The 57,671-nt window shown below is 46.5% G+C and carries 48 protein-coding genes (1 of these 48 only partly in view); 28 read left to right on the forward strand and 20 right to left on the reverse strand.

The annotated features are described in order from the left end of the window. Nucleotides 1–307: 307 nt before the first annotated feature. The 7 genes from AC3RV5_RS09590 to ppk2 all read right to left on the reverse strand — a co-directional run bounded on the left by AC3RV5_RS09590 (nucleotide 308) and on the right by ppk2 (nucleotide 6,777). Nucleotides 308–1,048 (reverse strand): phosphatase PAP2 family protein, encoded by a 741-nt coding sequence (locus AC3RV5_RS09590; RefSeq protein ID WP_489731696.1) that lies wholly within the window; start codon nucleotides 1,046–1,048, stop codon nucleotides 308–310. A 33-nt stretch (nucleotides 1,049–1,081) separates the two neighbouring features. After that, complete coding sequence (locus AC3RV5_RS09595) at nucleotides 1,082–1,768, reverse strand: TVP38/TMEM64 family protein (protein ID WP_489731697.1); 687 nt, start codon at nucleotides 1,766–1,768, stop codon at nucleotides 1,082–1,084. Between the two features lie 329 nt (nucleotides 1,769–2,097). Continuing rightward, the gene (locus AC3RV5_RS09600) at nucleotides 2,098–3,249 is read right to left on the reverse strand and encodes an ABC transporter permease (protein ID WP_489731698.1); all 1,152 of its coding nucleotides are present in this window, start codon (nucleotides 3,247–3,249) and stop codon (nucleotides 2,098–2,100) included. Further along, nucleotides 3,246–4,172, reverse strand: a complete 927-nt coding sequence (locus AC3RV5_RS09605; protein ID WP_489731699.1) for an ABC transporter ATP-binding protein — start codon at nucleotides 4,170–4,172, stop codon at nucleotides 3,246–3,248. The genes AC3RV5_RS09600 and AC3RV5_RS09605 overlap by 4 nt, the downstream gene beginning before the upstream one ends. Further along, entirely contained in the window at nucleotides 4,169–5,137 is a 969-nt protein-coding gene (locus tag AC3RV5_RS09610; RefSeq protein ID WP_489731700.1) for an HlyD family secretion protein, read from the reverse strand. Before AC3RV5_RS09610 ends, AC3RV5_RS09605 begins: the two co-directional genes overlap by 4 nt. Further along, nucleotides 5,130–5,786 (reverse strand): TetR/AcrR family transcriptional regulator, encoded by a 657-nt coding sequence (locus tag AC3RV5_RS09615; RefSeq protein ID WP_489731701.1) that lies wholly within the window; start codon nucleotides 5,784–5,786, stop codon nucleotides 5,130–5,132. The genes AC3RV5_RS09610 and AC3RV5_RS09615 overlap by 8 nt, the downstream gene beginning before the upstream one ends. Nucleotides 5,787–6,009: 223 nt before the next feature. Continuing rightward, nucleotides 6,010–6,777, reverse strand: coding sequence for a polyphosphate kinase 2 (gene ppk2, locus AC3RV5_RS09620; RefSeq protein ID WP_489731702.1), 768 nt, complete (start codon nucleotides 6,775–6,777; stop codon nucleotides 6,010–6,012). A gap of 219 nt (nucleotides 6,778–6,996) precedes the next feature. Between ppk2 and recC the strand changes: the two genes are divergently transcribed. From recC to recD, 3 genes are read left to right on the forward strand one after another with little or no spacing between them, the layout of a single operon-like run. After that, the gene (gene recC, locus AC3RV5_RS09625; protein WP_489731703.1) at nucleotides 6,997–10,404 is read left to right on the forward strand and encodes an exodeoxyribonuclease V subunit gamma; all 3,408 of its coding nucleotides are present in this window, start codon (nucleotides 6,997–6,999) and stop codon (nucleotides 10,402–10,404) included. Then, nucleotides 10,401–14,111 carry an exodeoxyribonuclease V subunit beta gene (recB, locus tag AC3RV5_RS09630; protein ID WP_489731704.1) on the forward strand — a complete coding sequence of 1,237 codons (3,711 nt, stop codon included), beginning with the start codon at nucleotides 10,401–10,403 and terminating at the stop codon, nucleotides 14,109–14,111. Before recC ends, recB begins: the two co-directional genes overlap by 4 nt. Continuing rightward, nucleotides 14,105–16,042: an exodeoxyribonuclease V subunit alpha gene (recD, locus tag AC3RV5_RS09635; protein WP_489731705.1), complete on the forward strand. Its 1,938-nt coding sequence runs from the start codon at nucleotides 14,105–14,107 to the stop codon at nucleotides 16,040–16,042. The genes recB and recD overlap by 7 nt, the downstream gene beginning before the upstream one ends. A 47-nt stretch (nucleotides 16,043–16,089) precedes the next feature. Here the strand turns inward: recD and AC3RV5_RS09640 are convergent, their stop codons facing one another. Continuing rightward, on the reverse strand, nucleotides 16,090–20,631 hold the full coding sequence (locus AC3RV5_RS09640; RefSeq protein ID WP_489731706.1) for a hypothetical protein: 4,542 nt from the start codon (nucleotides 20,629–20,631) through the stop codon (nucleotides 16,090–16,092). A gap of 161 nt (nucleotides 20,632–20,792) precedes the next feature. Between AC3RV5_RS09640 and AC3RV5_RS09645 the strand changes: the two genes are divergently transcribed. The 3 genes from AC3RV5_RS09645 to AC3RV5_RS09655 are packed head-to-tail and all read left to right on the forward strand — an operon-like array spanning nucleotide 20,793 to nucleotide 23,548. Next, entirely contained in the window at nucleotides 20,793–21,188 is a 396-nt protein-coding gene (locus tag AC3RV5_RS09645; protein ID WP_489731707.1) for a DUF2750 domain-containing protein, read from the forward strand. 30 nt (nucleotides 21,189–21,218) lie between these two features. Continuing rightward, nucleotides 21,219–21,815 carry a DUF6942 family protein gene (locus AC3RV5_RS09650; RefSeq protein ID WP_489731708.1) on the forward strand — a complete coding sequence of 199 codons (597 nt, stop codon included), beginning with the start codon at nucleotides 21,219–21,221 and terminating at the stop codon, nucleotides 21,813–21,815. A 53-nt stretch (nucleotides 21,816–21,868) separates the two neighbouring features. Then, nucleotides 21,869–23,548: a SufS family cysteine desulfurase gene (locus AC3RV5_RS09655; protein ID WP_489731709.1), complete on the forward strand. Its 1,680-nt coding sequence runs from the start codon at nucleotides 21,869–21,871 to the stop codon at nucleotides 23,546–23,548. On the opposite strand, the gene AC3RV5_RS09660 is transcribed toward AC3RV5_RS09655, so the two are convergent. Then, entirely contained in the window at nucleotides 23,545–23,763 is a 219-nt protein-coding gene (locus AC3RV5_RS09660) for a hypothetical protein (protein WP_489731710.1), read from the reverse strand. The genes AC3RV5_RS09655 and AC3RV5_RS09660 overlap by 4 nt on opposite strands. Nucleotides 23,764–23,887: 124 nt before the next feature. Between AC3RV5_RS09660 and AC3RV5_RS09665 the strand changes: the two genes are divergently transcribed. Then, the gene (locus AC3RV5_RS09665; RefSeq protein ID WP_489731711.1) at nucleotides 23,888–24,700 is read left to right on the forward strand and encodes an alpha/beta fold hydrolase; all 813 of its coding nucleotides are present in this window, start codon (nucleotides 23,888–23,890) and stop codon (nucleotides 24,698–24,700) included. An 87-nt stretch (nucleotides 24,701–24,787) separates the two neighbouring features. On the opposite strand, the gene AC3RV5_RS09670 is transcribed toward AC3RV5_RS09665, so the two are convergent. Then, nucleotides 24,788–24,943: a hypothetical protein gene (locus AC3RV5_RS09670; RefSeq protein WP_489731712.1), complete on the reverse strand. Its 156-nt coding sequence runs from the start codon at nucleotides 24,941–24,943 to the stop codon at nucleotides 24,788–24,790. Between the two features lie 225 nt (nucleotides 24,944–25,168). On the opposite strand from AC3RV5_RS09670, the gene AC3RV5_RS09675 reads away from it, so the two are divergent. Then, nucleotides 25,169–26,275 carry an SGNH/GDSL hydrolase family protein gene (locus AC3RV5_RS09675; protein WP_489731713.1) on the forward strand — a complete coding sequence of 369 codons (1,107 nt, stop codon included), beginning with the start codon at nucleotides 25,169–25,171 and terminating at the stop codon, nucleotides 26,273–26,275. Nucleotides 26,276–26,281: 6 nt separating this feature from the next. On the opposite strand, the gene AC3RV5_RS09680 is transcribed toward AC3RV5_RS09675, so the two are convergent. Beyond that, nucleotides 26,282–26,494, reverse strand: coding sequence for a DUF3565 domain-containing protein (locus tag AC3RV5_RS09680; RefSeq protein WP_489731714.1), 213 nt, complete (start codon nucleotides 26,492–26,494; stop codon nucleotides 26,282–26,284). A gap of 297 nt (nucleotides 26,495–26,791) precedes the next feature. Here AC3RV5_RS09680 and AC3RV5_RS09685 point away from each other — a divergent pair, with 297 nt between their 5' ends. Together AC3RV5_RS09685 and AC3RV5_RS09690 are read left to right on the forward strand one after the other, a co-directional pair. Beyond that, entirely contained in the window at nucleotides 26,792–27,424 is a 633-nt protein-coding gene (locus AC3RV5_RS09685) for a MarR family transcriptional regulator (RefSeq protein WP_489731715.1), read from the forward strand. After that, nucleotides 27,424–28,149, forward strand: coding sequence for a DUF3307 domain-containing protein (locus tag AC3RV5_RS09690; protein WP_489731716.1), 726 nt, complete (start codon nucleotides 27,424–27,426; stop codon nucleotides 28,147–28,149). The genes AC3RV5_RS09685 and AC3RV5_RS09690 overlap by 1 nt, the downstream gene beginning before the upstream one ends. On the opposite strand, the gene AC3RV5_RS09695 is transcribed toward AC3RV5_RS09690, so the two are convergent. The 4 genes from AC3RV5_RS09695 to AC3RV5_RS09710 all read right to left on the reverse strand — a co-directional run bounded on the left by AC3RV5_RS09695 (nucleotide 28,146) and on the right by AC3RV5_RS09710 (nucleotide 32,580). Then, nucleotides 28,146–28,445 carry a 2OG-Fe(II) oxygenase gene (locus AC3RV5_RS09695; protein ID WP_489731717.1) on the reverse strand — a complete coding sequence of 100 codons (300 nt, stop codon included), beginning with the start codon at nucleotides 28,443–28,445 and terminating at the stop codon, nucleotides 28,146–28,148. The genes AC3RV5_RS09690 and AC3RV5_RS09695 overlap by 4 nt on opposite strands. A gap of 74 nt (nucleotides 28,446–28,519) precedes the next feature. Further along, nucleotides 28,520–29,965 (reverse strand): sensor domain-containing diguanylate cyclase, encoded by a 1,446-nt coding sequence (locus AC3RV5_RS09700; protein ID WP_489731718.1) that lies wholly within the window; start codon nucleotides 29,963–29,965, stop codon nucleotides 28,520–28,522. Between the two features lie 117 nt (nucleotides 29,966–30,082). Further along, a complete protein-coding gene (locus tag AC3RV5_RS09705; protein ID WP_489731719.1) occupies nucleotides 30,083–31,357 on the reverse strand; it encodes a glycosyltransferase in 1,275 nt (424 codons plus the stop codon). Nucleotides 31,358–31,368: 11 nt separating this feature from the next. Then, on the reverse strand, nucleotides 31,369–32,580 hold the full coding sequence (locus AC3RV5_RS09710) for a GGDEF domain-containing protein (RefSeq protein WP_489731720.1): 1,212 nt from the start codon (nucleotides 32,578–32,580) through the stop codon (nucleotides 31,369–31,371). A 116-nt stretch (nucleotides 32,581–32,696) separates the two neighbouring features. On the opposite strand from AC3RV5_RS09710, the gene AC3RV5_RS09715 reads away from it, so the two are divergent. Continuing rightward, complete coding sequence (locus AC3RV5_RS09715) at nucleotides 32,697–33,755, forward strand: 2-dehydropantoate 2-reductase (protein ID WP_489731721.1); 1,059 nt, start codon at nucleotides 32,697–32,699, stop codon at nucleotides 33,753–33,755. On the opposite strand, the gene cysZ is transcribed toward AC3RV5_RS09715, so the two are convergent. Next, nucleotides 33,752–34,468 carry a sulfate transporter CysZ gene (cysZ, locus tag AC3RV5_RS09720; protein ID WP_489731722.1) on the reverse strand — a complete coding sequence of 239 codons (717 nt, stop codon included), beginning with the start codon at nucleotides 34,466–34,468 and terminating at the stop codon, nucleotides 33,752–33,754. The two genes, AC3RV5_RS09715 and cysZ, sit on opposite strands and share 4 nt — an antisense overlap. Before the next feature lie 213 nt (nucleotides 34,469–34,681). Here cysZ and smc point away from each other — a divergent pair, with 213 nt between their 5' ends. The 4 genes from smc to AC3RV5_RS09740 all read left to right on the forward strand — a co-directional run bounded on the left by smc (nucleotide 34,682) and on the right by AC3RV5_RS09740 (nucleotide 41,941). After that, nucleotides 34,682–38,158: a chromosome segregation protein SMC gene (smc, locus tag AC3RV5_RS09725; RefSeq protein WP_489731723.1), complete on the forward strand. Its 3,477-nt coding sequence runs from the start codon at nucleotides 34,682–34,684 to the stop codon at nucleotides 38,156–38,158. Nucleotides 38,159–38,178: 20 nt separating this feature from the next. Beyond that, nucleotides 38,179–39,501, forward strand: a complete 1,323-nt coding sequence (gene zipA / locus AC3RV5_RS09730; protein WP_489731724.1) for a cell division protein ZipA — start codon at nucleotides 38,179–38,181, stop codon at nucleotides 39,499–39,501. A gap of 61 nt (nucleotides 39,502–39,562) precedes the next feature. Further along, a complete protein-coding gene (gene ligA / locus AC3RV5_RS09735; RefSeq protein WP_489731725.1) occupies nucleotides 39,563–41,596 on the forward strand; it encodes an NAD-dependent DNA ligase LigA in 2,034 nt (677 codons plus the stop codon). Between the two features lie 6 nt (nucleotides 41,597–41,602). Further along, nucleotides 41,603–41,941, forward strand: a complete 339-nt coding sequence (locus AC3RV5_RS09740) for a DUF3392 domain-containing protein (RefSeq protein WP_489731726.1) — start codon at nucleotides 41,603–41,605, stop codon at nucleotides 41,939–41,941. Nucleotides 41,942–41,964: 23 nt separating this feature from the next. On the opposite strand, the gene AC3RV5_RS09745 is transcribed toward AC3RV5_RS09740, so the two are convergent. Beyond that, complete coding sequence (locus AC3RV5_RS09745) at nucleotides 41,965–42,498, reverse strand: DUF2062 domain-containing protein (protein WP_489731727.1); 534 nt, start codon at nucleotides 42,496–42,498, stop codon at nucleotides 41,965–41,967. Nucleotides 42,499–42,547: 49 nt separating this feature from the next. Here AC3RV5_RS09745 and AC3RV5_RS09750 point away from each other — a divergent pair, with 49 nt between their 5' ends. The 10 genes from AC3RV5_RS09750 to AC3RV5_RS09795 all read left to right on the forward strand — a co-directional run bounded on the left by AC3RV5_RS09750 (nucleotide 42,548) and on the right by AC3RV5_RS09795 (nucleotide 53,279). Beyond that, entirely contained in the window at nucleotides 42,548–44,824 is a 2,277-nt protein-coding gene (locus AC3RV5_RS09750) for a DNA internalization-related competence protein ComEC/Rec2 (protein WP_489731728.1), read from the forward strand. Nucleotides 44,825–44,964: 140 nt separating this feature from the next. Beyond that, entirely contained in the window at nucleotides 44,965–46,722 is a 1,758-nt protein-coding gene (gene msbA, locus AC3RV5_RS09755; protein ID WP_489731729.1) for a lipid A export permease/ATP-binding protein MsbA, read from the forward strand. Continuing rightward, complete coding sequence (lpxK, locus tag AC3RV5_RS09760) at nucleotides 46,719–47,702, forward strand: tetraacyldisaccharide 4'-kinase (protein ID WP_489731730.1); 984 nt, start codon at nucleotides 46,719–46,721, stop codon at nucleotides 47,700–47,702. Before msbA ends, lpxK begins: the two co-directional genes overlap by 4 nt. A gap of 7 nt (nucleotides 47,703–47,709) precedes the next feature. Beyond that, nucleotides 47,710–47,907 carry a Trm112 family protein gene (locus tag AC3RV5_RS09765; RefSeq protein ID WP_489731731.1) on the forward strand — a complete coding sequence of 66 codons (198 nt, stop codon included), beginning with the start codon at nucleotides 47,710–47,712 and terminating at the stop codon, nucleotides 47,905–47,907. A gap of 12 nt (nucleotides 47,908–47,919) precedes the next feature. Next, the gene (gene kdsB / locus AC3RV5_RS09770; protein WP_489731732.1) at nucleotides 47,920–48,696 is read left to right on the forward strand and encodes a 3-deoxy-manno-octulosonate cytidylyltransferase; all 777 of its coding nucleotides are present in this window, start codon (nucleotides 47,920–47,922) and stop codon (nucleotides 48,694–48,696) included. Between the two features lie 15 nt (nucleotides 48,697–48,711). Beyond that, nucleotides 48,712–49,374 carry an SDR family oxidoreductase gene (locus tag AC3RV5_RS09775; protein WP_489731733.1) on the forward strand — a complete coding sequence of 221 codons (663 nt, stop codon included), beginning with the start codon at nucleotides 48,712–48,714 and terminating at the stop codon, nucleotides 49,372–49,374. 55 nt (nucleotides 49,375–49,429) lie between these two features. Then, nucleotides 49,430–50,410: a D-cysteine desulfhydrase family protein gene (locus tag AC3RV5_RS09780; protein ID WP_489731734.1), complete on the forward strand. Its 981-nt coding sequence runs from the start codon at nucleotides 49,430–49,432 to the stop codon at nucleotides 50,408–50,410. 137 nt (nucleotides 50,411–50,547) lie between these two features. Continuing rightward, nucleotides 50,548–52,395 (forward strand): GGDEF domain-containing protein, encoded by a 1,848-nt coding sequence (locus AC3RV5_RS09785; protein ID WP_489731735.1) that lies wholly within the window; start codon nucleotides 50,548–50,550, stop codon nucleotides 52,393–52,395. Next, nucleotides 52,379–52,807 (forward strand): GNAT family N-acetyltransferase, encoded by a 429-nt coding sequence (locus tag AC3RV5_RS09790; protein ID WP_489731736.1) that lies wholly within the window; start codon nucleotides 52,379–52,381, stop codon nucleotides 52,805–52,807. Before AC3RV5_RS09785 ends, AC3RV5_RS09790 begins: the two co-directional genes overlap by 17 nt. Nucleotide 52,808: 1 nt before the next feature. Beyond that, nucleotides 52,809–53,279, forward strand: a complete 471-nt coding sequence (locus AC3RV5_RS09795) for a DUF2919 domain-containing protein (protein WP_489731737.1) — start codon at nucleotides 52,809–52,811, stop codon at nucleotides 53,277–53,279. A gap of 30 nt (nucleotides 53,280–53,309) precedes the next feature. On the opposite strand, the gene AC3RV5_RS09800 is transcribed toward AC3RV5_RS09795, so the two are convergent. Then, nucleotides 53,310–53,723 (reverse strand): hypothetical protein, encoded by a 414-nt coding sequence (locus tag AC3RV5_RS09800; RefSeq protein ID WP_489731738.1) that lies wholly within the window; start codon nucleotides 53,721–53,723, stop codon nucleotides 53,310–53,312. A gap of 36 nt (nucleotides 53,724–53,759) precedes the next feature. After that, nucleotides 53,760–54,653, reverse strand: coding sequence for a LysR family transcriptional regulator (locus AC3RV5_RS09805; protein WP_489731739.1), 894 nt, complete (start codon nucleotides 54,651–54,653; stop codon nucleotides 53,760–53,762). 127 nt (nucleotides 54,654–54,780) lie between these two features. On the opposite strand from AC3RV5_RS09805, the gene AC3RV5_RS09810 reads away from it, so the two are divergent. Next, nucleotides 54,781–55,422, forward strand: coding sequence for a hypothetical protein (locus AC3RV5_RS09810; protein ID WP_489731740.1), 642 nt, complete (start codon nucleotides 54,781–54,783; stop codon nucleotides 55,420–55,422). A 6-nt stretch (nucleotides 55,423–55,428) separates the two neighbouring features. On the opposite strand, the gene tcdA is transcribed toward AC3RV5_RS09810, so the two are convergent. Further along, complete coding sequence (tcdA, locus tag AC3RV5_RS09815) at nucleotides 55,429–56,232, reverse strand: tRNA cyclic N6-threonylcarbamoyladenosine(37) synthase TcdA (protein ID WP_489731741.1); 804 nt, start codon at nucleotides 56,230–56,232, stop codon at nucleotides 55,429–55,431. Nucleotides 56,233–56,321: 89 nt separating this feature from the next. Here tcdA and lhgO point away from each other — a divergent pair, with 89 nt between their 5' ends. Beyond that, nucleotides 56,322–57,521: an L-2-hydroxyglutarate oxidase gene (gene lhgO, locus AC3RV5_RS09820; RefSeq protein WP_489731742.1), complete on the forward strand. Its 1,200-nt coding sequence runs from the start codon at nucleotides 56,322–56,324 to the stop codon at nucleotides 57,519–57,521. Between the two features lie 87 nt (nucleotides 57,522–57,608). Then, nucleotides 57,609–57,671, forward strand: the beginning of a protein-coding gene (locus tag AC3RV5_RS09825; RefSeq protein ID WP_489731743.1) for a glutathione S-transferase family protein. The gene runs 897 nt beyond the window's last position; 63 of the gene's 960 nt are visible here — the first part of the coding sequence; its start codon is at nucleotides 57,609–57,611; its stop codon lies beyond the right edge, outside the window.

Consider the following 57,671-nt stretch of genomic DNA (forward strand, 5'->3'; position numbering starts at 1 on the left):
TAATATTATTTTTTGTGACTATTTTTTCATAAATATAAACAAGTTATACATTTTAAAAGTAGATGACTACGCTCATAATTACAACTAAGTTAATAGGGGGAAAAGGAATGAAAAATTAATTTATATAACAATATTAGATATCAAAAGAAAGGTTTTTACTGAATTGATATTTTTGTCGTTCTATTTTTATTAGCTGCTTTAAATAACACAATGGTCAAATTACCCATACATTCCAACTAATCTCAATAAATAATATGGCATGGGCAGTGATCTGGCGGCTGCCTTGAAACCGGGCAGCAGCTATAGATTACGGATCAGTTTGCCCAGATTCCTTAAGTTCAGGCTCAACCCCTTCATTCTCTATTTTGCCGTCTTTTTGCATATATTTTGCGACCAATAAAAATATTAATGACCAAAAGGTACCGGCCGTCCAACCTGCAAGCACATCGGTGGGCCAGTGCACACCCAAATATACGCGGCTAATGCCGATCATGACGGTTAGTATAATAGCAATACTATATAAATATGCTTTGACACGTTTTCTATCCTGCACTTGCGCCAGTAGACTGGCCAACGTGAGATAAACCAAGGCAGAGAGCATTGAATGACCGCTAGGAAAACTGCTGGTATATACATAACTGCCATGGGGAACTAGGTCAGGACGCGGACGGGTGAAGCCATATTTTAAGGAAAAACTGATCAACATACCGCTACCGATCGCTACTAATACCAGCAACGCTAATCTGCGTTTATGTTCAAGCAGTAAAAACCCTAAGGCTAATAGTGTCACAAATGTCAGTACCCCTACGCCACCTAAAGCAGTAATGTCACGCATCAATTCTTCAACCCACATTGGACCAATGGGATCTGACACGTCAGTATCATTGCGCAGCATCAACAGCAGAGTTTCATCTACACTACTGGTGCTGCCGGCCATCACTACTTCTGCTAATTCGACAAAGCCCCATAAGCAAACCGCTAAAGCAAATAAAATGAAGAGTTGATTGGTATCTTTAAAGTCCAGCCAGAAATTGCGTCCATTTTTCATTTTGTTCCTCTATTTTTGATAAATTTCTTGTCGTTAATTCAGCCATTTTTTGCTACGGGTGTGGGCAAAATAGAGAGTAACACCAGTGACTATTAATCCCGCTGCCAGCATCAGCCAATAATGACTGTCTGGCTGAGTGTCCTCCCCTAACATAGCCCTGCCACCTACCCAACCCATATATACGTATATACTGGTGAGAGGGATTTGTCCGATTAGAGTCGCCCAGATATAGGTGGTGAGCGGCACATTAGTAACGGCAAAACCATAATTTTTAACCACGGCGGGTACAAAAGGATTTAGCCTGGCCATGATGATAAGTGCGGCGCCGTGCTCTGCTGCCAAGTCGATAATTTGTTGGCCTTTTTCAGTATTGGTTATTTTTTTCAATACTGGTTCGCGAATAAAGTAGCGGGAGAGCAAAAATGTGAATACCGAAGCGCTACACCCTGCGACCAAGGCAATGCCTAAAGCAGGGGCAAAACTAAAGATAATGCCGGCAGAAATGTTAAACAAAGAGCTGGGAAACGACAGTGACACGAGCACTAGGTATGCCAGTAAAAAAACCAGCATGCTCAATGCACCGAATGACTGAATCGTTTTTATGCCTTCGATCAACGTTTCTTTGCTGAGCAAAAATTTCCAGGCCAAAATACATAGACCAATTACCACTGCTGCAGCGCAGACCATGCCAAGTGTTGAGCGCATATTCGGTTTGTTCATCGTCTGTCACCCTCAACCAGAACCTTGTCATTAACACAAGTGTTATAGGGCCATCTGTTGAGCGAACGGGCGGTGATTATCAGCATATTTTATTATTATCTGGATTGTGATTGTTTTTCATAAAGCTGGAATTATGCCAATTTTTTATTTTACTAAATATCAATAACTTAAATATCAATTGCCGATACATAAAGGTGGTGAAATGTAAAAATTTCTTAGCCTTGAGCCATGCTTAACCACCGCGCTCAATCTATATGCCTATTATAAGGCAATGCACTGTCACTTTGTCGTGGTCAATAACCTTCCGTCATTTGCCTTGGTTCGAAGGGTTAATCCAGGGTGCGTTTATAGCGGGTGATCGCGACAATACCGACCAAGACGGTAAAGGTTAATATAGCCAATAATTCATAACCTAGATTGTAAAAGTTAGCATTTTTTAACATCACCCCACGTACGATGCGCAAAAAGTGAGTGAGGGGCAGCAATTCTCCCAACCATTGTGCCCACACTGGCATACCACGAAACGGAAACATAAAACCCGATAGCAGTAATGACGGCAAAAAGAAAAAAAACGTCAATTGCATGGCTTGCATCTGTGTTTTGGCCAGAGTTGAAAAGGTAAAACCCAGGGCCAAGTTAGCAATAATAAACAAAGCCACTGCTACCAGTAACATGGTCAAGGAGCCAGCAAAAGGAACGGAGAATAAAAATCGCGCAGCTAATAAAATGATCACAGTTTGTACCGCACCCACCCCCACATAGGGAGTGATTTTCCCTATCATCACCTCAATGGGTGTGGCCGGCATAGCTAACAGGTTTTCTATGGTGCCTTGCTCCACTTCTCGGGTCATGGCCATGCCCGTGATCATTACCATTGTCATAGTAATGATCACGCCCAGTAGACCAGGTACGATATTGTGTTGGGTGATACCCTGGGGATTGTACTTGGGGTGAATGACCAATTCGATAGGTGAGGGCACAGGAACAAGCTCTGATAGGCTACCCGTTAATTCCTGTAGTAACACGCGGTCAACAATAGTTTGAGCCCGTTGGATCGCATTGGACGATGCGGCCGGATCAGAAGCATCTGCTTCGATCAGCAGTTGTGGGCGCTCACCGTGGATCAATTTACGGCTAAATCCAGTAGGGATCGTTATGACAAAAGACACGTCGCCATTGACTAGTAATAAATTTGCTTCGTGCTCACTGTTTGCCTTATGGGTAAATTGGAAGTAGCCGGAGTTTTCAAAGGCCTTGAGAATACTTCTGACGATAGGTGTTTGTTCTTCTGCGACAACAGCAGTGGGCAGGTGTTTGGGATCAGTATTAATGGCATACCCAAATAACAATAACTGCATTAGAGGCACACCTAACATCATGGCAAAGGTGATACGATCCCGGCGCATCTGGATCAGTTCTTTGATGGCAATGGCCACTGTACGGCCCCAGCTAGCGACAACGGGGGACAACCACGCTTTCATGAATACAACCTTTGATCCTGGCCGGATTTTTCCATTAAGGCAATGAATATATCTTCTAGGCTTGGTTCCACAGCCTGCCAATCTGCGCTGGGTGCAGCGCGATGAACGGCGTGCTGCAATGCCTGCTCGTCATAACCACTAACGTGTAGCGCCGCGCCAAAATAAGCCGCATGGGCTACTTCAGGCTGTTGGCGTAACTTTTCAGCCAATGATCGTACTCCATCACCCTGGGCGCGAAATGTGAAGAGTCTAGCGTCGGCTATGATTTGGGCTACTGAGCCTTGGGTAATGAGCTTGCCGTTCGCCAGATATACTATGCGATCACAGCGCTCCGCTTCATCCATATAATGTGTGGAGACTAGTACGGTTAAGCCGGCCAGGGACAGATGATGAATTTGATCCCAAAAATCCCGCCTGGCCTGTGGATCAACGCCCGCCGTGGGTTCGTCCAACAATAATAATTGCGGGTTGTGCATGGTTACGGCGGCCAGCGCCAGGCGCTGTTTCCAGCCGCCGGACAGTTGTCCCGCCAACTGGTTTTGCCTTTGGGACAAACCCAAAGATTCCAAGGTTTGCTGCACACTTTCCTTGCGTTTAGGCAGTTGATATAAGCGCGCCACAAAATCAAGATTTTCCCTTAGGCTTAAATCACTCCAGAATGAAAATTGTTGTGTCATGTAGCCGGTTAAACGGCGGATCTGTTCGGCTTGGCGTAAAATATCCAATCCCAGGCAACTCCCGCTGCCTTCGTCGGCCTTAAGCAAGCCGCAAATCATACGGATAGTGGTGGTTTTTCCAGAACCGTTAGGACCTAAAAAGCCCCATACCTGTCCTTTTGGCAGCTGAATGTCAACGCCATCAACCGCTACCTTATTGCCAAATCGTTTGACCAGTCCGCGTACATCCACCGCAAACTCACTCATGGCAGACTCACCTCGACGGGCAACCCGGGGCGTAATTTACTGTCCGGCCCCAGACGGGCTTCGAGCATAAACATCAATTTTTGCCGGGATTGTTGGTCATAAATAACCGGTGGGGTAAATTCCGCTGAGCGGGAAATATGGAAAATTCTGGCCAGTTGCTCCTGGGATATACCGTCGGCTGTTACACTGACCGAATCTCCCAAGGAAAATTTCACCAATTGTCCCTGAGGCACAAAAAAATGTATTACTAATGCACCTTCCGGTAGTAACGCCAGCACGGGTTTACCAGCTGTGACAAATTCTCCCTGGCGATAAAATACTTCTTCGACCTGTCCACTGGTATAGGCGACTACTTTACGCTGAGAAAGCTGCCATTTGGCTTGGCTAAGCACAGCTTGGGCTGCCTGTTGTGCGGCATAAGCGCTTTTTATCAGCTCTTCACGTGATCCCAGTTTCGCCACTTTAATACTGGCTTGTATGGCTGCTAGTTTGGCGACATTGGTGTCATATTGTGCATTTACCTCGGTTGCCCGTGAGGGTGGCGCCAAGCCTTGCGACACCAGTTTAATCCAGCGCACCTGTTCGCTTTTAGCAAATTCCATGGCCACAATAGCTTCACGTTTTTGAGCGTCAAGCTCGACTATTTCTTCTTGTCTGGCGCCGGTCGTCGTATTGCGCTCCTGGGCTTGGGCCTGCTCCAGGTGAAATTGCGCTTCGTTTACTTGTGCTTGTTGTTGTTCATCATCCAACTGAAACAGCAGCTCGCCATTTTTGATTTGCTCACCGCCAGTTAATGAATTTGATATGATCCAGCCCGGTTGTGGGGCCGCAATGTACAACAATTCAGCTTCAACATAGCCGGTAAACTGGTTTGAGACCTGTTGCTCATTACACGCTATCAGCTGGCTTGTTAACAGTATGACTAGGCACTGTGTTAGCACAGAATTGTTGATACATTTACGCATGGTAGACCTTTGGTGTGGCTCCAAGGGCCACTAACAAATATTCAGTATGCATGGCAAATAAAGCGTCCAGATCAAGTTCGTTGGCGCCTAAATTGCCGTCATCATTGTCAACTGGTTCAAATATTACCCGCCAGATAACAGAAAAGAGTATGGGCGCGACAACAAGGCGAACCGTTAATGGCACATCTACAGGACGCCAATCACCGCTTTTAATTCCGCGTTGCAAAATAGCTTCTAGCATAGTGAATACCTGGCCAATGACATGTATTCGATAAAAGCTGACTAGCTCGGGGAATGCCTTGGCGTCACTAATTAATACTTTGACCAGTTTAGGCATGGGAGTAGTACGTATCAGGTGCGGAATAATGCCCATTACCTGGGTTAATGCCTCGGGACCGCTGGTGGCTGCCATGGCGCGTTTAGCGGTCTTAGTTACCGTCGCCCTGGCAACATCTTCAATTAGGGCTTTAAACAGACCTTGTTTGGATTTAAAATAGAGGTACAAGGTGCCCTTACTTAAACCGGCGCGCCGGGCGATGTCCTCCATTCTGGCGGCGTTAAAGCCTTTTTCAAAAAATTCATCCATGGCTGCTATTAACAGGCAAGTGCGGCGCTTATCTTTGGCGTGTGCGGTTGTGGCCCTTTGCATTTGCTACCTAAATTAAATAACTAACTGGTCAGTTATTTAATTTAGGCTTGCCTTGGGTAAAACACAAGCAGCAGATCTGTGGGGATTTGCCCGTTACTCGTTAGATGGAATTCGATCAAATCGCCAAACATTAGATTTTTGTCGGGTTTATGTTCTAGTGTGATTAGTGATCCTAATTTGGCGACTTGCTAATGCCTATTCAGTCAATTTGGCTCCCGGCCGACTAATAGTCTTTTGGTACAAAGCGTTGTTTATGTTTGGCGCGGCGACGATAAGCGCTTTTGTCTATTTCGGGTAATTCTACCGATTTATGGTGGATTTTCTGATAAGGAATTTGCTGCAATAAGTGTGCGATGCAATTAAGGCGCGCACTTTTTTTATGATCCGCATCAAGTACATTCCAGGGACTGATATTGGTGTCTGTGTGCTCAAACATTACATCTTTTGCTTTTGAATACTCAGTCCATTTACTGCGGGAAATTAAATCCATATCAGAAAATTTCCAGCGTTTGAGTGGGTTATTTAAACGCTCAATGAAACGCTGTTCCTGTTTTTCGTCCGACACCGCTAACCAGTATTTGATTAAAACGATCCCCGAACGGATCAACATCTGTTCAAATTCCGGACAAGCCAATAAAAAGTCCTGATATTCAGCTTCACTGCAAAAGCCCATGACGTTCTCCACCCCGGCCCGGTTGTACCAACTGCGATCGAACAATACCATTTCACCTGCAGCGGGTAGATTAGAGACATAGCGCTGAAAATACCATTGGGTTTTCTCCCGGTCAGAGGGTTTACCCAAAGCAGTGACCTTGACCACTCTGGGATTCAGGCGACGTGATATAGCTTTTATCACACCGCCTTTTCCAGCGGCATCTCTGCCTTCAAAGACCACTACCACCCTTAAACCCTGTTGCTGGATCCATTCCTGCAGACACACAAGTTCAATTTGCAGTTTGCTAAGCTGTGCCTGATATTTTTTACGCTTCATCTGTTCCTGGCTCCGTTATTAAAATTGTCTTTGGGACGTGGTAAACCATCAGTATAGTCATTTGGTTGAGGCTATAAATAAATTCACGGCTAGTCCTAATTAACTGAAGAATAAGAAATTTATCAACGGCGTAGGGAGCAGAGGCGACAAACAACAATGGTTTTATTCCAAAGATCTTTGTTACACTGCCAGGCCTGCTCCTATGGATAATGATCGGCCATGTTACATCTAGTACAGTCAAACAAGATGGAAAATCTTGCAGCGTATTTAATTGGCTGGCTGCAACAGCACACCGGCAATATTGAACATATTTTTAATGCGGACAGTATTTTGGTGCAAAGCCCCGGCATGGCCCAGTGGTTAAAAATTGAAATTGGTGAAGCAATGGGGGTGGCTGCCAATCTCGATTTCCCCTTGCCATCGAGTTTTATTTGGCAGCTGTATCGTCAACATATCACTGATTTACCGGAACAATCGGCGTTTACTAAAGACAACATGACCTGGAAGTTGATGAGCGTTTTGCCCGGTATGCTTAAGCAACCAGAATTTACGGATATCGAACACTATCTGAGTGACAAACAGCCCTTAAAGCTATACCAGTTGTGCCATAAAATTGCAGATATTTACGACCAGTATCTGGTCTATCGTCCCGAGTGGATTTTAGCCTGGGAGCAAGGTGAAAATATACTGGATGATACAGATGTGAGCCAGCAGCCCTGGCAGCCGGTTTTGTGGCGCCAGTTGGTAGAATTTGCCGCAAACTTGCAAGAGTCGCCCTATCATAGGGCTAATTTACACCAGTTATTACTCGCCAAGTTAACGCAAGAAGTGGACGGACCCGAACATAGTAAACCTTTGTTTGTATTTGGTTTGTCGGCGATGCCCCTGCAACAGTTGGAAATACTTGCCGCATTAGCCAATACGCGGGAGGTGATCATCTTTTGGTTCAACCCCAGCCAACATTATTGGGGGGATATAGTCGATGCCAAAACCTTGCTTAAAAACCAACTTGGTCAGTCCGGCGCCGTTGACGACAATGAGCCACTGCCTGGCATGGAAGATTACCTATTGGTGGGTAATCCGCTGTTAGCGTCCTGGGGTAAGTTGGGCCGGGATTACCAGGATATGTTACTTAATCTGGATATCGAGCAGCATGATGCCTTTATTGACATTCCCCCCGTCAACACCCTCGAGCATATCCAACATGAAGTACTGGAGCTGCAGTACCGGGGCAGTGGCGAAACACTTGCTGCGGATGAGTTATTAAGTAATGGGCATAAATATCCCAAAATTAGCATTGCCGGACGTGATCATTCCGTGCAAGTGCATGCTTGTCATTCTAAGGTTCGAGAGCTTGAAGTGCTGCACGATCAATTGCTGCATTTATTTGCTGCAAATCCAAGTTGGCATCCGGGTGATGTGATTGTTATGATGCCCGACGTGGCCAGTTATGCACCCATCATCGATGGCGTGTTTGGCGGTATGGAATCAGCTTTGGCCATCCCTTACGCCATCTCGGATCGTAATGTTGAGCAAGAATCGCCGTTATTAAATAGCTTTATCCAATTGATGTCTTTGCATCACAGCCGTTTGACCTTATCTGATGTTTTGGCGCTATGTGAAGTACCCGCCATTCAGTGCAAGTTCGATTTAACGGCTACAGAATTTGAATTGCTCAATGTGTGGTTTACTAACGCCGGTGTGCGTTGGGGATGGGACGGTCAGGATAAAGCCCGCTGGGACGTGCCCCTACAATCCCAGAATACCTGGTTATTTGGTCTGCAGCGTTTGTTGATGGGTTATGCCATGGGGGGGGAGCAGCTGTTTCAGACTGAACAACAGCTGATTGCCCCTTATGCTGATATCGAAGGCCAGCAAGCTATAGCCCTGGGCAAATTTTATCTATTTTGTCAGCAACTCTGTGCCGCCCTGACATTCTGTCAAAGCACAGACAGCATCGGCGCAAAAGTAACAGGGGCGTTGGATTTCATTGAAGCACTTTATTTGGCCGAAGATGAAGAACAACGTTATTTACTGCAACTGCGCCAATCACTGGAACAAATGCTGAACCACAAAGAACAATTTGCAGGTGCAATCGAACAGGACATTTTTGCTGCAGAGCTGGAGCAAAATTTAGCATTAAAAGGTGTGGGGCAACGATTTTTAGCCGGCTATGTTAATTTTTGTACCCTGATGCCCATGCGAAGTGTGCCATTTAAGGTAGTGTGTATATTGGGATTGAACGATGGCGATTATCCACGCCAGGTGGTGCCTATGGGGTTCGACCTGATGCGCCACGGAAAGGCCCGACGGGGTGATCGTTCCCGGCGTCTGGATGACCGATATCTGTTTTTGGAAGCCATATTATCCGCGCGCGAGCAGCTTTATCTGAGCTATCAGGGGTATAGCGTAAAGGATAACTCACCCCGTAGTCCTTCTATTTTGCTCAGTGAATTACTCGAATACACCATGCAATGTTTTTGCCTGATTGGTGACGAGCAACTAGCGGTTAGGGAAACGGAGAATAACTGGTGGCAACATGTGTTTACCGAACACGCCTTGCAGCCATTTCATGCACGATATTTTAAAACAAGTCTTGAATCTAACGTATTCCAGTTGAGCTATCAGCAACAATGGCTTGAGTTAGCCAAGCAGCAGGCCAGTAACAAAGAAAAAGGGGCGCAAGGCAAAGAGTTTTTCCCTCGCTCATTACCTGCTATTGAAGGTGATACCGCTTTGGATACGCTTGAGTTGGATGAGCTTATCGAATTTTTTAATAATCCCGCCAAAGCCTTTTTTAATCAGCGTTGGCAAACCCGCATGAATGGCATTGGTCACGCATTGACGGACGAAGAGCCGTTTGAATTTAATGCCCTTGACCGTTTTAAATTAAATGAACGTTTAGTGCTGACCCAACAAGATGATTGGCAATCCAGGTTAATGGCCGAAGGTAAATTACCTATGGGCAACACCGGACCGTTAAGTTTGCAGCCTCTTGAAAAACAAGCGAAAGAGCTTTCAAATACGCTCATTTCTTTAATCGGCGATAATCCGCCCAAGCGGGTAGAAGTAGCGCTGGAAATTAACCTTCCTTCCCTGGAGCCAAAGAGGGAAGGCCTAGAGGCGTCTCTAGGTAAATTATTCATGTTAACCGGCTGGGTAGATAAGCTGTTTGACGGCAATCTGGTACTGTGGCGAGCCGGCAAAATTCGGGGTAATGATAACCTTAGATTATGGCTCACATGGCTTGCTTTATGTGCCAATGGCTCGGTAGCCAGCAATAAAAACGCCCATTTTGTGGGGGTGGGAGATAAACAGCATTTTAGCATTGCGGCTATGGACCAGGAAGATGCACGCCAGCAATTAGCGCTGTTTGTATTTTATTGGCTACAGGGCCAGCATAAAATCCTGCCGTTTTTTCCCAAAAGTGCCTGGGCATGGTTAAGCTCAGGGGATAAAAATAAAACACTGCAAGTGTTTAATGGCAGCAGCTTTATCGCAGGTGAGGGCGCTGAGCCGCATATTCATCGTGCTTATGGGGATTTGGACAGACATTTCGCCGAGTTTAGTGCGCTCAGCGAAGCCCTGCTGGCGGGTTTATTTGCCAAACAGGAGGCTGAGACATGATCCCTCTTGATACTCGCACCTTTCCCCTTAGCGGCTCATCATTAATTGAAGCCAGTGCGGGAACCGGTAAAACCTACACCATAGTAAATTTGTATTTGCGTTTATTACTTGGCGATGAATGCCCGCCTGCAAGTGTGGAACAGATTTTAGTGGTGACTTTTACCAATGCTGCCACCGCTGAATTAAAACAACGTATCCGCCAGCGTCTACGTACCGCTTATCTGGATTTTTATGCCGGGCATAGTGGTGATGATTTTATTCAGTACTTGATTGAACGCAGCGCTAACCGCGAACAGGATTGTCAGCGTTTATTATTGGCCAGCAAACAAATGGACGAAGCGGCGGTGTTTACCATTCATGGCTTTTGCCAACGAATGTTAACCCAACACGCTTTCGAAAGTGGCGCGTTATACGAACAAAGCCTGATCCTCGATGAATCCCAGTGGTTAAAACTGGCCGTAGAAGATTATTGGCGCAGCAAGATCGTGCCATTACCCCCTGCCATTTTAAGCCTGTTGTTAAAAACTTGGGCGGCCCCAGGGCATCTGCTCAATAGTTTGAAAACCTTGTTGTATCGCAAGGTCCGCCCGTTAAATCAGGTATCCAAAACCGATGCACACAGTGCCACTGAGCGTTATTTAGCGGCAGTGGACGAACTCAAACGCTGGTGGCTGAATAACGACGTGGCCCGCCAACTGATTGAAGCGGATTTAAAAGGCAATACCAAACTAGGTAAACTGAAAATCATTCATGACATGCAGGCTTTTTGTGCAAGCGTTGCCTATGAGCCTGATTTTGATAAGGATCCCTGGGCTGCCTTTACCCCTGATAAAATCCAGGCGGCGAGGAAAAAAGCCTCAAAAGACTTATCGGTTTTGGATTTTTCACGTTTCGAGGTCTTGGTCGGTCTGCAAAAAGCCAGCAGCGAAACTTTGCTGCGGGCATACAGCCAGGATGCGTTGGCGCACTGTGCCCACAACCTGACTCTCAACAAACAGCGTCTGCAGTTGTTGTCACCGGATGATTTATTAGCCAATTTACACCAGGCTCTGGCCGAGCAGGCAAAGCTAGATGAGTCTGAGCATCAACTTGCCAAGGCTATTCAACAGGGTTATCCCGTGGCCCTGATTGATGAGTTTCAGGACACCGATGCCATTCAGTTTGAGATTTTTCACCTGATCTATAATCACCTGTACCATGCCAGGCCACCTTGCTGGGTGGCAATAGGGGATCCTAAACAAGCAATTTATGCCTTTCGTGGGGCGGATATATTCACTTATATTCAGGCCAAACAACGAATAAGTGCACAGCGGCAATTTACCCTTGGCACCAACTGGCGTTCCCAGCCAGCCTTGGTGGAGGCCGTCAACGCTATGTTTAGCCAAAGTGAAGCTGGGTTTTTATTTGAAAAAAACATCCCCTTTCACGGGGTGCAAAGTGTCGAGCAAGGTGCTGCTTTGGTGGTGTCCGAGCAGCCAATGGCTTGTTTGCAATTTCATCATTTGGAGACAACCAACGGACGACCGATTGGCTGGACAGAGGCTCTGCGTATTTTAGCTCAGCGCACCGCAGGACAGATTGCACAATTGTTGATAGGCGCCGAAAATGGCCACAGCATAATAGCGGGGCGGTTATTAACAGCTGGTGATTGTTGTGTACTGGTGCGGGACAGAAACGAAGCGGATGCCGTCAAACAAGCGCTCGCTGTATACGCCGTGGACAGCGTATTTCTCGCGCGTAAAAGCGTATTCGCCAGTCAAACTGCAGTAGATCTTTTTGCCATTTTGCAAGCCCTGGGGAACCCGGGTAATGACCGTTTATTACGCGCTGCTTTGGCCAGCGAGTTGTTTAGTTATGATGCCCTGGAGCTGGACGCTTTATTTAATCATGAACTGGATTGGCAGCAATTAGTTGAACAGTTTGTATATTGGCAGCACCAATGGCAGCGACATGGTTTGATGATGGCGGTAAATTTGTTATTACGCCATTTTGGCGTGGCAGAAAAACTGGTTAAACACTATGCAGATGGTCAGCGTCGCCTAACGGATTTACGTCACTTGATTGAGTTACTCCAAGTACAAAATCAGATGATGTCTGGCCAGAGTCAGTTATTACACTGGTTTGAGGAGCGTTTGGCCGAGCCGGATCATAACAATGAAGGCCAGCAAATTCGTTTGGAAACCGAAGAAAACCTGGTGCAGATCATTACCCAGCACACCAGTAAAGGTTTGGAGTTCCCCCTGGTGTTTATTCCGTTTGCCAGTCGTTACCGGGCGGCCAAAGACGCCATATATCACCACCCAGAACAAGGGCTAGTAGTGGATTTTGTCGGCGATAACAATCAGTTGCAACTGGCGGATCATGAACGTTTAGCAGAAGATATTAGATTGTTATACGTCGCCCTGACACGAGCTGTGCATTACTGCTTTGTGGGTATTTGGAATAATGCCCATACCCAGCGCAAAAACGAATCCCAGTTATTGCAAACCGCCTTGGGCAGGGTACTGTTCAAAACCAGCGATCAGATTAGTGATTCACTAATTGCCAAACGCTTAACGGATTTACAACAGCATTTTGATGTCGCCTACTGCCCCTTTACTGGCGACACGGTGAGTGAGTTTAATACCCCTATTCAGACAAAAATTTCCCCGCAACAAGCAACATGCTCAGAGCTTGACGCCGGACAGTGGCAATTCGCGACGTTGCCCAAGCCGGTTTACCGGCAGTGGCGTTTAACCAGTTATTCAGCCATTAGTAGTCAGCAACACCATGAGTTTATGGCCCCGGGTTTGGACGAAGGAATGGATAAAATTGACCTGAGTGAAGCTTTTACTGATCAGTCAAGCCAAGAGACTGCCATTACTCTTGAAACACATACAGAAGAGCCAAATGAACAGCCTGAGCTACTCCTAGAGAAACTCAACCAATTCACTTTTGCCAGAGGCCCCCAGGCTGGCTCGTTTTTGCATGGAGTACTGGAGAATATTGACTTTCAGCAGCCGGCGCAGTTATCCCAAGCTATAGACCAGCAAGGTAAATGGTATGGTATTGATGAGATATGGTATCCCGCCTTGGATTCCTGGTTGGCTGATATTTTACGTGCGCCTTTTAGTACAGAAACCGAGACCGCCACACTCAGTTTGGCTCAGCTAAATAAGACTCAGGTGCTGGTGGAAATGGAATTTCACCTGCCTTTGCGCAATGTTCACGCCAGGCAGTTTAATGAATTGCTTAATAAGTATTATCCCCAGCGTCAGCATCAATATCTGTTTGAACAGCTTCATGGCATGTTAAAGGGGTATATCGATTTAACCTTTGAGTTTGCCGGTAAGTTTTATGTGGCGGATTATAAATCTAACCATCTGGGAGACAGTTTGGACCAATACACCCCCGATGTGTTAGAGAAAGGCATGACTGAACATGATTATCATCTGCAAGCTATCTTATATACTCTGGCACTGCACCGCTGGTTAGGCACTAAACTGGCGGACTATCATTACGATACCCATATTGGTGGGGCTTATTATTTATTCTTGCGGGGAATGAGCAGTGCTGCGCCGGCCAGGGGGATCTATCACGTATTGCCCCCGAAGAATTTGATTGAAGGTTTAGACACATTGTTTGCAGGTCATTATACCAATGAGCCGACAACAACAGTAGATGCCACACAAAAACCAGCCCAACAAGGTCAGTTAAATTTATGGTAGTGCTCGACACAAATACTGGTTTGCCCGACTCAAATCAGATGACGGCTCAACAGACGTTACAGTTGCTGTTAGATAAAGGCAAAATTCGCCCCCTAGATTTAGCCTTTGGGGAGTTTATTGCTAGCCAGGAAACGCAAAATTCGCATAATATTGCCGTCTTGGCGGCGTATTTAAGTATGCGTTTGGGGGAACAAGACAGTTGTTTACCCGTTGAGCGCCTGGGTCAACCATTCCTACCATATTTTCGCTTTCCGCCGGTCAATGAATTGTTGCTCCAGTTTAGCCAAGCCCGGTGTGTGGCGGTTGATGATAGCAGACTAAATCTTACACTCGAAACCTGCGATCGCCCATTGGTGTTAGATGGTGGCAAGTTCTACTTGCAGCGTTATTGGCAATATGAAGTTCAACTGGCGGCTAAAATCAATCATTTTACTGCCCAGCAACATGAGCTGGATATGACAGTTGGCCGTCAATTACTGGGGCAGTTGTTTGCCCATAATACCTGCCCAGAGCAGGGGGCGCCCGACTGGCAAAAAGTGGCGGTGTGTTTGGCTGCTAGTCAGAAGGTGAGTATGATCACCGGTGGCCCGGGTACAGGCAAAACCACCACAGTGATCCGCCTGATGGCATTATTGCAAGGCTTGGCACGGGCCAAAGGAAAACGTATCAATATCAAGTTAGCGGCACCGACAGGCAAAGCTGCCGCACGCCTGAGCCAATCTATCACCGCAGCTAAAGCTAATTTGCCGGATATATTGCAGACTGGCTTGCCTAGCCAGTGCAGCACTATTCATCGCCTGTTAGGCACTATCCCTAACAGTCCTTTTTTCAAATTCAACCAGCAACATCCGCTGCACCTTGATGTATTGATAGTTGACGAAGCTTCTATGGTCGACTTGCCGTTAATGGCCAAACTTTTTGCTGCCCTGCCAGATCGTGCCCAAATTGTGTTGTTAGGAGACAAGGACCAGTTGGCATCGGTGGAGGCCGGTAGCGTATTGTCGGATATGTGTGTGGCGGCCTTGCAATCCACAACAACGGTGCATAACCAAGCCCCGCCTTATTCTCATCGATTGGTGAACAAATTATCCGCCTTATGTGAGCGCGACTTTATTACGCCGCCTAACCAACAACTGATCAGCAACAGCTTGGCCTTGTTGCATAAAAGTTACCGTTTCAGCGAAAAAAGCGGCATTGGGCGCCTGGCACGGACTATCAATGCCGGCCAGCTTCGCCAGGCCAAAACATTGTATACTGATGAGCAGGTGATGGATGTACAGTGGTACAAAACCGCGGATCCCAAACTATTGGTAGCTAAATTGTTGCCGGGTTACCAAGACTATTTTCGGGCCCTGGAGCAAGCGAAAACTGAAACCCAACGTTTGGCTGTCTTTGCAAAATTACAGCACCAACAAGTGTTATGCGCCCAAAAAAATGCCCCTTGGGGGGTGCATCATATAAACGCTTTAGTGGAAGCTGAGCTGCAAAAACAGGGAATGATTGACAGCTCCCGGGATTTTTATCCCGGTCGCCCGGTGATGCTCAATCAAAACGATCATAGCCTGGGTCTGTATAATGGTGATATTGGCATAGTGCTCCAGGATCCCGAGCAAAGTTTGTTATATAAGGTATGGTTTGTCACGGCCCAAGGCAGCTTAAGGGGCGTGTTGCCCTCCCGGTTGCCACCCCATGAGACTGTGTATGCTATGACCATCCATAAAAGCCAAGGCTCGGAATTCGAGCACGTGTATCTATGTTTGCCCAGAGTTGAAACCCGTTCTCAGGGGCGATTGTTAAGTCGGGAGCTACTTTATACCGGCCTGACCCGATCTAGAAAAACATTTAGTCTTTATAGCGATGAGCAAGCTTTGTCTATTTGCCTACAACGCCAGTGTAAACGCGGCAGTGGTTTGGCCGAGCGTTTGTACTAACCTGACACTTAACATCTGGCTCAAATTATGTCGCCTGGGATGTTAACTTAATCCTTGAATTGACCTTTTAACAGGTTTGCGCTGTTGGTGACACTGGCGATAGTGCCGACTACACCGGCCAACGACGCGGCGATGATATAAATGGATTCACCCGAGGTCAGGGCGATCCCCCCAACAACAAGCAGGATAAGAAGGCCCACCAGTAGGCGATAGTTTTTCCAGGTGCCGGCTTCGCCGTCGCTGACAAGTTGACTTAACACTTCCGGGCTTTCTGCGTGCAGAACAAAATGGGCGAAGCTCTCATTGATGATCCTGATATGCTGCTGCTCAACCCTTAATAAACCGCTTAAGGCCAACTGTTCAATCATTTCGGTATTGGTCGGATTAATACGCTGCTTTTTGGCTAAATTAAATAAGGCCAGTTTTTCGGCGTTGGAGCACGACTCCCACTTGAAGCGGTATAATGCGCCGCAGTGCAACAAAATAAAGTTAATCGTGGCCCAACGCTGTGACGATTTGTGCCATACACGTTGGCGCCGGATGCCTGTCCACCAAGATGAAGGGCCCGGCTTAGTTGTTATTTGTTTGTTGGGCTTAGGGGAGAGTTTATTCAGGCTGGATCGCAGAAAGTTCAACTCAGGGAAAGCGTCGATTTCACTTTTCAGCAAGTTGCAATCCAGTTCCTGAGTCAGGCCTTGAGGCAACACCACAGTGAAATCTGCCAAACAATCTGACCACGATAAATAGTCGGCGTGTTTCAGTTTGGCGCTGTCTTCATGCGTGGCAATCGGATCTTTCATTTTGACCCGTTGTAGACTGTAAAAACTGCTAAAGATAGTCAGGCGTTGCATGTGTCCGGCCAGTGCCAAAAACTTCAATTCCATAATCAAACTAAGCAAAATACCACGTAATTCAGGCAACTCCAGACAGACTTCGAGATCCCATAGTTCAACCTCAAGCAATTCGCCATCCTCAACTTGGGTTAAGTGCAACTTAACATTCGGCAACTCTATATCTTTGACTAGCAGATGTTGCAATAAGGGGCTTAAGGCATACAACCTCTCAAAGCCGGGTAACATATTATGGGGCAAAATGCCTGAGTCAAGACCATGGTTGATGCTGCGCAATAAAAAAGTTAAACCCAGACCATTTGGTTTAATCGTATCCACTTCGATGCGCAGTTTGTCGCTCATTTCGCTGTTTGCAAGTGAATTCACCGAGCTGGATATTTGCTTGATATATTTAAGAAAAAACTGTGAACAGTACAGGCGATACCACAATACGTGCCGGTTGAAATGTAACCAAATCCAGATGAGTATGGCCACACTGAGCATTGACCCGATTAGGCTAGCGACGGGCAGTTGGAAAGCATCTTTACTTGCTGCCGGGTCGGTTAAAGTCCGCCCCTGGGCAGTAGCAGTGCGGATTTTAATCGGATCAGTGGCTGTATGGGGAATAGCCACATCGTCTAAATAAAGGCTGGTCAACAGATAGGTATTGATCCATTGCCAGCCATAAATTGCGCCAATCAGGCTGCTCAACTTGGGGTAATCTTTGGGTTCTACAGCCCGGGAATGTTGGGCGCAGGTATGGGCAAGGTCAGCCAGCCTGGGGTGCCAACTTTTATCCAGGGGCAACAAATCTATGGCCGCAATACGCTGCTGGGTAATAGAGTTTGGGTAACGGCTCAGACCGGTGTTGTTGAGCTCGTTTAGTTCACGGTTGATGCGGTTGCAATATTGCTGCTGATAATAAAAACCAAGACTTTTCAGCGGCATATCCATCACCGTGCGTAAGTAGCCAAGTTGCGTGATGGCTAATAAGGCCAGGCCACAAGCCATGACTATGGCCCCGTTACGCCCCATATGATTGGTTTCGTAATTCACCCCTGCGGTTTCAAATAGTTGCTGGTAACCCTTGTAGCCAAAATAAAAGATAATCAATAACGCCGCCAAGGGCAAAATATCAGGGTACAACTCAGCATCATTACCTGGCGGTGCGGCATATTTTAACAACTGTGCCAGGCTATGCAGCGCGTAAATAATCGCCAACAAGATAGAACACATATGCAACATTTCTTTGCTGTCGAAGGTAGCGGGCAAACTACATATTTTTTTCAGTTGGGCGGTGTTAAACAGGTAACCCAACAGGAAGCTAAACACTGCCAATAGTGTGAGTGTGAGTGCGAAACTTACGCTGATAAACATAAACTGGCTGGTCATCAGACTATCGAGGCTGTCATCGGGATAAAATACCAGTATCGCCCAGCTGTCGACTGCAGAGGGCTGCATGATAAAACGGCCCGGATCACCGTGATACACGCCTTTAATAATGTTGTCGCCATCTACATCTGGATAATAATCAAGTCCGGCCTTTATCCACTGGCTCAAATGGGACTGACTATTCCCGGAAAAATACAGGTTTTCTATTAGGGAGCGGCTTTCGTCACTATGAAACAATACGTCACCACTGTCCCGGTCAACCAGCATATAGGTAAAATCATATGGAGCGGGAGGTGCAAGACTAACTGTGGGTAACAACACGTCAGCCGCGACGACATGACCGCTGACCCGTTGTGTGCCAGAATCTGAACTATCGTAAAGTGGCATAGAAATGGTCGTGCCTCGGGTACCGTTGTTGATATTTAACAGGCGTTGAATATAAACGTCTTTGAGAGGATAAGTCAGCCACTCCTGGTTGAGATTGAGGTCCCAACCTTTTTGATCCCTGATCTTTTTATAATAATCACGATGAGAAAGGTTAAAGGTGGCCGGGAAGGCATTGTTTTCCAAAAAATAAAAAGATGGTAAAACCGAGTTCCCCTGATCATTAAGGGAAAATACATTGAGTACCATAGACGGCTGGTAATCCTGATCTGCGGCATCCACATAGGTTTCGACATATTCATTTTGTTTAATATTAATTTTTAAATTGCCCGCGTAAAAATCCAGAGTATCGGTTCTTTGCTGATTGATCTGATGGGCAGATTTAATAATATCCAGGGCTGTTTTATCCAGTGTCAAGTTCGCCTGCCACAGATCATCGCCACTTGAGTTTTGCTCGCAGTGGTATTTGATATCGTACAATTTGCTTTGGGTGGCGGCAAAACTGGGCAGTAAGCCGGCCCGTAACAGCTGCTTATTGCATCCTGGCTTTACCGTGGACGATATGGCTTGATTTAAGCGTTCATTCAGTCCTTTATGTGCGTCGTTATCTGTAGCAGCACGGTAGGACGAGCCAGCTATCCATTTGTCTGTTTGGGGAGAATCTGTTTCAAGGCTGGTGAGCAATATTTGGTAAAAGCTGCGGTATCCCTCAAGTTGCCGGAACACGTTGAGCAGATCCCCATTCAAGCCAGTGGAGAGTTGCTGTGCATAACCCTTAGCCGCCTGGTCTTTATTGTGTTGCATGACCTGGCGTTGCAGAAACGCAAGGAGCATCGCTACCACAACGATGAAAAAAGCATAACTGGAAATGTGGGTGATATTCCGATAGAGGCGAGTTATAGAATGGGTCTTGGGTAATAAATACAGACGCACCAGGGCCCACATAAAGACCAGGCTGACTAAGGATACGAACAGCACAGACAAATTCCATTGACCTGTGCCCCGGGTAAGTAATTGATCTTTGGGTAACAGGCCGATCAGATACAGACGGTCTACTACTGTGGTTTGGTGGTTATCACCTTGCACCGTTAGTAAGGTGGTCAAGGGAAATGGAAATACGTAAATTCTAAAATCACCGTAAGACAATTGCATGTCGATGTGGCTGCTATAACTGGGTAAAGGTGCATCACCGGTGTTTTGACTGTCAGAACTCTCCTGAGAGCTCAACAGTGAACGTTTCGCCTGACGCATAAACTCCTGATTGATGCTACTTAAATCGATAATGGAAATGGTTTTTTCCGAGCCACTCGTAGCCAATACTTTGCCTTGATCATTGGCAAAGATAAGTTGGCTAAAACCAGATCCGGGCTCGGGCAGCACGTCTTCTATGTTTAATTGTGCCTTAAATGTACCGGTTCTGGCGCTGGGCGCCCGGCTGAGTAATGTTTCCGTGTCACTCTGGTGGTTTTGATCAGCATTGATGGCACTCATGTTTTCCACAGCAGAAGTAGATGATTGACTAATGCCAATCTGGTCCAGGGTGATGTTAGCGTTTGTGTCGACGTTATTCCCTGACTGTGGCGAATTGGGAGCTGTCTCGGCTGGTGATTCACCAAGCCCTTTAGGCTCACTGGTAATGTTTATCTTTTGCCCTGTTAGCTCATAGTTAAAAAATCTGTGTTTTTCATTAAGAGAGTCATCGGATATTCGTTGGTAGCTGGGCAAAAGTGAACGGATGGAGGTTTCGCTTTCCTTGAACTGATGCAAGCTGGCCATTTTGCTGAGGTTTTCATTGAAGCTGTTGGATGCTTCGTATAACACTCGGTAAAAATCGTTGTTGGTGGCATTGTCTTTCAGGTTGAGGTAAGTAAAGTAACCGAATGACAAAGCCAGGGTGAGTATTATTATTAACCAAATAAAGCCACGCCGCTTTGGTGTTTTGGCCTTAGATGATGTATTCTCCGCCCCCGAATTTACCGACATTGCCTAGCTCTGAAGATTTTAACTCTAAGTAAGAATCGGAACAGTCAAAAAAGCAAACTTTAGATTGAAATATGTGCAATTTTTTACGCGGCAAGCCAAACCTACATGGTTTATCTGTCCGCGTGGGCACTTAATAACAAACTTATATATCCAGGATTTACATGACCGAAATTTCACCCGAAGAATTCATTTCCCTAAGCAAATTACTGCCTGAGCAGCGCTTCGATTACGCCATTGCTAATATGATTGAACGCCAGTTCTTATGGGGCCTATATGGTGACAATGGTTGGTTACTGCTCAAAGCTGAAGACGATGCTTGTATTCCAGTGTGGCCCTACGCAGAATTTGCTCAAGCCTGGGTCAAAAATGATTTTCCAGATTGTCAGCCCAAACAGATCGATTTTAATGAGTGGCGTGAAACCTGGCTGCCCGGCATGCACAAAAATGGCACACTGGTGTTAGTCTTTCCTTTAGGGGACGAGGAAGAGGGGATCATGTTGGAAGCCCAGGAGATGATCGATTGTATTGAAGAGGATATGCAAAATCCCGTTGATTAATTGCGCGACATTGCCATGTGCCACATAACGATGCCCGACATAACGATGCCCGACATAACGATGTGCGACAAAGCTGTCCTAGCCGCTGGCTTGGGAGATGCCCAGGCCCAGTTCATAGTGTACATCGCTAATCGGCCCAACTATCAGGATTATTCTCAACTGGACAGCATATATGCCCTTGAGAAAGGGGACATCGAACGGATCAACCAGGCCTGTGGTAATGGTTGGCGCAAGGTATTTAACGTCTATGCCAAACTGCTATTTGCCTTAAAACAAACTAACCCGGCAGGGGATTTGACCCTGCCAGGTATACGGGCTCGAGACTGGCAAAGCTATAGAGACAACAGTTTGTTACAGGCTAATAGCAATACCAGTTTGCTGTTTAGCGCTCCGTGTTTTGCTACTGTGACGACTCAATCTACGTCTGTGCATATAGTGATGGGCCGGACTTACGCCCGAACCCTAAAGTTGAGCACGAGCCTGATTTGGCTGGACCACGAGTTTGCCTGCGATCCCACTCACCGCGTGTTGGTCTGTCCCTATTTCGATTATCGTCAGTTATCTGATCGTAAAATCCTGCATTTAGTGGATTTGATCGCAACATTAACGCCAATTAAACTTGATTAACTAGGCGCTTTTAACAACAATCCTCAACCTTAATCATAGCGCCCGAGTACGAAATGTCTGAGTCATCCCTGCGAGATCATTTTCCCATTTTTGAGCAAGACCTCACGCCCCAGGCATGGGTATATTTTGACAGCGCCGCGACCAGTCAGAAACCGCAAACGGTGATCGCAGCAGTGGACAGCTTTTATCGCAGCCAGAATGCTAACGTACACCGCTCCAGTCATAGTGTATCCGCCGCTGCCACCCAAGCCTTTGAGCAGGCACGCTGCAAGGTTCAGGGCTTTATCAATGCTGCAAGTGAAAAAGAAATCATCTGGACTAAAGGCGCAACCGAAAGTATTAATTTAGTCGCCAGTATTTTGGCTAAAGGTCACTTTACCCCAGGTGATGAAATTGTATTATCTAGCCTTGAACATCATGCCAATATTGTACCCTGGCAGCAAATTGCCACTGAGCTTGGTCTGAGAATTCGGGTGATCCCGGTTGACAGCAATGGGGTGCTCCAGCTCGAACGGGGTTTAAGCCTGATCACCAACAAGACCGCCTTGTTGGCAATGGGGCAGGTATCAAATGCCCTGGGGAATATCAATCCCATCGGCCCGCTTATTGCCAGGGCGAAAAAGTTTGGCGCCCTGACATTAATCGATGGTGCCCAGGCTGTGGCCCATTTGTCCATCGATGTGCAAGCCCTGGATTGTGATTTTTACGTGTTTAGCGGGCATAAACTATTTGGCCCCACGGGCATAGGGGTTTTGTATGGTAAACAGGCATTATTGAGTACTTTGCCGCCTTACCAGACGGGGGGAGAAATGATTGAAAAAGTCAGTTTTAGCGGCACTACCTTTCAGGGGTTGCCATTTAAATACGAAGCGGGCACACCCAATATTGCAGGGGTTTTAGGTTTAGCCGCCGCAGTAGAATTTATTCAGCGCTATCGCCCGGATATTGAACGACAGGAGCTGGCCTTGTATCAGCAACTGCTCAGTGGTTTGCGCAGTATAGCCAAGGTGCAATTATGGGGTGAACTTGAAAACAGTATTTGTATCCAGTCTTTCACCATCGACGGGCTGAATAACCAGGACGTGGGAATTATGCTTAACGAGCAAAATTTTGCGGTTCGGGTTGGTCACCATTGCGCCATGCCGCTGATGCAGGCTTTAAAGTTAGAGGGAACCTTGCGGGTGTCACTTGGCTGTTATAATACCAGCCAAGAAGTTGCGCGATTTTTACAGGCCCTAACTCAGTCGATTGCAACTTTGACTAAAGCAATACAGGAGGTGACAACCGTTATTGCACCTCAGAAACCGGCCTTAACTCGTCCTTCGTCAGTCGGCGATATTACCCATAATGTTCCCTTGGCAGCTAGCTTGCGCCAAGCCAAAGGGTGGGACGAAACCTATCGCCAGATTATGCTGGCAGGTAAGCAGCTAAACAAGTTGCCAGCACAAGATCACATCGACCAATATGAGGTATTTGGTTGTGAGAGTCTGGTGTGGTTGAAATGTGAACTACAAGGTACTCAGCTGATATTGTCTGCAGATTCACCGAGTAAAATCGTTAGGGGATTGTTGGCCATCATATTTGAGCCATTACACAACATGCCTATACAACATATCCGGCATTTTGATCTGCAGAACTATCTTGACGATTTAGGTTTGGCCAAACATTTGAGCCAGTCCAGAGGCAACGGCTTACTTGCAGTGGTGGAAAAAATAAAAGGTACCAGCAACTAATTACCTGACTTCTTAAAGGCTGTATCCCCTCGATGGTTAAAACGCTCATTTATCAGTCCTTTATTGAATCTTCCCAGCTTGGCAACACGGCGGAGACGAGGAATGACTCGAATAGGTGCCGAACCAGTGTCCTGATTTTGTCGTTGCTTAATTTGCGCGCGATTAGTGTATGATTTCGCAACCGATTTTTGATAATTGGTGGTACGTTTGTACATAGCCGTCTCCTACCTGGTAAGGTCGCACGAATAAACGTTATACGTTTTGATAGTAGTTCACCATGACCTTCTCGTTTTTTCTCCTGCCGGAGTGAGTCAGTGATTAAATATATAAGGATATGAATTGAAATTAATTATATTGCTATTTGTTGTCATATCTTTCTTAGGTTGTACAACCCTACCTAATGCTCAGAAAATGACGACAAAGTATGGTGAGTTTAGCTATCAATTATCTGGTGAAGGTAAAGGCAACCCAACCATAATTTTAGAAACGGGTGCGGGAGATGATATGACAGAATGGCAATCATCCCTCAGTCGTTTCGAGCAGTATTCGCAAGTGTTTGCCTACAATAGAGCTGGCTTTAAAGGTAGCGATAGTCAGAATAAACAAAGAAATGCCCATACAATTGCTATCGAGTTGCGAGAACTGTTAAAAGAAGTAAACATACCACCTCCGTATATTTTAGTTGGTCATTCACTTGGCGGGCTATATATGAGAGTGTTCGCTAACACATTTCCAGATGAAATTGCTGCGGTTATTCAGATTGATTCAACTCACCATGAAATGATAAAAAACTGCACGGATCCTGAAGGGAACTTCTATGAAAACCCCACTGGAATACCGTGGTGGGCTTTTTTAATCTTACCTAATGTAGTAGCAGGCGAGACTAAAGAGTTATGTAGAAGTTTAGATATAGCGAGTGAAAACAAGTCTTTTCCTAAAGTACCATTAGTTGTGCTTAGTTCAAATAAAGTGCCAAATGGTATTGAGGAAACAAGTGAAAAATGGAGAGGGATGGAAAATCAGCAAAAGCACCTTGCTACTATTTCGCCAACTTCAAAACATATAATTTGTAGTGCATGTGGACATTATGTGCATCAAGATAAACCGGAGTTAATCACCGAAGCTCTCGAATGGATCTTTGATAAGCTTTAAAGCACGGAAACGTATAACACATTTGAGCCTCTGGTAGGTCAATAGGTACTAGTCTTCTTTTTGACCGCGCCAGCGGTCAAACCCAAATCAATCAACAAAGCCGTTTATTTCATCTGTCAAATTCGCTGTCAGGTCATGGCCTATAACAAACACATACAGAGCTGCGCCGGTCACCGGCTCTCTTATTGCGAACCCATCGCAGCCCGCTGAGCCAATTTCCATTTTGGTGGCAGGGGCAGACATTTATCGGTTAACCATTAGAGGTAACGGGTTCCATTTGGGGTGTTGGCGGTGGGATTATTGCTTAACTCTATATGTTAAACACAAAACTTGACGCTCCTTCTCTATGCTTGCATTGTTAGGAGCGTTTTGTTGTTGGGTTAAACACTTGTTGTGTACCAGCTAAACATCAGATTGTTATCATTAAATAATAACCGCTGTAATGAAATTAGTATTGGAGAGGCCGCTATGTTAACCAGACAAATGAAGTTCAGCAGTGTAATTGTCTTGAGCTTGATGTTATATGGCGCGCCTAGCTCAGCGTTACAGACCATAAAGGCTGATGATAGTCATTATCAATTCAGCGGACGAGTAGATTTTAGCCAACCAGGTAAAGCCTACCTGAGCTGGCCTGGCAGTAGCATTAAAATGCGTTTTAGTGGCACCAGATTGAAAGTGATGATGGCGGATGACAAAGGGCGAAATTTTTATAACATCATTGTCAATGGTCAAGACTCTTACCCCCAGGTGTTAGCCACCCAAAAAGGCCTGCATAGTTATGATTTAAGTCACATGTTGGACACATCCCCTACGACCATTGAAATATTTAAACGCACAGAGGGCACGGAAGGAGGCACTTATTTTCATGGTGTGCAGCTCGAAGAGGGAGGGGCATTAATGCCACCTCCATCCCTTCCGAAACGCAAGATAGCGTTTTTCGGCGATTCTATTACCAGTGGTATGGGCAATGAAGCTCCCGTCAACGGCGACGACAACTTGTCTGCACAGAAAAATCATTATCTGTCCTATGCACCCATGACTGCCCGCTTGCTCGATGCTGAGTTTCATACCGTGTCCCAAAGCGGTATAGGTTTTATGATCAGTTGGTTTGATTTTATCATGCCCAATTTTTATGATCAGTTGACAGCGACGGGGAATAACCACAGCCAATGGGATTTCACGCAATGGCAACCTGATGTGGTAGTGGTTAATTTGGGCCAGAATGACAGCTGGTTGATTGACAAAGAGCAGCGTTTAGAACCCCATCCCGAGCCAGCACAGATCATTGATGCTTATGTGAATTTTATTGAGTCCTTGAGGAAAGTCTATCCTAACGCTCAGTTTATCTGTGTGCTTGGAAGCATGGATATTAGTGCCAATAACCAATGGCCAGATTACATCACGCGGGCCATTGCTCTTATCAAAGCAGATGATCCCACGGCCAAAATTGACAACCTGCTTTTCCCCTATACTGGGTACGACAAACACCCCAGAGTCGCCCAACATAAAAAAAATGCTAGGCTGTTGGCAGCTAAAATCCGCTATTTGATGAGCTGGCATCCAAATTCAAACTAACGAAGTTCAGATAGGCTGGTAATCAAGGGGAGCTTGCTGGTCGCATTTTTTGCAATCAAGTTGGTAACCTAACTTGTGTTTGCGTCCAGTGGCGGTAACTACCCAAGGTCGGTTCGTCCAGGGGGGATTGTGGCGCACATGCTGAAAATGACCGCAGGCGAGGCGGGCAACCCAATGCCCTTCATCATCTTGGTGATATCCGGCGATCGGCTGGTGCATGATTGGCTATCTCCCCGCGAATGCATTTTAGCGTGTAGTGCTGGTTGGTTTTGGCCTGTGGTCCGGGCCAAAAGGGTGAACGTATCGCTCAGCGTAACTCGGCGCTGCTCGTTAGACAATCGAACACTTATGCTTAGTTAGCCTGCAAACAACAATCTTTTGCGACTGTAAAAACTAATAACAATTACTTTAGGATGTTATTTTATATAACAATCATTTTTGATTGTTATATTGGTTTACAACTTAATCCTAAACCACTAGACTGGGGCGAGTGAGTCAACAGACATGGGGCATATTATGTTTGCGGTGTTAACGGGTGACATAGTGGACTCGACCAAGATGAGTCCAAGTGATTATCAAGCAGCTATTGAAATGTTCAGGCAAAACATCCAATATTTTGAGCAACATTATGGTGCTACCGGCGAAATATATAGGGGAGATAGCCTGCAGATATATTTCGATCAGCCTCAATATTCGATGAAAAGTGCCGTGTTGTTGAAAATGTTTTTACTGCAATCACAGGCGACCGCTAAGCCGATAACGGTCACGCTGGCTTTGGGGTTAGGTGAAGCAAGCATAATTGGGGTGACCCCGGGCGTATCTCAAGGTTCAGCTTTTACCTATTCGGGCCGAGGCCTGGACAACGCTAACAGTGGTGAGTTGTCTTTGCATGCAGAGAGTTTGGAAATACAACAAAAACTTGCTCTGGCCACTAAATTTTTAAACCACTTATTGTCTTCACTGACCCGGATACAGGCCAAGGTGTTATATCACTATATACTGATGGATTACCCGACCCACCAGAAGCTTGCGGACCGGCTGCAAACTAGTCAGCAGAATGTGACCAAACATCTGAGTCGTATCGGGGCCCCCCTGGTCGAAGAATACTTGGTGTTTTTCGAGCAACAAATCATACAGGCGAATGACTGATGGAATTACTCTTGCTGTTGATTATGGCCCATGCGGTGGGTGACTTTTATGTGCAGCGCCAGACATGGATCAGGTGTCGCAATGATAACCATCTGTTATCAATTGGGCTGCTTAAACATTTCCTCTCCCATGTTTTATTGTTAGTGATCGCCCTGTGGCTCAGTGGTCATCTGAGCTTCAAGGGCTACCTGGTGATCGCCCTCGTCAGCTTGACCCACCTGCTAATTGATCTATGGAAGTCCTATAAACCCCAGAACCTTTACTATTTCATATTTGACCAGCTGTTACATCTGACTGTTTTGGGTTTGGCCTGGGTATTATTGTCTGATTTCAGTTTAGGGCAGATAAAGGCGCAAATGGGTCTGCTGTTAGATGTTAAATTTATGGCTATTGCTACCGCTTATATATTGGCGTGCAAACCCGCCTCTATTGCAATTGGCATAGGATTAAATGGCCTGGCGGAACAACTCAGTAGTAAACAGGCAGGTTTGGTGTCTGCAGGCCGGTGGATTGGTTATTTGGAGCGCTGCCTGATCATTTCGTTTGTATTAATAGGTCAATTTGCCGGCGTGGGATTTTTATTAGCCGCTAAAACAATCTTTCGGTTTGGCGATTTGACCAAAGAGCATGATATGAAATTAACTGAATATATGATGCTTGGCACCTTGATCAGTTTTTCACTGGCGCTATTTCTAGGCTGGTTGGTAAGTCATACCGTGTTTTAAAAGGTAAAGGATAAACTGAGCAGCACACGTTCACCTTGTTCAATACGTGACACACTGTGTTCATATTTGTCGGGTCTGAATAAATAAATACGTCCAAACAAGTTCAAAATACTCTTCTTGCACCAAAATATACCCCCCACCTTGGGCTGCTTCAGTACGATATTAAACTTGTAGTATTTGGCATCAGGCATAGGGTCGATGTGGGTCAATACTTTATGCTGATTGGGGTAAGTGACTATATAAGCAGAAAATATTTTAGATGTGAATAACACCTTGTTACGAACACGGGCAAGCACGGTTACCTCCGTAAGTTATAAACAAAAAACGATTATACCAGCCATCATCTTTAGAAAGGCGATGACACCGGCATTTATTTTTTGCGTACACAATTTTTACCGTCCCGTTTTGCCTGGTATAAGGCATCGTCTGCGATTTTAATTAGCCGCTCAATAGAGCGGGCTTCCTGAGTGTAGGTTACCCCGAAACTGGACGACAAAGACAAGGTTTTATTCTCAACCTTTATGGGGTGTTGCGCAATTTTATCACAGGTGCGCTGAGCAATTTGACAGGCGGTATCTATATCTGTATCCGGTAACAAAATGACAAATTCTTCGCCGCCCCAGCGCGCTATGGCATCGTCATCACGCAATTCAGACTGTAATAAGTGCGCTATTTTCACCAATGCTTTATCACCGGCGTTGTGTCCGTTGGTATCGTTGAACTGTTTGAAATTATCAATATCCACCATGATTAGACTGGCTGACTGTTTAGCCCGGACAAGCTTGTCAAAGCGCCAGTGCAGATGGGTACGATCATGTAATTGGGTGAGATGATCCAGTTTATGTTTATTGGCTATTTCCCGCTCGAAATAGCCAATAATCATATGGGCAACGATAAAGATCACAAAAATAACCAATAATATGTATAAGGTTTTACGCGTAAAGGCCTCGGTACTGGCGCTTTTGCGTGATTCTAAGGGACTCAGTAAATACATTTTCCAATGCAGGGCCTTTAGATCTATCTGGGCTATGAGGGTCGATTGTTGCCCCGTTTTCACAATAATATTATTAAAACTAGGTAAACGTTGCTGAGTAGGACTCAGTGCCTGAAACCAATTTAATTGGGATAACGATAAAATCCGGTTGCCATCTGCTAATAAGGTACTGTCTGAGGATAGCACCACGTCTTTATTACTGTTGACAAAAACAAAGTCATATCCAAAAGAGTATTTATAATTATCAAAGGCTTCTAAAAAGACGTTTAAACGTTTGCCGACTCCGATAAAACCTAAAAAGCGACCGTGTTCGTTGTAGACTTTTATGTCGAAATAAATATGGATATCCTGGCGATTCCCCAAGGCTGCTACCACGCTTTGGGATTGTTCTTTGACCCTGAAGTACCATTCCACTTCGCCTTCGATCAACTCAAGAGTTGAACCATCTGAATTGTATTGTTTACGGCTGGTATCGCTGGCGACGAAAAAGTCTAATCCGTAATCGAGAGACATGCGTTTCATTAACGTCAACATAGCGACATCATCAATACGGGTAGCATTCATCAAGGCCCGCAGTTTTGGCGTTTTGGCCAAAATTTGTGCGGTATACAGAGGTTTAACCAGTTCTTCTGTAACCAAATCAAAAGCAGGTGACATAGATTGTTGCTGCAGGCGACTTTGTACTTCAACGGAGTCTGACAAGGTTAAATAACCACTTATCGCCACCGCGACGGCCATAACAAACAACATGGTGGGTATTTTAAGTTTAGAATAACGGGCTTTTTTATGGTTAATAATAGTCAAGGTCTTACTCTTATTCATATGCTTTTTATTGTTCTAACCTCAGTTTACCTTTTTATATCACCAATCAACATGCAATTTTAGTTGTATAAACCGGGTGAAAAACCAACACTTTGCTAAATTGCACGTCAGGCGGTTTTATTTTTTACCTGGTCCGTCAAGTTGTATATGTTGATTTTTTGCTTCTATCCACTGCGCCATATACTGGGTGCTTTTATGCTGATGATGCTGCAACATAGTGCCGGTAAAATTGGCCAACCTGTGCGCCGCCAGATTTTGTTTAACCAGCTGCAAACGAGAGATCACTTCAGGCCCCAATTCGCGGCCATCAAAGTTTTGTTTAAGCAAGGTGTAACCTCGCAGTTGGCTGGTCTGCCAAAGCGTATGTTGCTGATATAAAGCGACGGCGCCCTGTGCTATGCCTGCTGGTGTATCAGCAATGACCCCTGGCCAGCACCGTTCTTCGCCCATACCCTCTGCACCAATTGCCGTCGTCACACTGGGCGTTCCGCATAACATGGCTTCAGCCAGTTTACCTTTTAAACCTGCACCAAAACGCAGTGGAGCAAGGCAAACCCTGGCGGCCCGCATCACAGTTGGCGCATCTTCGGCCCAGCCTTTGACAAGAAAGCCCTGGCGGGAATTATGTAATTGTGTGGCTTTTGGGGGGGGATATGCCCCGTAAATATGCAGCTCGGCTTGGGGTAGCTTGGCGCGGATCAAAGGCCATATTGTGGACTTTAACCAGAGAACGGCATTCCAGTTCGGTGCATGACGAAAATTACCTATGCTGATAAAATGCTGGCGCTGGGGCCAATTGTCTTGCTCGTTTAGTAAAGATTGTTGCTCACACTCGCCAACATCTAACATAAAAGGGCAGTGGTGTAGCAAAGCCCCGGGTACCCCAAAACGTTCTTGCAGCAAGGCTATTTCATAGGCGGAAATGATAAGACTGAGATCACAACGATAAATAGCCGCGACCTCCCGCTGGGCTAAGTCGCCTTTTAAAAGTTCATCCGTTACTGGCTGTTGTGTGGTGAAGGCGCTATGGCGAGCATGGCGCAAACAATGCAAATCTTCGGTATCGAGCACCCTAAGAGCTTGGGGGCAATGTTTTGCGACCCGCCAACCGAACTGCTCTTCGAGCATAAAACGGTCGAAAAGTACGAGGTCCGGGCTTAGGTTAGCAACGAAGCTATCGAAACTTGCGCAATTTAAGGCGATACTTTTCTCGGCAATCCCCAGCAGGTTTAAATCCAGCTTGTGATCGCCTTGTGCTGCAGGGCTGGCAAAGGTTAGCGACCAACCCTGGCGGATAAATAACTCTAATAAACTAAGCATATGTTTGCCCGCTGCCGAGGAGTTGGGCTCAGGCCAGACATAACCTATGACTAATACTTTTTGGATTGACATAACATCACTCGCTAATTTTTGGCTAGTTGAACGCAATTACGCCCGGCTTTTTTGGCCGCGTACAAGGCGATGTCAGCCTGTTTCATAATGTCAGCAAACTGGTGATGCTGGTTGGTGGATTGGGCGATACCGAAACTGGCGGTAATTTTAACGGTTTTCCTGCCCGTCGCTTGGCTGCTGATTTTTTTCGGCGGTTTTTTCGGCCGGGACTTATCTCGCAGCGTAATGGGATAATCAGCGATAGCCTGCCTGATGTGTTCGATATAAGGGCGTGCTTGCTGAACATTGGTACGCGGGAAAATAATGATGAACTCTTCTCCACCGTAACGAAATGTTTTGCCACCACCTTTGACCTTATTCAAACGACTGGCCACCAACTTTAATACGTCGTCTCCTACATCATGGCCATAGGTGTCGTTAAATTTTTTAAAATGATCGATATCCGCCATAACAACACAATAGTTACGTCCCAGGGTATTGACGTATTGCATCAACGCCCGGCGAGAGGGAATGGCGGTAAGCTCATCCACAAAGGCCATATTAAAACTGTCTTTGAGTACGGCGTAAATATAGCTGATACCTAAAATACAAATGAATACCCGGGTGAGTAAGCTGTCGGCATAAATCTGGATGGCCAGTAATACCCCCATAGTTAATAACAAGGCACTGTGACTGTTGTCGCTTATGCACATATATTTTACTAAAGCTGCCAGCAAAAGCATCGCTATGCACAGCCACTCAAATGGCGTAAATAGAGCATTGAGCTGTGGATCGAGTTGATAAAGGTAGGGGTAAAGAAAGGCTAATTGTGGTTTGCTGATTGCCATTAGGTAGGGAATGGCATACCAGGCAACAACAGCAATTAGTGCGAGCTGCCCAGCGGTTACCAGCAAGTTCAACGGTGCAAAACCTTTGTCTTTACTCCAAATCAACCAGCAGACTTGTAGCATTATGATACTTGCAAGGGCTGCATGGACGGCAGGCGTCATGGGCAACCATTTGTCTAACGACAATCGCATAATAAGCAGTAACAGGCAGCAAAAAAATAATCGGCTACGACCAAATTGAAAGCAAATGACTGCCGCTATGGCCAAAATGGCGTAAGCCAACCAGTCTAACGGGGCGAACCAGTGCTTTAGCAACGTTGCTTGAAACTGAATGACCAATACCACCAGAATAAAAAATAACAGCGAAGGCAACAGGTGTTTGACAAAATTTTGCAAGTATCTCAAAAACTACACTCGAATCAGAACAAAGGCTTATTGTATGAAATTTTCAGCCGCATAATAAGAGCATGTGCTAACTTGTCATTGATCTTGCGCCTTTTTTTGGAGTTAACTTGAGTTCACATGTGGTATTTGGTGCGGGTCTGGTAGGCTGCTATCTTGGGGGAGCCATGCAGGTTAATGGGTTAGATGTGCAGCTGGTTTGCCGCCCGGCAGTAAAAGACAAACTGGCCCAAGGCCTAACCCTGACCGACTATCAAATCCACAAAGCACAACTTGGGCCCCCGGCGTTTATCGACTCCCATAAGCTCTGTGCTCACCAGCCGGGGGAACTGGCCTGTGATTATCTGTGGCTTACGGTGAAATGCACTGGAGTGGAGCAGGCCATGGGAGATATTCGGCCATTGATCAGCGGACGTACAGTGATCCTCTGTTGTCAAAACGGCCTGGGTTCACAGCAGATTGTGCAACAGGCGTATACCGGTAATCTGGTGTTGCGAGTAATGGTGCCCTTCAATGTGGTGGAGTTGCTGCCAGGGCAGTTGCATCGAGGATCCCAGGGGGAACTTTGCATTGAGTCCGCCCCGTTCAACGGGGTAACGGATGTTTTGGTCAATGCCCTCAATAGTGAGCTGTTACCTGTTACCCAAACCCAAGATATGCAATCCTTACTTTGGGCCAAATTGCAGTTGAATTTGGGCAACAGCGTTAACGCATTGGCGAACATGCCTGTCAAAGCCATGCTTGAGCAGCGTGACTACAGGCGGGTGGTCGCCGCCTTGATGGACGAATTGTTGGCGGTGACAGATGGGCTGGGTATCACTTTGCCCAAAGTCACGTCACTGGGGGCGCACCAGGTGCCTTTGATATTGCGCCTGCCTAATTTTTTATTCAAGCTACTGGCTAACAAGATGTTGGCTATCGACCCACAAGTTCGCACTTCCATGTGGTGGGATGTCTCTCAGGGAAAACCTACGGAAATTGCTTATTTAAATGGGGCGGTTGTGCGTTTTGGCGAACGTCTGGGTATCCCTTGCCCGGCTAACCAAAAGATAGTGGACTTAATTGAAGGCTTACCTGATAACCCAAAGGTTGACTATGACGCCAAGCAACTATTGGCGCTGATAATCTCGTCTAATCAGATCTCGTCTAATCAGATCTCGTCTAACTAGACCTTGTGCCGCAAGTCTTCTACCCACATGGCCGTGGCGCCACAGATCGCTACCGGCATGACCAGAAAGTTGACCACAGGGATCATCGAAAACAGACTCACGGCTATGCCAAAACTGAAACAGTTGCCGCGGCTTTGATGCAAAGTGCGGCGCATATTCTTAAACGATACTTTGTGATTATCAAAAGGGTAATCACAATATTGGATAGCCATCATCCAGGCAGTGAACAAAAACCATAAAATTTGGCCAATTATCGGCAAAATGAAAAATAACAATAAAAAGCCCATGGCTCTGGGTAAGTAATAACCGAGTTTAGACATTTCTCGGCCCAGGGTGCGGGGGATATCTTTGATTACGTCTACTATGCCGGCGTCGCCAATGGGCTGGCCGGTAAGATGTTGCTCAATTTTTTCTGCCAACAAGCCGTTAAAGGGGGCGGCTATCCAATTGGCCAAGGTGCCAAAAACCAGGGCGAAAATCAGTAAGATACTGATCACCGCTAAAGGCCAAATGATATAACCCAGGGCATTCTTCAACCACCCCAACCAATCGGGAATAAGCTCAACTAACCACACTATGGCAGGGTCTATCTGGCCAAACAAAAAATACAACGCAGTGGCAAACAAAATCAAATTGACCGCTAACGGGATAAATACAAAACGTCTTAAACCCTTGGTTTGAATGAGGCTGAACCCCTGAAAAAAATAATTCACGCTTGTGCCTTTAGAGTTTTTTATCTGAGCAAAGATAAAACATTGAAATAATTAGCAATTACGCACTAATACTTGAGGTATTATACTGACGCTTACCGGGACTGCAAAACGTCAATTGTTACACGTGATGACTTTTGCTACATTCGCAATGCGGCATGCACCATTCGAAGAGCACCATATATTAATGATAAAACGGAATACGCTTTGTAACTCATGCGCCTAACGAAAATCAAGCTGGCAGGCTTTAAATCCTTTGTTGACCCAACCAGTATACCTTTCCCCGATGACATGACCGCCATCGTTGGCCCCAATGGCTGTGGAAAATCCAATGTGATCGATGCTGTGCGCTGGGTATTGGGTGAGAGCTCGGCAAAAAATTTGCGGGGTGATGCTATGACAGACGTCATTTTTAATGGCTCCAGCGCCCGCAAGCCAGTATCTCAGTGTACGGTTGAATTGGTGTTCGACAACTCTGCCGGGCGTATACAGGGAGAATATGCTGCCTATCACGAATTGTCAGTCAAGCGCATCGTATCCCGAGATGGTCAGTCCAACTATTTGCTTAATCATGCCAAATGTCGCCGTCGGGATGTTACCGATCTATTTTTGGGTACGGGTCTTGGACCACGAAGTTATGCAATCATCGAGCAAGGTACAATTTCTCGCCTCATTGAATCCAAGCCACAAGAGCTGCGTGTATTTATTGAAGAGGCGGCAGGCATATCAAAATACAAGGAGCGGCGCAGAGAAACGGAAACCCGCATCCGTCATACCAAAGAGAACTTGGAGCGTCTTGCAGACGTGCGGGGTGAATTGGGCCAGCAACTGCAAAAGCTCGAACGCCAGGCCGTGGCAGCCAGAAAATATAAAACGTTGAAACAGCAAGAACGACAGTATAAGGGCCAGTTAGCCGCACTCAAGTGGCGCAAGTACAGTGCAAAAATCGCCGAACTGGAAAAAGACGCAATGCAACACCAAACGGATATTGATGTGTACATTGCCCAGCAACACGGGGACGAAAAAAACATCGTCCAGCACCGGGAAAAGCAGCAGGATCTAAAACAGCAGCTACAGGATATCCAGCAGCGCTACTTTTCCGTAGGGACAGATATTACCCGTTTGGAACAAACTCAGATCCACAGTAAAAAGCGCAGCCAACAGATACAACAAGAGCTCTCCAACTTACAAAGTAGCATAACTGACAGCGAACAGCGTGCTCACCAAACCACCCAACAGCTCGACGTACTGAGTGAAAAACTGGCAATCAGTGAACCCGAGTTGGACATTATCGAACAGACGTTACACCAGGCACAGCAAGAACTACAGGACGCTGAAGATGAATTTTCGCGCCAGCAAAACCAGTGGCGTAATCAAGATGAGGCCTTTAATCGACACAAACAACAAGCTCAATCCTGTCATGGCAAAATACAGTCAATTATGAACATGCAGATGCGCACTCAGCAGCGCATTAGTGAACTGGGGCAAGAATTAAAAGAGCTGCAAGACACGGTATTAAGCCAGCAAATCGAGCAAGCACAGGACGCAGTGCAAAGGCACAAAGCCCAGTTAGTAGCCCAGGAAAACCAACTGCAAGGGGCGCAATCAGTCCACCAGCAAGGGGTACACCAACTGCGCGAATGTGAACAGGCTGGTCTACTTAAACAGGGAAAACTCCAGGAGCTAACGGCTAGCTGCAGCGCCTTAAAAAGTGTACAGCAACTGAGTTCCCAATCTGACCAGCTATCGGATCAGCTTCAACAACAGGGCTTAAGCGGTCAACCCTGGTGGCAAACCCTTAACGTTAAATCGGGTTGGGAAAAGGCCTTTGAAACCGTAACGGCACAGTGGCAAGAGGCAGTGCTGTTAGATAGTCGCCCGGAGCTTAGGCAAGCAGAACAGATAAAAGGTGCCAAGCTACTGTTTAAGCAACACATGAGCGCTAGTTGTGTGGCCAATAGCCTGGCCAGCCAATTAGATAATCAGGCTGCGCCTGGGTGGCTAAATTCTATTCTGGTCGCCGATTCACTTAAGACGGCCCAGCAGATGTTAGCAAGTTTGCAGCCATGGCAAAGCGTGATCACCAAAGAAGGTATCTGGTTAGCCCAGGATTGGCTGATCAATGGCAGCCAGGAAGCGGAGGGCGGATTATTGCAACGGGCTAAGTTAATTGAACAATTAGAGCAGCAAATTAATTTGGCTGATGATAATTGCCAACAACACGCATTAGCGCTAAACAGCTTGCAAGACCAGGTTAATGCCTTAGAGGATGAATGGCAGCAAGCGAGAGAGGCCTTATCTGCTGGCCAGTTGTCCTTGGGACAAAAACACAATCAATGGGAGTTTTTACAACAGCAGCAGTCTCAAAACACCCAACGACAACAAAAATTAGCTCAAGAGCTGAAGCATCAACAGGCACGACTGGTGGATGAAGAGCAGCAACTGGAAATACTGGCTGAGCAGGCCCAGGAACTGGACCAGGTTTTAGCCAGTCTGGGGGAACAGCGCCAGGATTTTGACGTTATGCGTGAGAAGCAGGAACAACAGATCCGCACTAAACGCAGTCAGGTTGAGTCTGGCAATAATCAACGTCACCAATTGTCCTTGCAAATACAAGCCCAGCGCAACGAACAACAAAGCCTGCATAGCAGCGGGCAACGTGATGGGAGTTTGTTAAGCGACATGCAATACAAATCCGCCACATTACACACGGAACTTAGCCAACTTGCCGCCCCGCTTCACGACCAGGCGGAAATTTTGCAAACTTTATTGGAACAACGCTCTGCAACTGAACTCCAACAACAACAGATAAGTGTGTTACTCGCACAAACCGATGAATATTTAGCCGCAGCGCAAAAGGGGCAGCAGGCAGTGAATGCTAAAATCCAACTGATGCAACACGGGCTCCAAAGTATCAACCTTGAATCTGAAGGCTTTCGGGTTCGCGCTAACGGTATATTGGAACAACTACAAGAGATGCATCAACCACTCAAGCCCATACTTGACACCATGCCCGAGAACGCGGAACAAAGCCTGTGGCAGAAAAATTTGGAGCATACCTTGGCCGCCTTGGCCCGCTTAGGAGCCGTGAATTTGGCAGCAGTGGAAGAATATGACGTTCAGGCTCAGCGTAAACAACACCTGGATGTGCAAGATCAGGATCTGAGTTCGGCTCTGGAGACCCTGGAACAGGCGATCCGTAAAATTGACAAAGAGACCCGTACGCGGTTCAAAACCACCTTTGAGCAAGTGAATTCTGGTCTGCAAAGTCTGTTCCCCAAGGTATTTGGCGGCGGTTCGGCTTATCTTGATTTAACCGATACGGATCTATTAGAAACCGGTGTTACGATCATGGCCAGACCTCCGGGAAAGAAAAATAGTACAATCCACCTGCTTTCTGGTGGAGAAAAAGCGCTGACCGCTTTATCATTGGTTTTTGCGATATTTGCTTTGAATCCAGCACCTTTTTGTTTGCTGGATGAAGTTGATGCCCCTCTGGATGACGCCAATGTGGGGCGATTTTGTAAACTGGTGTCAGAAATGTCAAAAAATGTACAATTTATTTATATCACCCATAACAAAATAGCGATGGAAATGGCCACCCATTTAACCGGTGTTACTATGGCTGAACCGGGCGTTTCACGCATGGTAGCAGTCGATATGGATGAGGCGTTAGCCATTGCACAAGCATAACAAGGGGATGAGTTAATTCGATGGAAGATGTATTACGTTGGTCCTTATTTATTCTAGGCACTTGTGCCATAGCAGGTGTACTGGTTCATGGTTTGTGGGTTTCGCGCAAATCCCCGAGTAAAATTAAAGGCAAGAGTGATGGTAAACCATCAGCTAAATACCGTTTCTCGGCGAAATCCGCAGAAGGAATCAGCAAGAAAATTGTGCAGCCCAGCTTTTCAATGGATGACGACTTATCCGCACCAGAGAGCGGCGAAGAGAGTTGGCGATCGGAAAATCAACCCAGGGCCGAAGAAGCAATAGACACCCAGAGTGAGCAATTTGATGAGCTGGGGTTAAGTTCGGTCAGAGTAGTTAACCCGGGCAAAATAACGCCAGAGGTCACACCTGAAGAAGAGCAAGAGGTTACGCCGGTTGACGGATCATCTGAGGTCACGCTTCAAGACGAACCCAAGCCGACAACCCAAACCCAGCCCACGCCTGTCTCTGTATCCCCCAGTAAAATATACGCCTCTGTGGTGACTCAGCCCAAACCTGAGTATGCTGCTGCCCAAAGTGGCACTTACGCCCAAACCGGTCAGCCTCCTAAAAAGGCGGGTTCACTGCCTGAGCCACCGCCTTTTTTAATGAAAAAAGCACAGGAAGAGGAAACCCAATCCTTAGTGTTGGAAAACAGCCCGTCAGCCGACACAGATGAGCCACGAGCAGCGAAATCCCGGGTGCCGCACAAAGCCAGTTTGGCCGAACAGACACGCAACATGATGCATAGCCGCCAGGCAGAAAGCGCGAGTCGCAAACGCAAAGAGCCTAAATTGGCAGAAGACCAGTTGCATATTGATTTTGAAGGTGAAACACAGGTGGACTCCCAACCCAAGGTACAATCCGAGACTCAAAGTGCCGCTGCTGAGCCGTCAGCTCAGGAAGTACTGGTCTTGAATGTTAAATCCCTGGAAGACAAACCTATACTCGGCTCGGCCCTTTTACCCATGCTATTGACATTAGGTTTTAAGTTCGGCGATCAGGATATATTTCATCGACATGTGAATTCAAATGGTAAAGGACCGGTTTTGTTTAGTTTGGCCAATATGTTTAAACCCGGCGTGTTCGATATAGACAACTTGGAAAATTTTACTACCCAAGGTGTGTCATTGTTTATGATACTGCCCATAGAGGGGGATCCGCACCAAGTGTTTAATATGATGCACAATGCCGCGCGGAAAATTGCCGATGAGTTTCACGGTCAAATCCTTGATGGACGGCGCAACGTGCTAAGTAAACAAGGCTTGCAACAATATGTTGAAAGGATCCGAGAGTTTGAACGCAAACGCATGATGAACCGCTAAGGCGGTTTTTCCTCTTTGGATCTATCATCCCTTTTTAATTTGACTGTCAATGGAATCCCACATGGCTAATGCTCTGACGCCCAAGCAGCGGCTAGAACAACTGATCGCTAGGATCAACGAATACAACTACCAGTACTATGTGCATGATGAACCTACGGTTCCTGATGCCGAGTATGATCGCCTGATGCAAAACTTACAGGCAATTGAAGCACAACATCCAGAGCTGTTATCCACGGATTCACCGACCCAGAAAGTGGGCGGCCAGGCTCTGTCCGCGTTTGAACAGGTTGAACACGAAGTGCCTATGTTATCTTTGGATAATGCCTTTGATGAAGTGTCTTTGCTGGCCTTTGAGAAGCGCATCAAAGACCGCCTAAAACGTCAAGTGAATATCCAGTTTAGCTGTGAACCCAAACTCGATGGACTAGCGGTAAGTTTACTTTATGAAGAGGGCAAGTTGGTGCGCGGTGCGACCCGGGGAGATGGCAGGGTAGGGGAAAATATCAGTACCAATGTGCGCACTATCGCCAATGTGCCTTTAACCTTGCGCGGTGACAATTATCCCCGTCGTCTCGAAGTCAGAGGCGAAGTGATCATGACCCGTAGTGGTTTTCTTAAACTTAATACCAACCAATTGGCAAAGGGCAAAAAACCCTTTGTTAATCCGCGTAATGCGGCGGCGGGTAGTTTGCGCCAACTGGATCCAAAGATCACGGCGGCGCGGCCGTTATTATTTTACTGTTATTCATTGGGGCTAGTGGAAAATGAAAAACAACCCCTGGCTAGCACACACTCAGAGAGATTGGCCCAACTCCGGGAGTGGGGGTTACCCCTAAGTAAAGAGCTTTCAGTGGCGCAGGGTTCCCAACAATGTATAGCCTATTACCATAAAATTGCCGAGTTGCGCGACCAGCTGAGTTACGACATAGATGGTGTGGTGTTTAAGGTAGACGACATAAAGCTGCAACAAGAATTAGGGTTTGTGGCTCGGGCACCGCGATGGGCCATTGCCCACAAGTTTCCCGCTCAGGAAGAAATGAGCAAGCTAATCGATGTTGAATTTCAAGTGGGCAGAACCGGTGCAATTACGCCTGTTGCTCGTCTGGAGCCAACCTTTGTCGGTGGGGTTACGGTGTCAAATGCCACCTTGCATAATCAAGATGAAATACAGCGACTGGGTATCAAGATTGGCGATACGGTTATCATCCGTCGCGCCGGTGATGTGATCCCCCAAGTAGTAGGTGTGGTGACCGAGCAGCGCCCGAAAAATGCCAGCGATATAGTATTTCCCGTGACTTGCCCGGTATGCGATTCAGCAGTTGAAAAATTGGCAGATGAAGCCGTGGCGCGATGTACTGGTGGGCTATATTGCCCGGCTCAGCGCAAAGAGGCCATGAAGCATTTCGCCTCCCGTAAAGCCTTAGATATCGATGGTTTGGGTGACAAACTTATCGAGCAGTTGGTGGACCTGGAAAGGGTGAAAACGCCAGCGGATTTTTTTAGTCTGGACATTGCCCAATTAGCGTCTATGGAGCGTATGGGCGAAAAATCAGCGGCGAATTTAATCCAGGCCCTGGACCAGAGTAAAACGACTACGTTGGCGAAATTCTTATATGCTCTGGGGATCCGCGAAGTGGGTGAGGCAACAGCGGCTAATCTGGCTCAGCATTTCACCGATTTGCAGGAGATAGAAGCTGCCAGCCTCGAAGCCCTGCAAGAAGTGCCTGATGTGGGGGTTATCGTTGCTCAGCATCTCTACAATTTTTTTCGTGAAGAGCATAATCTACAGGTCATGCAGGCACTGATGAATGCTGGGGTTAACTGGCCGAAAATTGTAAAACGGATCCCCGAGAGTTTACCTTTGTCCGGTAAAACTTACGTATTAACCGGCACTTTAACTGAAATGGACAGGACTCAGGCCAAAGCCAAACTGCAAAACCTGGGAGCTAAAGTTGCCGGTAGTGTATCCGCCAAAACCAGCTGCGTAGTGGCAGGGGAGAAAGCCGGTTCAAAACTACTGAAAGCCCAGGAACTCGGGGTAACGGTTATCACAGAAACACAGATGCTGGCCATGTTTGCCGAGCTAGAGGGGTAAGCTAATATGGATTTTTCTTTAATCTGGACTGGGTTAGCAACCTTGAGTCGTTGGCTCAGCCCCTACTATTCACAAGTAGCGATGACCATAGTTGCCACTGTATTGGTCGTTTATGGGGATTTATTAAACAAACAAATCAAAAAATTATTAGCGCCTCATCATTTTGTGATCCGCACCATAGCCTTCGTTCTGATTTGCGCCTTTGGTTACGGGGCTCTTATCGTATTCAGTACCCCCCATGTCAAATTACTGTTGCTGCAAATTCCTAATCTGTATCGAGGGTTGAGCGTGGTGATAGTATTTTTATTGTTAGGTTATCTGGCGGAACATCGCCGTTATATCTAAATCCACTGTCGGCCGGTGATCCGCTAAGTTTTTGGGTTGCGGGCCGCGCGTTTTACCTGACGATGTTGCCAAGCTTTGATGACCGACAGACGCCAAATGTAATTCAAGGTGAAGTATCCTGCTAGACCGAAAAATACTGAACATATACCACAACCAAGTAAAAATGCCGGACCAATGGTTTCCAGACTTTGTACCACCCAATGCCAGCTGAGTTCAAATTTAAAGGCTTGGGTGCTGTGACCCAATACCGTGGCACCCACCAAGTAAGCGCCGTAAAAAATAGGCGGCATGGTAAACGGATTCGTGATCCACACTGTGGCCACTGACAGAGGTAGATTAACACGTAAAGGGATAGCTGCAGCGGCGGATAACCACATTTGAAAAGGTACCGGCCAAAAGGCAAAAAATAGGCCTATGCCAAAGGCCCCGGACGCGGAATGCCGATTTAAATGCCATAAGTTAGGATCATGCAGCAGGGTACCGAAGATCTGCAGTGCTTTTTGTTTCTTAACCTTATGATGATCGGGTAAAAAGCGTTTTATGAACTTTTTCAGCATAATTCTCTATAATGTGAAGTGAAGTGAAACAGCGGAAGTGCTCAGCACTATGGACGGAAGACTTTTCAGTTTTATTACGGCCAGCATCTCTGTATTACTTTGGCATTCCCTGCCACCTTTGGCTATTTTACCGATTATCGTCATCGTTGCCATCTTGTTATTCACATTCACTAAAAAGCATTCCTTTGGGCAATATGTTGCCTGGGGATTAATGGGCATATTTTGGCTTGGCAGTGTAGGGCATTGGCAACGTGGTTTGCAACTGCCAATGGAGCAAGTTACTCAGCCGGTGATCATACAAGGTCAGGTGGATAGCCTGATCCATAGTCGTGAACAGGTTCGCCTGACTCTCAAATTAGTTAAATCCGCAAATAAAAGTTATTGGTGGCAACCCCGTATTCGGGTGACCTGGGCTGAACCAGACTGGCCCCTCAAACAAGGTCAGCGAGTGCAACTTTTCGTTAAGCTCAAACCCCCCAACGGCTTGGCCAACGAGGGCGGTTTTCATTATCAACAGTGGTTGTTCAGCCAGGGCATAGTCGCCACAGGTTATGTCAAAACCTCGCCCGATAACCGGTTACTTCAGGATACCAGCAGTTACCGACAGACCTTGCTCGATAGCCTGTCGCTTCACCAGTTTGCCACAATGCCCTGGATTGCCGCGCTGACGTTGGGCGATAGAGGTTTGTTAGAGCCTAAGGATTGGCTGTTAGTGCAACGCACGGGCATAGCCCATCTTATTGCCATTTCGGGGTTGCATCTGGGGTTGGTCGCAAGCTTAAGTTATGCCTTGGTTAGTTTTTGCCTGCAGGGATTGTTTAGTCTGATAAAGAACTCACAAACAGTCAATTTCCATAAAATCGGCTTGTTAGCGGCATTAGTGGCAACCTTGGGATACGCCGCATTAGCTGGACTGGGAGTACCTACACTGCGCGCTTGGTTGATGTTGACCCTGGTGACGCTGGTGTTGATTAGCAACAGGCATTGGCGAGCCCGGCGGATTTTGTTGATCAGCGTATTTATGTTTATCCTGTGCTTTCCCTTAAGTCTATTCAGTCAAAGTTTTTGGTTAAGTTTTAGCGCCGTGCTGATCATCTGGTTTGTCTTCTGGCGCTGGCCAATTAAACATGTGGGGTTTTCTATTCGTACCTTTGTATTGGTACTTTGCCGAATTCAAGTGGCCTTGAGTGCCTTGATGCTGCCGCTAATAGCGTGGCAATTTTCTTTTGTATCCTTGGTTTCCCCCCTGGTTAATTTACTCGCCGTGCCCCTGGTTACGCTGCTACTGGTGCCACTTTGTTTATTAGGGGGGGTGTTTAGCGCGTTTGCGCCACAAATTGCCTATTGGCCATTTTTTGTGGTCAACGAAATAATACTAATTTGTCTTGGTGCATTGAATACTATCGCCCAGTGGCCCTGGAGCGCGCTGCGAATTCAAGCCATTCCCGGCTCGGTGTGGGCCATGACGACGTTGGGGATGTTAACGCTATTATTACCCAGAGGATTGATAACAAAAAAGGTGATCTTGTTGTTATTTATGCCGCTGCTGAGCTATTGCCTACCTAGGCAAATCCAACCTTGGCAAGTAGACTTTCTCGATGTAGGCCAAGGCCTGTCGGTTATCATCAGTAAAAATAACCACTATCTGCTCTATGATGTTGGGGCGGCTTACCCCAGTGGTTTTAATATGGCAGAGGCGGTTATTTTGCCCTTATTACAAGCCAAAGGGGTGAAACAGATCGCCATGTTGTTTATCAGTCATTTTGATAATGATCACAGTGGCAGTATGCCAGTACTGCTGTCTAATATCAGGGTCAAACAAGTGCTCACAAGCGCAGATTTGTGCCGGCAAGGCTGGCAACTAAACTGGCAAGGATTAACAATAAGCGCGCTGTGGCCGGACGACCCGACTCTGCACAATGACAACAATGGCTCATGTGTGTTGTTGCTAGATGATGGCTGGCACCAGGTTTTGCTTACCGGCGATATTGACGCAAATATAGAGCGGCGCCTGGTTAATCATTACGGCCCCAAGCTGCAAGCAGACATCTTGTTGGCAGCGCACCATGGCAGTAACGGATCATCTTCAGCAGAATTTATTGCGGCGGTTGGGGCCAAACATGTGATTTTTAGCCAGGGATTTATGAATCGTTGGCGGTTCCCCCGACCGGAGGTAGTAGAACGTTTTACCGAACCAGGGCGCACACTGTATTCCACCTCCGAGACCGGGCAGGTGAGCTTTAGACTGCTGCAAACTCGGGATCAAGGGATCCAAGTGTCGACTTTTCGCCAGCACACTTATCCTTACTGGTATGGGAATTATTGAGCTGCTGGAAGAGTATCTCGAAGAGTCTCTCGAAGAGTTGTTCAAATATTAGACATTAAATAATTGATAGTTGGGGAAATTCCCCCCAACAGTTACAATAGTCTGGTGTAACTATAACCAAGTCGAATGACAACGCCTTCATGACTAATATTCCCACTTCAAATAAAGTATTCAAACGCTTCAGCGTTTACCTGAAAGATTTCAAACCTGCATTTATTGTCGCTATTTTAGGCATGGTTGGCTACTCCTTGATTGATGCGTATGTAATTTCATTGCTAAAACCTATTATCGATGGCAATGGCGGGAAATGGGATTATGACTACCTCAGATTAGCCGCGTATTTTGTGATCCCGGTTTTTATCCTGCGGGGACTATTCAATTTTATGGGCACCTATACTCTGTCCTGGATCAGCAGTCAGGTGGTGATGAAGATGCGCGAGCAATTATTTCATCAATATATGTATTTGCCCGTGGCATTCCACGATCATAATCCGTCGGGACAGCTTATATCCAAGGTGATTTATGACACCGAACAAGTGGCCGGAGCCGCAGGCAAGGCATTTTTAACCCTCATTCGCGAAGGTGCACTGGTCGCGGGATTATTGTTTTGGATGTTTTATCATTCTTGGCAACTGTCTTTGGTATTCATTCTCATTGGCCCAGTGGTGGCCTTGATAGTATCGATCGTGAGTAAACGCTTTCGTATGGTAAGCAAGAATATTCAGCATTCCATGGGCAATCTGACCTCTTCTGCGGAACAAATTATCAAAGGACATAAGGTCGTCTTAATGTTCGGGGGCCAGGACCTCGAAGCCCAGCGTTTCGCCAAGAAGAACAACCATAACCGCCAACAAAACATGAAGTTGGTCATCGCCCAGATTTTAAGTGTATCTTCCATTCAGGTTATCGCCTCAGTCGCCCTGGCAGTGGTGTTATATATATCCAGCACCCCGAATGTTATTCAGAATTTAACCCCAGGTACCTTTGTGACTGTGGTGGTCGCCATGACCATGTTACTTAAACCGCTAAAACAGTTGACGACAGTTAACAGTGAGTTTCAAAAAGGTATGGCCGCCTGCATCAGTATTTTTAGCGTGCTGGATCAGAATATTGAAAAGGATAAAGGGGAAATTGCGATAGCTAAGACGAAAGGTAAACTTGAATTTAAGGCGGTTACTTTTAGTTATCCTGGCAAAGAAGAGCCGGCTCTGGCAGATGTGTCTTTTGTGGTAGAGCCTGGAAAAACCTTTGCTTTGGTTGGTCGTTCTGGCAGTGGTAAGTCGACGATTTCCAGTTTGCTGACCCGGTTTTATGACAGTCAGCAGGGTACAGTATTGCTCGATGATATGCCCTTGCAAGATATCAAGCTCAAAGATTTGCGCCGTCAATTTGCCCTCGTGTCTCAACATGTCACGCTGTTTAATGACACCATAGCCAATAATATTGCCTATGGTTCAGAAAGCCGAGTGACTCGCGAGCAAATTGTTGCCGCGGCAAAAACCGCTCATGCCATGGAATTTATTGAGCAACTGCCCGAGGGACTCGATAGCATTATAGGGGAAAACGGACTGATGTTATCCGGCGGACAACGTCAGCGCCTGGCGATCGCCCGGGCCTTATTATTGGATGCTCCGGTGTTGATCCTCGATGAAGCCACTTCAGCCCTGGACACGGAATCTGAGCGTTTGATTCAGGATGCGCTGGAAAAATTACAACAAAATCGCACCAGCATAGTGGTAGCTCATCGCTTGTCCACGATAGAAAGTGCCGATCAAATTCTGGTCATTGAAAAAGGTCGTATCCTCGAACAAGGGGATCACCAAACCCTAATTGAGCGCGATGGAGCTTACGCCCAATTACATAAATTACAATTTGGTGAAGGGCAAATTATTCCGTGAGCATGCTGGATAACATTTGGTACCAAACGCCCTGGTATAGATGGCCGGTTATGCTGGTGCTTAGCCCGGTGACATTATTGTTTGCCGCTGTGGCTTGGGGCAGGCGGCAGGCCTTTGCAAGGGGCTGGATCTCTTCACATAAAATTTCCGTGCCGGTGATCATTGTGGGCAATATTAGTGTGGGGGGAAATGGTAAAACACCGTTGGTGATCCGTCTGGCGCAACTTTTAAAGCAACAGGGCTTGCGTCCAGGTGTGCTTAGCCGAGGATATGGTGGCAAGAGTGCCAGTTATCCCTTGACTGTCTTGCCAGACAGCTCTCCAACAATAGTAGGGGATGAGCCGGTACTGATGAAACAGCATTTAAGCTGTGCCATGGTAGTGGACCCTGATCGCCCGCGAGGGGCCAAATACCTGGTTGACACCCACAAGTGCAATGTAATTATTTGCGATGATGGTTTGCAACATTATGCGCTCAAACGGGATATTGAAATTGTGGTTATGGATGGTAAACGCCGCTGCGGAAGTGGTTTTTTACTGCCCATGGGGCCATTGCGTGAAAGTCAGCAGCGCCTCGCATCAGTGGACTTTGTAGTGGTTAATGGCGGCAGTGTGAAAACCGGCGAGCACCTGATGGGTTTGGAGCCGGGGGGGCTGATAAACGTGAAAAACCCGTCCCGTAGTCAGTCTCTTTCTCAGCTGCATTCCCCTGTTACCGCCATCGCCGGTATTGGCAATCCGCAACGGTTTTTTACCCTGTTGCGTAGTCGTAGCGTAAAACTCAAGCAGTGTCTGAGTTTTGCCGACCACCATCAGTTTACGATCAATGATTTACCCCAAGAAACCCTGCTGATGACCGAAAAGGATGCCGTTAAATGTCGATCTTTTGCCTTCGATGATTGGTGGTATTTACCGGTTAGTGCCAAACTAACAGCAAGTTTTGAACAACAATTAGTCCACAAACTGCGTAACATTAAGTGAGAAATAGATGGCATTTGATAAAAAATTATTGGAAATAATAGCCTGCCCTGTATGCAAAGGTGCTTTGCACTATGACGCCACACATAGCCGTCTGGTATGCAAGTTTGATCGGCTTGGCTATGCAATCGAACAAAATATTCCTGTGTTACTCGAAAGCGAAGCCAAACAGTTATCGAGTGAAGAACTAGAACAAATTGGTAAATAGCAGGATAGTTAAATGAAATTCAATGTAATCATTCCCGCCCGATATGCCTCCACCCGGTTCCCCGGTAAACCTCTGGTTGAAATTAACCACAAACCTATGGTGCAGCACGTATACGAGCGCGCGCTGGAATCCGGTGCAAACAAGGTTATTGTGGCCACAGACGATGCCAGGATCGCAAGGGTTGTCAGCGATTTTGGCGGCCATTACTGTATGACCGGGTCCCACCATGAGTCGGGCACTGAACGCCTGGCGGAAGTGGTCGATATGGAAAACATGCTGGCCCACGAGTTGGTGGTCAATGTTCAGGGGGACGAGCCCTTTATTCCCCCTGAAAATATTCGCCAGGTGGCGGAAAATTTACATCATCACCAGCAGGCAGAAATGGCGACCCTAGCAGTTAAAATTGTCGATGTGGAAGAAGCATTTAATCCAAACACTGTTAAAGTGGTATTGGATAAACAAGGGTATGCGTTGTATTTCACTCGCGCTACCATACCCTATGATCGTTCCCGTTTCCTGGATGCCGATGTCATCGATGAAATCGGCGATTATTATCTGCGCCACCTGGGGATCTACGCCTACCGTGCAGGCTTTATCAAGCAATATGTGAATATGTCACCCTCAGGATTGGAGCAAATAGAGTCCCTGGAGCAACTGCGCGTGCTTTGGCATGGGGAAAAAATCCACGTGGATATCGCTTTACATACACCGCCTGTGGGTATCGACACCCCGGAAGATTTGCAACGTTTATTACAGGATCCCAGTTTTAATAAGCAAACGGGTTTCTGACAAAGGAGAATGGATATGTCGACTGTCGTTATTACCGGAGCGAATAGAGGGATAGGCCTTGAGTTTGTTAAGCAATATCTGGCCAAGGGGCATGATGTTTATGGCTTGTGCCGCAATGCTTGTGACGAACTAAATAACTCCGGGGCCACCGTTATCAATGATGTGGATGTGGGCAACTCTGAGACCTTACCGGTTGCCCTTGGCAAGCTGAACAAGATTTCAATCGATATTCTGATCAACAATGCTGGTGTGCTTGCCAATGAAACACTCGATAATTACGCTCCACATACCATAGAACACCAGTTCAGAGTAAATGCTATGGGGCCTTTACTGGTTACGCAAATTCTTAGGCCGCAACTGGTCGAAGGCAGTAAGGTGGCGCTGATCACCAGTTGCATGGGATCCATGCAGGATAATACTTCCGGGGGATATTACGGGTACCGCATGTCAAAGGCGGCCCTGAATATGGCGGGGATATCCTTGGCCCATGACTTGAAAGATAGTGGTATATCGCTGGCATTATTGCATCCGGGTTATGTGCAAACCGAGATGGTGAGCTACAACGGGGATATCAGCCCGGCCGATGCCGTTGCCGGACTGATTGAACGCATATCTCAGTTAACGCTAAAAAACACGGGCACGTTTTGGCACGCCAATGGTGAAGTCTTGCCCTGGTAACCTGAATTGAACCTTGGTTGAGAAACGCCATATGCTAATTTTTTTGAGGACAACAGTGAATAACAAAAGCTTTTCCAAAGTACAACTTGGTTTCTTTCCCACGCCTGTGGTTGAGCTTAATAATTTGAGTAAACTATTGGCTGGCCCCCAATTGTTTATGAAACGAGACGATCTCACTGGTTTGGCCCTTGGGGGCAATAAAACCCGCAAACTGGAATATATATTAGCCGATGCCCTAGCCAAAGGCTGTGACACTATAGTGACGGCGGGGGCGGTCCAGTCCAATCATTGCCGTCAAACAGCCGCCGCGGCCGCCAAACTGGGTCTGGAATGCCATCTGGTTTTAGGCGGGCAAAAGCCAGATATACTCTCGGGTAACTTGTTGCTAGATCAGCTGTTTGGAGCACATATCCATTGGACGGGTGATAACCGCAAGGGTGAAGATATACCCCGGGTGTGCAGCCAACTCAGTACCCAGGGTAAACAACCTTATATTGTGCCTTATGGAGGATCGAACGAACTGGGCGCTATTTCCTTCATACACGCTGTGCAAGAGTTGGAAGAACAGACCAGTGGTCAAGAATTTTCCCATATTGTGTTTGCGTCCAGTTCTGGGGGCACTCATGCAGGTTTGGTGCTGGGTAAACAGCTATGGGCAAAAGATTATCAAATCGTTGGTATCAACATAGACAAAGATCAGGACGGACAACCAGGTTACAGACACAACCTGCTGAGGTTAATCCGCCAAACCGCCAAATTAATCGGCATGGACAGTGACGTCGATGAACAACATCTGATATTGCGGGATGATTATATTGGCCAGGGTTATGGGGTAGTCGGTGATTTGGAAAGGGAAGCCATAACATTAATCGCAAAATATGAGGGGATCTTGTTAGACCCTGTTTATACCGGTCGTGCTATGGGCGGTTTAATCCATATGATCCGCCAAGGCAGCTTTGCAAAAACAGACAAGGTATTGTTCTGGCACACCGGTGGTGCTCCGGCTCTGTTCGCCTACGCTGACCAGCTCAATTGAGGGGTAATAGTAGCCGCTGGTGTTTTTTAGTACAGTTTTTAGTAAGTCTGCTGTTTTTTCCCATTTTTCTTTAATAAATAGCTGTTTTTACCAGCTTATTGGCGATTCTATGCTGGTAAAGGTTTTGCTGACACTCTATGGTTGAGGCCTATTTGGGGTCTGAGGTTGGTTATACATTGAAAGTGATATTGCTGTTTCGTTTTTTGGCTCTGAGTCTGCTGACTTTTTCGCATTCTGTTAGGGCTGACGAGGTTGACGATTTTATTGACAAAAATAGCGTCAAAACCTTTGATTGCCCACAAAGCGAGATCCAGGGTCAACTCGACGCCCACCTGGCCAAAGAGAATATTGCCTCAGAGCAATATGCCCAGCTACAGTTATTAAAATCACATTTATTAATCTGTGTCGGTCAATACGACACAGCGCAAATGCTTCTGCGGGAATTGATTAAGGATATTAAGCAAGAGCGAACCAGCGGCGTTTATGCCGGGGCCCTGTACCAATTAGGATTTATCTTGGACGTGCAAGAAGATCCCAGTCGTTGTGGCTATTATCGTCAGGCCGAGTTATTGGCCAAAGACAAATTTGCCGATATTTATTTGAGTTCCCAGTTGGGCCAGATCACGGTATGCAATAGCAACGATTCAGATATCAGTCTTAAACTGAGTAAACTTTTTGCTTTACTTGAAAAATACCTCCCCTTGAATGATTTAGCTGCCATCGCCCACATCCATAATAATATCGGCTTGTTATACGGCAGTATAGGCCAAAATGAACTGGCCGCAGAACAGTATCTTAAGGCCTACAAAATGGGTTTGTCTGTGTACGAAGAAAAAAACCAGATGGCAACCTTGATAAGTCTTAATAGTGCCAATATGGCCGCCGGGGATTTTCTCGCGGCCAAAGACAGTATCGAAATGTTGCGTAAAGCTAATTTACAAGTTAATACGCCGCTGACCAATGTTTGGTTGCATTATGCCGAGAGCCGCTATTTTTTCCGTTTGGGTGACTTCGATGGCTTGCGCAACAGCTTGTTAAAATTACGACTTTATCTGCACAAAGTATCGCTTAAAAGCATTTACAATAGGGTGGAAATATACTCGGTCGCCTTGTGTGTGCAAGATGCTAATCGAGCTTGTGTGCAGGGATATCTGGATAAACAACAGGATTTGTCTGCCAATGCTTTAGCTAACAATATGCGTAATCAGGATTATCTTGTGGTTATTTTTAACAGCCATTTTTTGCTGGGAAATTATCAGCAGGCCCAAGATACATTTGGCATCTACACTAAGCTTATGAGGCATAAAATCCTCGAGCAACAGCGTTCAGGTAGGGTGTTGGGCGTCGCCCGATTACATGGTCAGGTCTTATCATTAGAAGATAAACTGTCCGAAGAAAGACAACAGAAATATCAGTCTGTATTGATTGTCAGTATCGCTTTTATTGTATTGTTAGTGTTGTTTTATCTGTTTATCGTGAAACGCTATATTTCCACTGTCAGTGCGGATCCCCTGACGGGGTTACCCAATGAACGAGCCTGGTTAGCCGAGTTAAAACGGGTGCCTGCAGCTGAGAAGGGCCGCACCAATGCCTTGGCGTTATGCGATGTGAGTAGTTATAGTCTGATAAATGGCCAACTTGGGCATGTGCCTAGTGATTTAGTCTTGAAAAATGCAGCTAACTGCCTACGCAGGATCACCCGAGACGGGGACATAGTAGGACGCATGGGGGCAGAACAATTTATTGTGTGTTTAAAGGGCATAGATGAAGTTCTGGCCAAGGAGTTTTTTGATCGTATCCAAGATGCATTGGAGGAAAGTGTTTTTCACACCGAGCAAGGGGAAAGGCTCAATATTACCTCCAACATGAGCATCTATATGTCAACGGGGCGTTTTCACGATCTGGATGAAGTGTTATCTGACATGAAAAACTCAGTGAATATCAGTCGCAAGCAGCAGCAGACCCGTGATGAAGCTAGAACTTAACAATACATCTCAAAGTATAAGGGATTGTTTTCCGGTAATGCAGCAGCTCAGGCCGACATTTACCCAAGCACAATTTGTACACCAAGTATTGCTTCAACAGCGCCAGGGTTACCAGCTATTGTCAGCGGTTCAAGGTGGCGAGGTGCTGGGTGTGGCAGGCTTTGTAATAGCCACCAAATTAGCTTGGGGCAAACATCTGTATGTTGATGACTTGGTTACCGCCCAGGGAGATCGCTCCAAGGGTATAGGCAGACACATGTTGAAGTGGTTAACCGACTACGCCATAAAACAACATTGTGTTCAGCTGCATCTTGATTCCGGCGTGCAACGTTTCGCTGCCCACAAGTTTTATTTAGGCGCAGGTATGCACATTAGCAGTCATCATTTTGCCTTGGATTTGCCTGATCACTAACATGAGAATTCTGCTTCCTTTGAAATATTACGATGATGCCGGCAGGATCAAACCATCCGGGGCGTTATTGTACTGCCTGTTGTTTATGTGCCGGACATATTTGGTGTTTGTCGCCTCTTTGTCTTACCGTCAGGACAGTAGCGGGTTGTTGGCCCTGTTTTATCCCCACAGAGATTATTTTTATGCTGGCTTGGCCATTGCGGCACCTGCCTTGGTGGTGGTTTTACTGGTGAGTTTTAGGGAGAAATTGTTTAATAGCGCTGCGGTGATATTGTTCACGCTAATCAAGCCGCTATTAGTCATGGGTTTATTACTGGATTTAGGTTTTCATGTACTACTGGCCAATGAGCACAAATGGCAATTTTCCTGGGTGATTGCCATCACCCTATTGCTCGATTGTTTGAGTCTATATTTTGTGGTTCGGGACAAACATTTAGCCTTAATGGTCAAAGATTGGGCCAAAACCAGCTGAAATTCTGCGACGTAAAAGCCTAACACGTCACTATTGCAGGTTATTGGCTACCGCTTGTTCGAAATAGCTTTTGACGCTAATGTGGCTGTCATTGACCAAACGTTGATAACATATTCCGGCAAACGCATAGGTGTTGCCAGCATACTCTACGACAACATAGGGTGCATCGCTTTGTGATACGTCGTAATTCCAGTTTCCCCCCACTTTTTGGCGGAAAATTTCCCCTACATAAGCGCCATAAATATTACACACGGTAAATACCACACTATCTTCCAGCGCCTGGTCTTTGTATTTGTCCAGCCAACTCAAAATAACATCATCAACCTGAGCCAAACTTTGCTCTGTGCCATCAAGCGTCACGCCAAATTCCTGTTGGGTGGTTTCGATAGCGTTCTGGGCACTGTCAATCATTAACTGGGTAAGTTCTTCATTGGTCATTTGCATATAGGGCTCCAATTTTATTATTGTCTATTGTTACGTTTATTCATTCAGTTGTCGATGAGCAATAAACTGTTCATATAACAGGGCAGAGCCCGGGCCACAGGAGTCTGGTTTGGGTTTGACTAGATAAAAAATAAACGGCCTAAAGCTACTGCCCGCAATGGATAAACGGGCCAGGGTATTATCTGCTACCAATGGCGCAACCGTATATTCCGGTAGCCAGCAAAAACCAATCTTATGTTTTAGCAGGTCAATGGCCGTGGCAAAGTTACTGACGGTCCAGCGTTGCTCGGACTTTAACCAACCCTGTTTTTCATTGGGTGTGGGGGATGTATCCTTGATCACCAGTTGTAAATGTTGTTGTAGTTCGTTGGGGTCGATAGGTGAGACCAGGGATGCCAGCTCATGCTGAGGATGGCATACCGGGTAAAATAGGGTTTCGGCCAGGGGTTCACCCAAGTGCCCTTTGGGCACCACTCCAGCGATCACTAAGTCGGCCCATCCTTGCAGTACCGCTTCTTCGGTCCCGGTTAATACCGTATCGATAATTTTCAGCCGGCTGCCACGACAATCCGGGAAAAACGCCTGAAGCGGGGGATAGAGCAACTGTCTCGGATAAGCCAAATCTACTGCCAAGGTGATTTCTGGCTCCCAATCCTGATTGATGTTATTGGCCAATTCCTCCAAATCTTGCACGTTTTGGGTCAGATGCCGTGAGCGGCGTAACATCACTTCTCCCGCCTGGGTCAGAAATGCCTTACGTCCGGTTACCGCGAGCAACCTGACCCCCAGTTGGTCTTGTAATTTGGCCACGGCGTGATTTAACGATGATTGGCTTTTATTCAATTTTTGGGCAGCATGGGCATAACCGCCAAAATCCACTACAGCTTGTAATATCCGCCATTGTTCAATGGTCGTTTTGGCTCTATACATGCTACTTTCTAATTTATCGAATGCATGCCCTATGCTAGTGGGAGTCACATCGAAACACAACGATATGATCTCAAATCATTGAAATGGCGTAGTTTGTAGGTGTTATTCCAATAAAAACCCGTAACCCATGAAATATTTTTCCACTTTACCTCTATCTGCCTTTATCGCCTTGAGTTTACTGACGGTGCTGGTTTACCTGAATGTCTTGCCCCCGGGCATCGAAATGCTGCATACCCTGCAAGCGGCTTTTGGTGATTATTTTTATTGCATGATTGGCTTAATCATCTTGTTGGAATCCATCGTCTATGTGGGATTTTATTTTCCGGGCCAATTTTTCGCCGTGGTACTGGTCGTGATGTCCAATCCCCGATGGATTGATATCGTTTTCCTCACTTTGGCTATGGTCATTGCTGCGACACTAGGCAGTGCAATTAATTACACCCTTGGCCGTAAACTGACGCCTCAGGCACACACTACGGCTAACAACAAGGTAGGGATGAAAAAGCTGTTATTGGCCATGATCCATATTAATTCCCTGGCCTTTTTTATGTTTGCCCAGGGGGCTAACAGGAATACCTGGCAGGTTATAGCGTGGGCAGGTTTACTGAACTTACCTTACTATTTACTGTTGATCCTGGCCACATCCTTGCTTAGTGAGCAGGTCATGATGATGGCAGAAAACACCTGGATGTTATTGTCTGTCATTGGTTTGTGGCTAGCGGTTGCTGTTTATCTTGATAGTAAAAAATACCGGCAGGAAAAGGCTTAAAATTAGTTAAACCTGGATTGTGTTTAACCGCTGGGATTTTTCGATAATCTTGTTGATCACCCGTGCTGCGGCCACAAAACCAAACGTCGCGGTAACTGCAACCGAGGCGCCAAAACCCGTGTTGCAATCCAATTTGACGCTGCCTTGTGTCAGGTTTTTATGGTGACACACTGAACCGTCCGGTTGAGGGTAACGTAGTTGCTCAGTGGAATACACACACTCCACACCAAAGCGGCGTTTGAGGTTGTTACTAAAGTGGTACTCTTTACGTAATATATAACGTAACTTGGCTGCCAAAGGGTCCTGCTGGGTCTTGCTCAGATCAGCCACCCCCACCTGAGTGGGATCCACCTGTCCGCCGGCACCTCCAATGGTGATAACCGGTATTTTATGGCGTTTACAATAAGCGATCATTGATGCCTTGGCTTTGACGCTGTCGGTTGCGTCTACCACATAGGACATCGATGAACTAAGCATTGTCGCGACATTGTCTGGGGTCACGAAGTCCTCAACTGATTCTACTTCGCATTCGGGATTGATTTGCAGGATCCGCTGGCGCATGGCATCCACTTTGGCCTCGCCAATAGTCTGTTGTAGGGCGTGGATTTGGCGATTAGTGTTGGTCACGCAGATATCATCCAAATCAATCAGCGTCAGCTTGCCAATAGCGCTTCTTGCCAGCGCCTCGGCCACCCAGGATCCAACACCACCTATACCCACTACGCATACATGGGAGTGGCGTAAAAGTTCGGTTTCTTGCATGCCGTACAAGCGTTGGGTACCGCCGAAGCGTTGTGCGAATTGACTCATATGATCACAAAGGTTACTAATAATAAAGGTCGGATTATATCAGGGCGGGCCATGATGATTTCAACCTTTAGCCAGGAAAATGTAAATTAATGGAAAAATATGATGTGGTGATCATAGGAGCAGGCATTCTGGGCGCTGCCACCGCCTGGCAATTGAGCCAGCAGTTTCCAACAAAGCGAGTCTTGCTGCTAGAAAAAGAAAGTATTTGCAGTGCCCATCAAACCGGGCGTAATTCAGGCGTGATCCATGCGGGTGTGTACTATCAGCCCGGCAGTCTAAAAGCGACGTATTGCCGTCAGGGTTTACGGGCCACAATAGCGTTTTGCCAGCAGCATGGTCTGCCTTTTCGACAATGTGGAAAGTTATTGGTGGCTACCAACTCCCTGGAACTTGAGCGTATGCATAATTTGTATTTAAGATGCCAACTCAATGAACTTGAGCCTGAATTTTTAAGCAAAAAGCAGCTGACAACTCTCGAGCCCAACATTAGAGGCATCGGGGCCATCCGGGTTAGGCAAAGCGGTATCGTCAACTATGCAAGCATCACCCGCACTATGCTCAGTGAGTTTCAGCGTCTGGGAGGCAAGGTGGCATACGGACAAACTGTTACCGGGCTGGCAGAACAATCCAATGGTGTGCACCTCACAACGTCGACCTTATCGATTGAATGCCAACAATTAATTAGTTGCGCCGGTCTCATGTCCGATCGGATGATCAAATTGCAGGGGCTAACTCCGTCTTTTCAGATCATTGCTTTTCGCGGTGAATATTTTCAGTTGCCGTCCCACTTAAATCAAATGGTGCAACATCTGATTTACCCCATTCCCGACCCTGGTTTACCTTTTTTGGGTATTCACCTGACCCCCATGATCGGTGGTGAAATCACGGTGGGCCCAAATGCAGTATTGGCCCTGGCGCGGGAAAACTATGCCAAACTGGCGCTCAATTTCAGAGATGTGGTAGAGATGTTTGCTTATGTCGGTTTTTGGCGGTTACTTAACAGACAGCGCACCAGCGCTTTGGCAGAACTGAAAAACTCACTGTTTAAAGGGCAGTATTTGGCATTAGTACAAAAATACTGCCCGGATATAGGTAAAGACGATTTGTTATTTCACCCCACGGGTATCAGAGCACAAGCCGTGTCGGCCAAGGGCGAACTCATCCAGGATTTTAAATTTGTGCAAACCTCACACAGCCTGCATGTAGGCAACGCGCCATCACCTGCAGCGACGTCAGCCATTCCTATCGCCAAACATATTATTGACCTGGTGCGTACTGGTCTACACTAATAATTCGAATCTTTTAGTCAAATTATTGCAATTTTGTTTTACTGAATAAGATGTTTCCATCTGCTGATTAAATAACAGGAGAAGATTATGGGATTGTTAGTCGACGGTAAATGGCAGGATCAATGGTACGACACAGATAATAACGACGGT

The organism is Paraglaciecola sp. IT1134 (genome assembly GCF_058068185.1).

What these genes read in the sequence shown, in the direction of transcription:
- AC3RV5_RS09615 (WP_489731701.1), bottom strand. Translation starts at nt 5,786, where the DNA reads ATGCAAAGGGCCACAACCGCACACGCCAAAGATAAGCGCCGCACTTGC.
- ppk2 (WP_489731702.1), bottom strand. Translation starts at nt 6,777, where the DNA reads ATGAAGCGTAAAAAATATCAGGCACAGCTTAGCAAACTGCAAATTGAA.
- AC3RV5_RS09610 (WP_489731700.1), bottom strand. Translation starts at nt 5,137, where the DNA reads ATGCGTAAATGTATCAACAATTCTGTGCTAACACAGTGCCTAGTCATA.
- AC3RV5_RS09590 (WP_489731696.1), bottom strand. Translation starts at nt 1,048, where the DNA reads ATGAAAAATGGACGCAATTTCTGGCTGGACTTTAAAGATACCAATCAA.
- AC3RV5_RS09600 (WP_489731698.1), bottom strand. Translation starts at nt 3,249, where the DNA reads ATGAAAGCGTGGTTGTCCCCCGTTGTCGCTAGCTGGGGCCGTACAGTG.
- ligA (WP_489731725.1), top strand. Translation starts at nt 39,563, where the DNA reads ATGGCTAATGCTCTGACGCCCAAGCAGCGGCTAGAACAACTGATCGCT.
- recB (WP_489731704.1), top strand. Translation starts at nt 10,401, where the DNA reads ATGATCCCTCTTGATACTCGCACCTTTCCCCTTAGCGGCTCATCATTA.
- AC3RV5_RS09680 (WP_489731714.1), bottom strand. Translation starts at nt 26,494, where the DNA reads ATGCACCAGCCGATCGCCGGATATCACCAAGATGATGAAGGGCATTGG.
- AC3RV5_RS09595 (WP_489731697.1), bottom strand. Translation starts at nt 1,768, where the DNA reads ATGAACAAACCGAATATGCGCTCAACACTTGGCATGGTCTGCGCTGCA.
- AC3RV5_RS09605 (WP_489731699.1), bottom strand. Translation starts at nt 4,172, where the DNA reads ATGAGTGAGTTTGCGGTGGATGTACGCGGACTGGTCAAACGATTTGGC.
- AC3RV5_RS09645 (WP_489731707.1), top strand. Translation starts at nt 20,793, where the DNA reads ATGACCGAAATTTCACCCGAAGAATTCATTTCCCTAAGCAAATTACTG.
- AC3RV5_RS09655 (WP_489731709.1), top strand. Translation starts at nt 21,869, where the DNA reads ATGTCTGAGTCATCCCTGCGAGATCATTTTCCCATTTTTGAGCAAGAC.
- kdsB (WP_489731732.1), top strand. Translation starts at nt 47,920, where the DNA reads ATGAAATTCAATGTAATCATTCCCGCCCGATATGCCTCCACCCGGTTC.
- AC3RV5_RS09775 (WP_489731733.1), top strand. Translation starts at nt 48,712, where the DNA reads ATGTCGACTGTCGTTATTACCGGAGCGAATAGAGGGATAGGCCTTGAG.
- recC (WP_489731703.1), top strand. Translation starts at nt 6,997, where the DNA reads ATGTTACATCTAGTACAGTCAAACAAGATGGAAAATCTTGCAGCGTAT.
- AC3RV5_RS09765 (WP_489731731.1), top strand. Translation starts at nt 47,710, where the DNA reads ATGGCATTTGATAAAAAATTATTGGAAATAATAGCCTGCCCTGTATGC.
- AC3RV5_RS09795 (WP_489731737.1), top strand. Translation starts at nt 52,809, where the DNA reads ATGAGAATTCTGCTTCCTTTGAAATATTACGATGATGCCGGCAGGATC.
- AC3RV5_RS09685 (WP_489731715.1), top strand. Translation starts at nt 26,792, where the DNA reads ATGTTTGCGGTGTTAACGGGTGACATAGTGGACTCGACCAAGATGAGT.
- msbA (WP_489731729.1), top strand. Translation starts at nt 44,965, where the DNA reads ATGACTAATATTCCCACTTCAAATAAAGTATTCAAACGCTTCAGCGTT.
- AC3RV5_RS09690 (WP_489731716.1), top strand. Translation starts at nt 27,424, where the DNA reads ATGGAATTACTCTTGCTGTTGATTATGGCCCATGCGGTGGGTGACTTT.
- AC3RV5_RS09640 (WP_489731706.1), bottom strand. Translation starts at nt 20,631, where the DNA reads ATGTCGGTAAATTCGGGGGCGGAGAATACATCATCTAAGGCCAAAACA.
- AC3RV5_RS09675 (WP_489731713.1), top strand. Translation starts at nt 25,169, where the DNA reads ATGTTAACCAGACAAATGAAGTTCAGCAGTGTAATTGTCTTGAGCTTG.
- AC3RV5_RS09750 (WP_489731728.1), top strand. Translation starts at nt 42,548, where the DNA reads ATGGACGGAAGACTTTTCAGTTTTATTACGGCCAGCATCTCTGTATTA.
- zipA (WP_489731724.1), top strand. Translation starts at nt 38,179, where the DNA reads ATGGAAGATGTATTACGTTGGTCCTTATTTATTCTAGGCACTTGTGCC.
- AC3RV5_RS09805 (WP_489731739.1), bottom strand. Translation starts at nt 54,653, where the DNA reads ATGTATAGAGCCAAAACGACCATTGAACAATGGCGGATATTACAAGCT.
- recD (WP_489731705.1), top strand. Translation starts at nt 14,105, where the DNA reads ATGGTAGTGCTCGACACAAATACTGGTTTGCCCGACTCAAATCAGATG.
- tcdA (WP_489731741.1), bottom strand. Translation starts at nt 56,232, where the DNA reads ATGAGTCAATTCGCACAACGCTTCGGCGGTACCCAACGCTTGTACGGC.
- AC3RV5_RS09785 (WP_489731735.1), top strand. Translation starts at nt 50,548, where the DNA reads ATGGTTGAGGCCTATTTGGGGTCTGAGGTTGGTTATACATTGAAAGTG.
- AC3RV5_RS09745 (WP_489731727.1), bottom strand. Translation starts at nt 42,498, where the DNA reads ATGCTGAAAAAGTTCATAAAACGCTTTTTACCCGATCATCATAAGGTT.
- AC3RV5_RS09800 (WP_489731738.1), bottom strand. Translation starts at nt 53,723, where the DNA reads ATGCAAATGACCAATGAAGAACTTACCCAGTTAATGATTGACAGTGCC.
- AC3RV5_RS09810 (WP_489731740.1), top strand. Translation starts at nt 54,781, where the DNA reads ATGAAATATTTTTCCACTTTACCTCTATCTGCCTTTATCGCCTTGAGT.
- AC3RV5_RS09700 (WP_489731718.1), bottom strand. Translation starts at nt 29,965, where the DNA reads ATGAATAAGAGTAAGACCTTGACTATTATTAACCATAAAAAAGCCCGT.
- AC3RV5_RS09650 (WP_489731708.1), top strand. Translation starts at nt 21,219, where the DNA reads ATGCCCGACATAACGATGCCCGACATAACGATGTGCGACAAAGCTGTC.
- smc (WP_489731723.1), top strand. Translation starts at nt 34,682, where the DNA reads ATGCGCCTAACGAAAATCAAGCTGGCAGGCTTTAAATCCTTTGTTGAC.
- AC3RV5_RS09790 (WP_489731736.1), top strand. Translation starts at nt 52,379, where the DNA reads ATGAAGCTAGAACTTAACAATACATCTCAAAGTATAAGGGATTGTTTT.
- lhgO (WP_489731742.1), top strand. Translation starts at nt 56,322, where the DNA reads ATGGAAAAATATGATGTGGTGATCATAGGAGCAGGCATTCTGGGCGCT.
- AC3RV5_RS09740 (WP_489731726.1), top strand. Translation starts at nt 41,603, where the DNA reads ATGGATTTTTCTTTAATCTGGACTGGGTTAGCAACCTTGAGTCGTTGG.
- AC3RV5_RS09670 (WP_489731712.1), bottom strand. Translation starts at nt 24,943, where the DNA reads ATGTCTGCCCCTGCCACCAAAATGGAAATTGGCTCAGCGGGCTGCGAT.
- AC3RV5_RS09705 (WP_489731719.1), bottom strand. Translation starts at nt 31,357, where the DNA reads ATGTCAATCCAAAAAGTATTAGTCATAGGTTATGTCTGGCCTGAGCCC.
- AC3RV5_RS09660 (WP_489731710.1), bottom strand. Translation starts at nt 23,763, where the DNA reads ATGTACAAACGTACCACCAATTATCAAAAATCGGTTGCGAAATCATAC.